51 protein-coding genes, 1 tRNA gene and 1 pseudogene (1 of these 53 running past the window's edge) are annotated in these 56,894 nt (G+C 60.8%); 38 read left to right on the forward strand and 15 right to left on the reverse strand.

Translation table 11 applies throughout. The features are described 5' to 3' along the window. Window positions 1–652 (reverse strand): transposase family protein (locus tag AC56KW_RS11715; protein WP_497170911.1); only part of this gene is annotated, 652 nt, incomplete at its 3' end. Window positions 653–1,191: 539 nt separating this feature from the next. Here AC56KW_RS11715 and AC56KW_RS11720 point away from each other — a divergent pair. From AC56KW_RS11720 to AC56KW_RS11745, 6 genes and pseudogenes are all read left to right on the forward strand, one after another. Further along, complete coding sequence (locus AC56KW_RS11720) at window positions 1,192–2,742, forward strand: AAA family ATPase (RefSeq protein ID WP_497170912.1); 1,551 nt, start codon at window positions 1,192–1,194, stop codon at window positions 2,740–2,742. Between the two features lie 953 nt (window positions 2,743–3,695). Beyond that, window positions 3,696–3,935: pseudogene (locus AC56KW_RS11725) on the forward strand (IS30 family transposase); the annotation flags it as partial. A 1,601-nt stretch (window positions 3,936–5,536) separates the two neighbouring features. Further along, the gene (locus AC56KW_RS11730) at window positions 5,537–6,514 is read left to right on the forward strand and encodes an AAA family ATPase (RefSeq protein ID WP_497170913.1); all 978 of its coding nucleotides are present in this window, start codon (window positions 5,537–5,539) and stop codon (window positions 6,512–6,514) included. Between the two features lie 53 nt (window positions 6,515–6,567). Further along, window positions 6,568–9,099, forward strand: a complete 2,532-nt coding sequence (locus AC56KW_RS11735; RefSeq protein ID WP_497170914.1) for a S8 family peptidase — start codon at window positions 6,568–6,570, stop codon at window positions 9,097–9,099. 70 nt (window positions 9,100–9,169) lie between these two features. Further along, window positions 9,170–9,751, forward strand: coding sequence for an MltR family transcriptional regulator (locus AC56KW_RS11740; RefSeq protein ID WP_497170915.1), 582 nt, complete (start codon window positions 9,170–9,172; stop codon window positions 9,749–9,751). A 336-nt stretch (window positions 9,752–10,087) separates the two neighbouring features. Then, window positions 10,088–10,666 (forward strand): hypothetical protein, encoded by a 579-nt coding sequence (locus tag AC56KW_RS11745; protein WP_497170916.1) that lies wholly within the window; start codon window positions 10,088–10,090, stop codon window positions 10,664–10,666. A gap of 421 nt (window positions 10,667–11,087) precedes the next feature. Here AC56KW_RS11745 and glmS read toward each other — a convergent pair whose 3' ends face one another. Beyond that, window positions 11,088–12,917 carry a glutamine--fructose-6-phosphate transaminase (isomerizing) gene (gene glmS / locus AC56KW_RS11750; protein WP_497170917.1) on the reverse strand — a complete coding sequence of 610 codons (1,830 nt, stop codon included), beginning with the start codon at window positions 12,915–12,917 and terminating at the stop codon, window positions 11,088–11,090. Between the two features lie 159 nt (window positions 12,918–13,076). On the opposite strand from glmS, the gene AC56KW_RS11755 reads away from it, so the two are divergent. Next, on the forward strand, window positions 13,077–13,550 hold the full coding sequence (locus AC56KW_RS11755; RefSeq protein WP_497170918.1) for an Lrp/AsnC family transcriptional regulator: 474 nt from the start codon (window positions 13,077–13,079) through the stop codon (window positions 13,548–13,550). Window positions 13,551–13,674: 124 nt separating this feature from the next. Here AC56KW_RS11755 and glmU read toward each other — a convergent pair whose 3' ends face one another. Further along, window positions 13,675–15,051, reverse strand: a complete 1,377-nt coding sequence (gene glmU / locus AC56KW_RS11760; RefSeq protein WP_497170919.1) for a bifunctional UDP-N-acetylglucosamine diphosphorylase/glucosamine-1-phosphate N-acetyltransferase GlmU — start codon at window positions 15,049–15,051, stop codon at window positions 13,675–13,677. A gap of 40 nt (window positions 15,052–15,091) precedes the next feature. Here glmU and AC56KW_RS11765 point away from each other — a divergent pair, with 40 nt between their 5' ends. The 4 genes from AC56KW_RS11765 to AC56KW_RS11780 all read left to right on the forward strand — a co-directional run bounded on the left by AC56KW_RS11765 (window position 15,092) and on the right by AC56KW_RS11780 (window position 17,580). Beyond that, window positions 15,092–15,970, forward strand: coding sequence for a DUF6279 family lipoprotein (locus AC56KW_RS11765; RefSeq protein ID WP_497170920.1), 879 nt, complete (start codon window positions 15,092–15,094; stop codon window positions 15,968–15,970). A 54-nt stretch (window positions 15,971–16,024) separates the two neighbouring features. Next, window positions 16,025–16,681 carry a 16S rRNA (guanine(966)-N(2))-methyltransferase RsmD gene (gene rsmD / locus AC56KW_RS11770; protein ID WP_497170921.1) on the forward strand — a complete coding sequence of 219 codons (657 nt, stop codon included), beginning with the start codon at window positions 16,025–16,027 and terminating at the stop codon, window positions 16,679–16,681. Window positions 16,682–16,803: 122 nt separating this feature from the next. Next, window positions 16,804–17,304 carry a pantetheine-phosphate adenylyltransferase gene (gene coaD, locus AC56KW_RS11775; RefSeq protein WP_109345716.1) on the forward strand — a complete coding sequence of 167 codons (501 nt, stop codon included), beginning with the start codon at window positions 16,804–16,806 and terminating at the stop codon, window positions 17,302–17,304. A gap of 15 nt (window positions 17,305–17,319) precedes the next feature. Beyond that, complete coding sequence (locus AC56KW_RS11780) at window positions 17,320–17,580, forward strand: YfhL family 4Fe-4S dicluster ferredoxin (protein WP_497170922.1); 261 nt, start codon at window positions 17,320–17,322, stop codon at window positions 17,578–17,580. A gap of 621 nt (window positions 17,581–18,201) precedes the next feature. On the opposite strand, the gene AC56KW_RS11785 is transcribed toward AC56KW_RS11780, so the two are convergent. Continuing rightward, on the reverse strand, window positions 18,202–18,486 hold the full coding sequence (locus AC56KW_RS11785; protein WP_497170923.1) for a hypothetical protein: 285 nt from the start codon (window positions 18,484–18,486) through the stop codon (window positions 18,202–18,204). A gap of 139 nt (window positions 18,487–18,625) precedes the next feature. On the opposite strand from AC56KW_RS11785, the gene AC56KW_RS11790 reads away from it, so the two are divergent. Then, window positions 18,626–19,579, forward strand: a complete 954-nt coding sequence (locus AC56KW_RS11790) for a LysR family transcriptional regulator (protein WP_497170924.1) — start codon at window positions 18,626–18,628, stop codon at window positions 19,577–19,579. A gap of 88 nt (window positions 19,580–19,667) precedes the next feature. On the opposite strand, the gene AC56KW_RS11795 is transcribed toward AC56KW_RS11790, so the two are convergent. Next, window positions 19,668–20,123, reverse strand: a complete 456-nt coding sequence (locus AC56KW_RS11795; protein ID WP_005664065.1) for an Lrp/AsnC ligand binding domain-containing protein — start codon at window positions 20,121–20,123, stop codon at window positions 19,668–19,670. Window positions 20,124–20,336: 213 nt separating this feature from the next. Here AC56KW_RS11795 and putA point away from each other — a divergent pair, with 213 nt between their 5' ends. Both putA and ald read left to right on the forward strand, forming a co-directional pair. Continuing rightward, a complete protein-coding gene (gene putA / locus AC56KW_RS11800; protein ID WP_497170925.1) occupies window positions 20,337–23,984 on the forward strand; it encodes a trifunctional transcriptional regulator/proline dehydrogenase/L-glutamate gamma-semialdehyde dehydrogenase in 3,648 nt (1,215 codons plus the stop codon). Between the two features lie 117 nt (window positions 23,985–24,101). Continuing rightward, window positions 24,102–25,217, forward strand: a complete 1,116-nt coding sequence (ald, locus tag AC56KW_RS11805; protein ID WP_497170926.1) for an alanine dehydrogenase — start codon at window positions 24,102–24,104, stop codon at window positions 25,215–25,217. On the opposite strand, the gene AC56KW_RS11810 is transcribed toward ald, so the two are convergent. Further along, entirely contained in the window at window positions 25,214–25,981 is a 768-nt protein-coding gene (locus AC56KW_RS11810; RefSeq protein WP_497170927.1) for a 5'-methylthioadenosine/adenosylhomocysteine nucleosidase, read from the reverse strand. The genes ald and AC56KW_RS11810 overlap by 4 nt on opposite strands. Window positions 25,982–27,315: 1,334 nt before the next feature. Here AC56KW_RS11810 and AC56KW_RS11815 point away from each other — a divergent pair. The 16 genes from AC56KW_RS11815 to AC56KW_RS11890 all read left to right on the forward strand — a co-directional run bounded on the left by AC56KW_RS11815 (window position 27,316) and on the right by AC56KW_RS11890 (window position 43,009). Beyond that, window positions 27,316–28,155, forward strand: coding sequence for an alpha/beta fold hydrolase (locus AC56KW_RS11815; RefSeq protein WP_497170928.1), 840 nt, complete (start codon window positions 27,316–27,318; stop codon window positions 28,153–28,155). Between the two features lie 82 nt (window positions 28,156–28,237). Beyond that, a complete protein-coding gene (locus AC56KW_RS11820; RefSeq protein ID WP_497170929.1) occupies window positions 28,238–29,008 on the forward strand; it encodes a sulfite exporter TauE/SafE family protein in 771 nt (256 codons plus the stop codon). A 198-nt stretch (window positions 29,009–29,206) separates the two neighbouring features. Next, complete coding sequence (mnmG, locus tag AC56KW_RS11825) at window positions 29,207–31,135, forward strand: tRNA uridine-5-carboxymethylaminomethyl(34) synthesis enzyme MnmG (RefSeq protein WP_497170930.1); 1,929 nt, start codon at window positions 29,207–29,209, stop codon at window positions 31,133–31,135. Continuing rightward, window positions 31,132–31,794, forward strand: coding sequence for a 16S rRNA (guanine(527)-N(7))-methyltransferase RsmG (rsmG, locus tag AC56KW_RS11830; RefSeq protein ID WP_497170931.1), 663 nt, complete (start codon window positions 31,132–31,134; stop codon window positions 31,792–31,794). Before mnmG ends, rsmG begins: the two co-directional genes overlap by 4 nt. Before the next feature lie 113 nt (window positions 31,795–31,907). Next, window positions 31,908–32,678: a ParA family protein gene (locus AC56KW_RS11835; RefSeq protein ID WP_497170932.1), complete on the forward strand. Its 771-nt coding sequence runs from the start codon at window positions 31,908–31,910 to the stop codon at window positions 32,676–32,678. A 23-nt stretch (window positions 32,679–32,701) separates the two neighbouring features. After that, a complete protein-coding gene (locus AC56KW_RS11840) occupies window positions 32,702–33,580 on the forward strand; it encodes a ParB/RepB/Spo0J family partition protein (protein ID WP_497170933.1) in 879 nt (292 codons plus the stop codon). 349 nt (window positions 33,581–33,929) lie between these two features. Continuing rightward, window positions 33,930–34,265, forward strand: a complete 336-nt coding sequence (locus AC56KW_RS11845; protein WP_497170934.1) for an ATP synthase subunit I — start codon at window positions 33,930–33,932, stop codon at window positions 34,263–34,265. A 4-nt stretch (window positions 34,266–34,269) separates the two neighbouring features. Next, window positions 34,270–35,103: a F0F1 ATP synthase subunit A gene (gene atpB / locus AC56KW_RS11850; protein ID WP_497170935.1), complete on the forward strand. Its 834-nt coding sequence runs from the start codon at window positions 34,270–34,272 to the stop codon at window positions 35,101–35,103. 87 nt (window positions 35,104–35,190) lie between these two features. Continuing rightward, window positions 35,191–35,436, forward strand: coding sequence for a F0F1 ATP synthase subunit C (gene atpE / locus AC56KW_RS11855; RefSeq protein ID WP_005664041.1), 246 nt, complete (start codon window positions 35,191–35,193; stop codon window positions 35,434–35,436). A 76-nt stretch (window positions 35,437–35,512) separates the two neighbouring features. Then, on the forward strand, window positions 35,513–35,983 hold the full coding sequence (locus AC56KW_RS11860) for a F0F1 ATP synthase subunit B (RefSeq protein WP_497170936.1): 471 nt from the start codon (window positions 35,513–35,515) through the stop codon (window positions 35,981–35,983). 2 nt (window positions 35,984–35,985) lie between these two features. Next, window positions 35,986–36,519: a F0F1 ATP synthase subunit delta gene (locus tag AC56KW_RS11865; protein WP_497170937.1), complete on the forward strand. Its 534-nt coding sequence runs from the start codon at window positions 35,986–35,988 to the stop codon at window positions 36,517–36,519. A 68-nt stretch (window positions 36,520–36,587) separates the two neighbouring features. Further along, on the forward strand, window positions 36,588–38,129 hold the full coding sequence (gene atpA / locus AC56KW_RS11870) for a F0F1 ATP synthase subunit alpha (protein ID WP_497170938.1): 1,542 nt from the start codon (window positions 36,588–36,590) through the stop codon (window positions 38,127–38,129). Between the two features lie 56 nt (window positions 38,130–38,185). Next, a complete protein-coding gene (gene atpG, locus AC56KW_RS11875; RefSeq protein WP_497170939.1) occupies window positions 38,186–39,061 on the forward strand; it encodes a F0F1 ATP synthase subunit gamma in 876 nt (291 codons plus the stop codon). A 120-nt stretch (window positions 39,062–39,181) separates the two neighbouring features. Next, window positions 39,182–40,585, forward strand: coding sequence for a F0F1 ATP synthase subunit beta (atpD, locus tag AC56KW_RS11880; protein ID WP_306392331.1), 1,404 nt, complete (start codon window positions 39,182–39,184; stop codon window positions 40,583–40,585). Window positions 40,586–40,737: 152 nt separating this feature from the next. Beyond that, on the forward strand, window positions 40,738–41,160 hold the full coding sequence (locus AC56KW_RS11885) for a F0F1 ATP synthase subunit epsilon (protein WP_497170940.1): 423 nt from the start codon (window positions 40,738–40,740) through the stop codon (window positions 41,158–41,160). Between the two features lie 169 nt (window positions 41,161–41,329). Continuing rightward, window positions 41,330–43,009, forward strand: coding sequence for a serine hydrolase domain-containing protein (locus AC56KW_RS11890; protein ID WP_497170941.1), 1,680 nt, complete (start codon window positions 41,330–41,332; stop codon window positions 43,007–43,009). Window positions 43,010–43,070: 61 nt separating this feature from the next. On the opposite strand, the gene AC56KW_RS11895 is transcribed toward AC56KW_RS11890, so the two are convergent. After that, a complete protein-coding gene (locus AC56KW_RS11895) occupies window positions 43,071–43,697 on the reverse strand; it encodes a peptidoglycan recognition protein family protein (RefSeq protein WP_497170942.1) in 627 nt (208 codons plus the stop codon). A gap of 123 nt (window positions 43,698–43,820) precedes the next feature. Between AC56KW_RS11895 and AC56KW_RS11900 the strand changes: the two genes are divergently transcribed. The 3 genes from AC56KW_RS11900 to AC56KW_RS11910 all read left to right on the forward strand — a co-directional run bounded on the left by AC56KW_RS11900 (window position 43,821) and on the right by AC56KW_RS11910 (window position 45,869). Then, window positions 43,821–44,243 carry a CoA-binding protein gene (locus tag AC56KW_RS11900; RefSeq protein ID WP_497170943.1) on the forward strand — a complete coding sequence of 141 codons (423 nt, stop codon included), beginning with the start codon at window positions 43,821–43,823 and terminating at the stop codon, window positions 44,241–44,243. A 70-nt stretch (window positions 44,244–44,313) separates the two neighbouring features. Further along, window positions 44,314–44,898 carry a glutathione peroxidase gene (locus AC56KW_RS11905; RefSeq protein WP_497170944.1) on the forward strand — a complete coding sequence of 195 codons (585 nt, stop codon included), beginning with the start codon at window positions 44,314–44,316 and terminating at the stop codon, window positions 44,896–44,898. A 359-nt stretch (window positions 44,899–45,257) separates the two neighbouring features. Further along, window positions 45,258–45,869, forward strand: a complete 612-nt coding sequence (locus AC56KW_RS11910; protein ID WP_497171078.1) for an OmpW/AlkL family protein — start codon at window positions 45,258–45,260, stop codon at window positions 45,867–45,869. A 195-nt stretch (window positions 45,870–46,064) separates the two neighbouring features. Here the strand turns inward: AC56KW_RS11910 and pabB are convergent, their stop codons facing one another. The 5 genes from pabB to argB form a co-directional block, all read right to left on the reverse strand. Beyond that, on the reverse strand, window positions 46,065–47,912 hold the full coding sequence (gene pabB / locus AC56KW_RS11915) for an aminodeoxychorismate synthase component I (RefSeq protein WP_497170945.1): 1,848 nt from the start codon (window positions 47,910–47,912) through the stop codon (window positions 46,065–46,067). A 10-nt stretch (window positions 47,913–47,922) separates the two neighbouring features. Beyond that, window positions 47,923–48,501 (reverse strand): nucleoid occlusion factor SlmA, encoded by a 579-nt coding sequence (gene slmA, locus AC56KW_RS11920; RefSeq protein ID WP_497170946.1) that lies wholly within the window; start codon window positions 48,499–48,501, stop codon window positions 47,923–47,925. Between the two features lie 7 nt (window positions 48,502–48,508). Beyond that, on the reverse strand, window positions 48,509–49,267 hold the full coding sequence (locus AC56KW_RS11925; protein WP_497170947.1) for a pyrimidine 5'-nucleotidase: 759 nt from the start codon (window positions 49,265–49,267) through the stop codon (window positions 48,509–48,511). Between the two features lie 89 nt (window positions 49,268–49,356). After that, window positions 49,357–49,431, reverse strand: a tRNA-Thr gene (locus AC56KW_RS11930). A gap of 66 nt (window positions 49,432–49,497) precedes the next feature. Further along, window positions 49,498–50,427, reverse strand: a complete 930-nt coding sequence (argB, locus tag AC56KW_RS11935) for an acetylglutamate kinase (protein ID WP_005664009.1) — start codon at window positions 50,425–50,427, stop codon at window positions 49,498–49,500. Window positions 50,428–50,590: 163 nt separating this feature from the next. Here argB and AC56KW_RS11940 point away from each other — a divergent pair, with 163 nt between their 5' ends. Further along, window positions 50,591–50,740: a cysteine-rich CWC family protein gene (locus tag AC56KW_RS11940; protein WP_497171079.1), complete on the forward strand. Its 150-nt coding sequence runs from the start codon at window positions 50,591–50,593 to the stop codon at window positions 50,738–50,740. A 4-nt stretch (window positions 50,741–50,744) separates the two neighbouring features. Here the strand turns inward: AC56KW_RS11940 and AC56KW_RS11945 are convergent, their stop codons facing one another. Next, window positions 50,745–51,812 carry an extracellular catalytic domain type 1 short-chain-length polyhydroxyalkanoate depolymerase gene (locus AC56KW_RS11945; protein WP_497170948.1) on the reverse strand — a complete coding sequence of 356 codons (1,068 nt, stop codon included), beginning with the start codon at window positions 51,810–51,812 and terminating at the stop codon, window positions 50,745–50,747. Window positions 51,813–51,913: 101 nt separating this feature from the next. After that, a complete protein-coding gene (locus AC56KW_RS11950) occupies window positions 51,914–52,393 on the reverse strand; it encodes a hypothetical protein (protein WP_497170949.1) in 480 nt (159 codons plus the stop codon). Between the two features lie 148 nt (window positions 52,394–52,541). Between AC56KW_RS11950 and AC56KW_RS11955 the strand changes: the two genes are divergently transcribed. The 3 genes from AC56KW_RS11955 (at window position 52,542) to AC56KW_RS11965 (ending at window position 54,698) form a co-directional block, all read left to right on the forward strand. Further along, entirely contained in the window at window positions 52,542–52,739 is a 198-nt protein-coding gene (locus AC56KW_RS11955) for a DUF1289 domain-containing protein (protein WP_497170950.1), read from the forward strand. Window positions 52,740–52,748: 9 nt separating this feature from the next. Continuing rightward, entirely contained in the window at window positions 52,749–53,660 is a 912-nt protein-coding gene (locus AC56KW_RS11960) for an MBL fold metallo-hydrolase (RefSeq protein WP_497170951.1), read from the forward strand. 84 nt (window positions 53,661–53,744) lie between these two features. After that, the gene (locus AC56KW_RS11965; protein WP_497170952.1) at window positions 53,745–54,698 is read left to right on the forward strand and encodes an NAD(P)H-dependent flavin oxidoreductase; all 954 of its coding nucleotides are present in this window, start codon (window positions 53,745–53,747) and stop codon (window positions 54,696–54,698) included. A gap of 1 nt (window position 54,699) precedes the next feature. Here the strand turns inward: AC56KW_RS11965 and AC56KW_RS11970 are convergent, their stop codons facing one another. Further along, window positions 54,700–55,284 (reverse strand): hypoxanthine-guanine phosphoribosyltransferase, encoded by a 585-nt coding sequence (locus AC56KW_RS11970; RefSeq protein WP_497171080.1) that lies wholly within the window; start codon window positions 55,282–55,284, stop codon window positions 54,700–54,702. A 190-nt stretch (window positions 55,285–55,474) separates the two neighbouring features. On the opposite strand from AC56KW_RS11970, the gene AC56KW_RS11975 reads away from it, so the two are divergent. Beyond that, window positions 55,475–56,894: the 5' portion of an aminopeptidase P family protein gene (locus tag AC56KW_RS11975; RefSeq protein WP_497170953.1), read on the forward strand. 413 nt of this gene lie beyond the right edge of the window; 1,420 of the gene's 1,833 nt are visible here — the first part of the coding sequence; it begins with the start codon at window positions 55,475–55,477; its stop codon lies beyond the right edge, outside the window.

A 56,894-nucleotide genomic window follows, 5' to 3' on the forward strand; every position in this document is an offset into this window, starting at 1 on the left:
CTGAGACACTCGAGAAACTGCCTACCTGCCCGAACAGCCGAATCGATTCGCTGCTGCCATTTCCGGACTCTACGCCGACCTGATTCCGCTGTGAAGGTGGGGCGGTTGGACGCTTACTCATGTCGCCGTAGATGTGCATGAAAACCCATCGCGTGGCTCGATCGATCGCGACGAACAGATAGCGACGCGAGGTTTCGTCAGGCATCTGGGGCAAGTATTTGATATCGATGTGAACGAAGCCTGGTTCGTAATCCTTGAACGTCTTTTTCGGCGCGATCGTTTCGCCTTCGGCCTTCGGGATGACATCTTCAAGACGTGACATGCCTTCCCGCTTCAGAAGACGGGCAAGACCGGAGCGAGAGACGTCAGGATTGATGTACTGCCTGGTGACGAAGAGAAGGTCATCCAATGGCAAATAAAGCGACTGGCGCAGTGCAAGCACGATTGCTTCCTGAGCTGCGCTTAGGGTGGTCTTGAGAACATGGGCACGGTGGGAACGGTCCTGTACATCATCACGCTTGAGCCACTTCTTGGCGGTAGCCCGGCTGACATTGAAGACCTTGGCCGCCTGGCGATCTGACAGGCCTGAGTCCTTGATCTCTTGACGAATTTTCGGTGTAGTACGGGCTTGAGGGTGAATACGTGAACTCATGCTGCACGCTGCTCCTGATGTTGTGACATGCCGGGATTGCTGAACCCAGCAATCAACTCGTTCAGCATAGCCTTTGCTCGGAACAAAGGCCAGCTACGACGAGGAATATGATCGCACGGCACTAAACATATAATCACTCGATCGAGAACTTGCAGGGTTTAATTGATGGACATTTTGGATATTTGGAACACATCGAAGATCAAGGACATTTAAGAATTTTGGAGATCATAAAAAACTCTTGGAATAAAGACATTAACGATTTGATCTTGTCGCTTGAAGTTTTTGTGGATTTTGTTTCGCCATCAAACAATTTCCATTATCAGGACACGTCTGGCAATAAAACGGTTTACAGGCCATCTGCGCTTGCTTTACCGGATCAGCTGCCCTTGTATTCTATTGTGGAACAGGAGCAATAGCCTCCTACCTCAATTAGCGTGACTTTGATCAGGCATTAGTCTGTCTTTGCATGCTGTGCAAGTGTTAGCAATTTCGTTACCAGGTGCTATCACCGGGTATTGTGCGTACACTAGGAGTGGCAAGTGGAATTTAAGGTTGATAGGTTAAACGCAAGCAGCCCAAGTGGCGGAATTGGTGCCGCGTTTCTGGTCGAGGATAAATGGGACGACTGGGGAAAGTACCGAACGCAATTTTATTTGCGCGTCTATGATGAAAAAGGTCTTCTGCACGACGTTGGGAGCGTGAAGATCGGCCATATTGGACTTTTGCCTGGCGGCAGTATTGCTGAAAATACTCGGGCACCTAAACTTCCTGATCAGTTTAAAGCTCTACCAGAGAACTACTTCTCATTAGGCCAGAACGAGACCTATTATGAGACACTTCAGACTCTGCCGGAAGAGATCTGTTTGGCTGTACTCACAGGCCTTCGAGATATGGCATACAACCTCGATATCTTCGCGGCTGTTCGCAATGAGTACGTCGTAGGGGAGTCGCTGCTTCGCGGCGACTCGGCTGCGAACGTCACTAATCGACTCCATCGACTTGCACGTGGGGATGCTACGCTGACCCCGTTTCAATTCCAATACGTTCGCCCTGAGGCTCGGCCAGGTATCTTACCTCCGCCACCAATGGATTTTGTGGTGACGCCGCACTCCACTCCGCCAACAAACGTTCATGCGCTAATTGGCCGGAATGGCGTCGGGAAGACGTATTTCATGCAGCATCTTGCAAAGGCGTTATTAAAAGGTGATCAGCGTGATGTCTCATCAGGAACGTTGGCGCCAATCGGCAACAATTCGCAAGACTGGACATTTGCCGGTCTAATCGTTGTGTCATTTAGCGCATTTGATGATTTCGATCTGCCGCCATCTCAAAAAAACGAAGTCACTGCCAATACCATTGGACTCCGGGTTAAAGACCCCCGAACGCAAGAGGTCCGGATAAAGAGCCCAGCTGATTTGGCAAAAGACTTTACAGACAGCTTCGCTTTTTGCAGAAAGGGATTGCGTGCCGCTCGCTGGTATGAGGCGGTCATGTCGCTGGCTAGCGACCCTGTTTTTGATGATGCTAACGCTGCCGACTTGCTGCACTACTCTGACTCCGATTGGGAAGCCAATGCGTTTGAGTTTTTCCACAGGCGGCTGAGTTCTGGGCACAAGATTGTACTGCTTACCATTACACGTCTCGTTGAGCTAGTCGATGAAAGAACTCTGGTTTTAATGGATGAGCCTGAAGGACATTTACATCCACCCCTGTTATCAGCATTTATTCGGAGCCTGTCTAACCTACTTGTACGGCGTAACGGCGTCGCCATCCTGGCGACACACTCCCCGGTGGTGCTTCAGGAGGTACCCATGTCATGCGCATGGATTCTTCAGAGGGCTGGGCATAACACTCTTGCTGAGCGTCCGGAAATCGAAACCTTTGGAGAAAATTTAGGCGTGCTGACGCGGCAAGTATTCGGTTTCGAGGTGACGACTGCTGGCTTCTACAAATTAATCGAAGAGGCCGTGCAGAACCCGTTTACCGATTACGATCAAATCATAGCGAATTTTGGTGGCAACATAGGGGCAGAAGGAAGGGCGATTGCGCGCGCGCTATTGGCTGCCCGCGATTCTAAGCTCATTTCATGAGAAAGCTAAATCCGCCAATGCACAGCCTCACCGCAATTGTAACCCTATGCGCGAACAGCATCAGGGACAAGGAATTGGCTGGCCGTCTGCAAGGTGCAATTGCTTCTCTGTCTGCGGCAGAGGCGCACTACAGAGCACTTGGTCACGCGTCTGAACTCTACACAATTCCACCAACAGCTACAGTCAACGGCCAGGTCAGCCGCGCGGAAATGGAAGCCCTCTATACCAAAACGTTCATGCGAAAGGGGGGACCAACTAGATCGATATACGATGCTATTCGAGCCGGCGCGCCTGGTGGCATCTGCCCACTCTGCAACCAACGACCCGTGTCGACTTTAGATCATCATTTGGCTAAATCAGAACATGCGACTCTAACCGTCACTCCGATTAACTTGGTCCCTGCGTGCAAGGACTGCAATACCGACTCTAGCGTGCGTAGGCCGGCAAGTAGGAGTGAACAAACCCTGCATCCGTATTTTGATTCGGTGGATGGTGAAATATGGCTTACTGCGCAAGTCGTGGAAGGCTCCCCACCGATCTTAGTCTTTTCGCCTACGCCTCCTGCCCATTGGCCTCCAGATTTGCAGGCGATGGTGAAAAACCACTTCGATGTATTTGGTTTGGCCGAGCTGTACGGGGTACACGCAGCGAGTGAACTGGTAAATATTTACTTTGACATTGTTTCGAATCCGCTCCCAACGGCACAATTGCAAGCCCACTTGCGTGAGCAAGCCTCTAATCGTCGAAGAGTGGTCCGGAATTCCTGGCAAGCGGCGTTATATCAGGCGCTATCTCAGTCTGATTGGTTCTGTGGAGGAGGTTACAAACAAGTCGCACACAGCCCCCTTCTAGGCCCAGTGCCAGGTGGGAATGTTGTCTAGGTCACAAATGTATAGCGCCTTCACTAAACTTCGATCGCCTCAAGAAATTGTCACTGCGTCTTCCAATGAGTCACGTTGGCGACCCAAATCCAGGTCCACTTCTGTGACCCACAAAACCCTTGGCATCGCGGATCCAACGAAAATACAAACGGGCTGTTGCGGCAGTGTTTTCCGAAGGGATTGGACCTGTCGACCTACTTGCAGGCTAAACTGAATGAGGTAGCAAGGCGGTTAAACGAGCGCCCCAGGAAGACGCTCGACTATGAAACACCGGCTCAACGATTTCATCAAATTGTTGCGTCGACCGGTTGAATCCGCAGCCAACGGCGGACGTAATCTTCATCGAGCCGCTACTGCTACTCGGACGGGTCATGATAAAATCGTTGCGGTTCGCAATGGTAGCGTTGGTTGCCATAGTATCGCTCGCTGTCGTGTATTTTTCAGTCAGGACTGCGACTGCCGGAGTACCATTTACGCTCAGCAATTCAGCGACTGAAGCGCTCCGGTGAGTCAATGTTCAGGTTACTGGTAGATCGTATGAGCTTGGCGAAATTCCTCCAGGAGGCAGCAAAACAGTCAAGCTCAACCTTACTTCTTAATCGCATATCAAGCTTCTGTTCCCAACTGGTCGCAGTCTTACCATCGATTGCTATTTCGAACCTGACTACCGTGGACGCATCAACGCAAGCGTAACCTCAATGGCCATTGTCACAGTTACAGGCGAAGCGAGTGTAGCAACCTTTTTCTAAGAAATTGAACGGCTGTTTCGGGTCCATGCTTTGTAAAAACGCGAGAAAAAAATCCTCCCAAAAAAAATCGACCTCTCCGAACGGCCGTTACGCGATTTTCTCGAGCTCGGGAGGGGCCAACCCTACCCAAGAAAATTTCAAGTTTTTGCGTTTTTACACAGCTTGGGTCGATAGCGGAAATACATGCCTGTAGTTTGGCAGCTAAGATAACGTCCGTGTTCCTAGACCGACTGATGCTATGGCCCAATCACTTCTCCCGGAAGACCTTTAGTCGATTGTAGCAACTCATCTCCCGACCCATCGCAGATCGCCGAAAAGCGGACGGCCATGTCTCAACGATCGCGCGACCTAATCAGGATTCTGTTTGTACTGAAGCCTGGGATACCGTGGGAATATTTACCGCGTGAACTCGGCTGCGGCGGTGGCATGACTTGTTGACGCCGGCTCCACGAATGGATGAGATATGACGTTGGGCAGCGCGTCCACGCGGCAATGCTCCGACGCCTGCACGAGCACGACCAAATCATGTGGGATCGAGCATACCGGCTGAAATCCGACCGATCGCGGCAAGCTCGGCTGCGAACATCATCTGCTAGTGGATCAACTTGGGCTGCTTCTGGTACCCCCGATTTCGTGTACCCAGTTGCACGATTCGCGTTTTCTTCCACTCGTTGAAGCCATCCCAGCGGTTAAAGGGCTTACCGGTCGTGCGCGTAAGCGTCCAGGTAAACTGCACGCCGATCGAGCGTACGCTTCACGCGCACATCTTGTTTAGTTGCGCCGACGAGGTATCGCAGCACGGATCGCGCGATACGACGTTGAGTCGCGTGAAAGGCTTGGCCGATGGCGCTGGGTCGTTGAGCGCACCTTAGGACGTAAGCACCTGTCTTCTCGCTGGCAACGCTTGAGATTCATGGCGCCACGTTCAACCGTATGGTGGCATGATACAATTATAGGTTTTTTTATGACAGCCTAGCTGGACTCGCAGTCATACGAACTTAAAGACAATCTAAATTTCTGTTGCTTGATTGAATCATGGCATTTTGGTAACCTCAATAGTGGCCGGACGTCTTTCTGCCGTTGAGGCATGTCGGTTCGCTTCTCAACGTCGTTGCACTTTGGTGTTCGTATTTTCGAATACACCAGGATTACCGGAGTTTTCCCATGGCCCGTTCTGACCAAATGAAAGCGCTGCTGAAGGCGCATGCTAGCAACGATAACGACCATTTCTATGCCGTTGCAATGCAAGTGGCTGCGGACGAAGCGCTACGCGGGCATGTCAGGTTGGCGGCTGAGTTACGCGACCTGATTGACCGTGCCAAGATCGAGGCGACACCGGCGGCTGGCAAACCGATACCCTTGGCGCAACCAAAAGGCGAACTTTCGGAGTTGCTGACGGTTCAGTACCCCCATGAGCACTTTAACCAGATGGTGCTGTCCGAGGGAGTCTCAGGAAAATTGCAGCGGGTGCTCAAGGAGCAGCGACATGGCGCGCAACTGAAGGCGCATGGCCTGAGCCCGCGACGCAAGCTTCTCCTCGTAGGTCCACCCGGCACCGGTAAAACGATGACGGCGGCGGTATTGGCTGGAGAGCTGAGACTTCCCCTGTTTACAGCCCGATTCGACAGCTTGATCACCAAGTTCATGGGAGAGAGCGCCGCTAAACTTCGCCTCGTTTTCGACGCCCTCAAGTCGACCAAGGGCGTGTATTTTTTCGACGAGTTCGATTCGCTTGGCCTGCAGCGAGGAAGCCAGCATGACGTCGCTGAGATGCGTAGAACGCTCAACATGTTCCTCCAGTTGATCGAGCAAGACGGGTCCGACAGCCTGATTGTCGCAGCCACCAACCACGCGAAAGATCTGGACGTTGCCCTGTTCCGCCGTTTTGACGACATCATTCGCTACGATGCGCCTGATGAACGCCAGATCGAGGCTCTGTTACGGAATAAGCTCGCTTTATACGCGCCAGATACATTCGATTATCGCGAACTGGCCAAATACGGCCAGGGTGAGTCGCATGCGGACATCGTTCGCGCGTGCCAGGACGCGGTAAAGGACGCTGTCATCGCTGGTGACGAGCAAATATCGTTCGATAACGTCGTTCTACATCTGCAGGAAAGAGCCTCCAGCAAACCATTGTGATATCCACAAGGAAACCTGTAGAATTCTCGAAGAGATAATTCAAAAGGCCTTGCATGGCAGAACAGAGTCTTCCGCATATTGTGATTAATGGATTCGTTCAATCACAGGATTTTCAGTCCCCGCTTTCCGTTCGACGGCAAACCGCGCCGCAGCGTGATCGGGAAGAGCACGGGCGCCAGTTGCTTGCCAAAGTCGCCGCCCTAGAAGTTCATGAGCAGGACCTGAATGCGCAACGAGCGGAACTCGAACTCCCGCAGCAAAGCGGCCTGACGATTGCCGTCGACATTGTTCCGAAAAATTCGATCGATTATAAAACCTTCGAATGGAAGAAAGATGGTGTGGAGCTGCTTTCGGTAGTAGAAGGCAGCGTTGCAGATACGGTCACGCTTTTCGTCCCGGACGGAAAGCTGACGGCACTTGCCACCCGCATCCAAGACTACCAGTCGAAGAATTATCGCGACACCGACAAGCCAGCCAATGCCAACCTGGTCAACGCCATCCACGATATCCGCCGCGCCGCGTTTTCCCAGCTCTGGACGGACACGCTGGCTATGCCCGCCGACGAGCCGACCTGGTGCCAGGTATGGTTGAGAAAGTCGAAGCTGTCATCCAGCGCCGTCAGGGACAGGTTCGCGGACCTGGCGGGGCGTCTTGGAATTGAGGTCGATCCGGGCTTCGTCACCTTCCCAGGAAGGGTCGTGGTGGCGGCCAAGGGCAACCGGCCGATGTTCGAGAACGCCCTGCAGCTGTTGGATCTGGTGGCTGAGGTACGCGCGGTGCCGCCGACCGCAGCGTTCTTCTTGGCCGACCTCTGTCCAGAAGAACAAGCCGGCTGGATTAAGGATTTGGCGGATCGCACCAAGCATGAGAGAGAGGACGACGGACCTTTCGTGACGCTCCTCGACACCGGCGTGAACAACGGCCATCCTCTGTTACGGCGGGCGCTGCATACGGACGACTGTCACGCTGTCGAGCCGACTTGGGGTGTATCTGATCACCATGGCCACGGCACTGGCATGGCCGGTCTTGCTCTTTATGGAGACCTGACCGAGCCGCTCGCCTCTGGCGAGCCGGTAACGATTCCGCACGGTCTCGAGTCGGTGAAAATCCTTCCACCAGAGGGCGAAAACCCTGTGCACCTGTATGGCGCGGTCACCGCCGTGGCAACCAACCGGGTCGAGATCCAGGCGCCCGGCAGAAGGCGGACTTTCGCTATGATGACCACCTCGTCCGGCGACATATTCGGTGCCCCGTCCGAATGGTCTGCGACGATCGACCAGCTCTCGTTCGGCAGGACGGCCCCCGAGATTGGCAGCGAGGACGACGACGAGCTGGAAGTTCGGAAGCAGCGTCTGTTCGTGCTATCCGCCGGGAATGTGCCGTGGCAAGAGTGGAGTCAATACCCACACGTGAACGCAGTGCGTACCGTCGAGAATCCGGCGCAATCCTGGAATGCAATCACCGTCGGCGCCATGACTGACCTGACGCATGTGGATGCGTCGACCTATCCCAACTACGTGGCAATTGCCGCAGCCGGCGCCTTGAGTCCCTCGTCAAGGACGTCCACGGCATGGAGCGGCGCGTGGCCCTACAAGCCGGACGTCGTTGCAGAAGGAGGGAACGGCTGTCTGGAGCACGGCTTGCACGTGTCGGTCGGGCCGGAATCCGTGCGCCTGCTCACGACGTCGCCAGACCCGGTCGACGAGCCATTGACAGAATCCGGCGACACCAGTGCGGCCGCGGCGGAAGTAGCTCGCCTGTGCGCCCATATCAGCGCCGTATATCCGTCCTACTGGCCCGAGACGATCCGAGCACTTGTCGTTCACGGTGCACGGTATACGCCCGCCATGCGGGGGCTCCTGCCCGTTAACGTGCGAAAGCAAGACAAGATTAACCTGCTGCGCACGTTTGGTTATGGCTTGGTCAGCGCGGAGAAGTCCCGATCATCTACCCGGCGCCGCGCGACCATGGTCATCGAACGGGAATTTTATCCCTATCGTCTCGATGGCTCCAACGTCAAGCTCGGACAGATGCAGCTACATGACCTGCCTTGGCCCAGGGACGAGCTGCTCGCACTCGATGGCGAAGTAGCGATGCGAGTGACGCTGTCGTATTTCGTCGAGCCGAATCCGGCACGGCGGGGCTGGCAAAGCAAGTTTCGCTATCAGTCCTACGCCTTGCGCTTTGCCGTGCGCGGCGCCACCGAATCCGAAGAGATGTTCCTCAAACGTATCAACAAGCTTGAACGTGACGAGGATGACACGGATACGCATGGGGATCCCGACAGTGAGAACTGGACAATGGGCGCGCAACTTCGCGCAAAGGGCTCAGTTCACTCGGATGTTTGGGTTGGCACCGCCGCGCAACTGGCGGCCAAATCCCAGATTGCGGTCATCCCCGTCGGTGGCTGGTGGAAGGACTGGAAGGAGGCTGGTCAGTTCAGGAAGACCGCGCGCTATGCCCTTGTCGTCTCGCTGGAGGTGTCGGAAAGCATCACGACGGCCGTCGACGTGTATACGCCGATTACGGTGAAAGCGACGATCGCGGTGCCAGCGCAAGTGACGACGATTGATATTGTCTCCTAAAATCACACATTTACCTAAGTGAATCAAGAATTCACGGTTCAAGCCAGCGGCCTAGGCCACAGGAAAACGCATGCTCCTTTCTACGGCAGAAGACCTTTCAAAGTTCGTTGATGAACTCAAGCGCGAGACCGACCGTGGGCTGCCTTTGGTGGCCGCCGCACTGATCGATGATCGTCTCACTGAGACACTGCGATCATTTTTCTGCGAATTGTCGAGCGCTGCAAAACTACTTGATGATGGAAGTTCACCACTCAGCAGCTTCTCGTCAAGAATCGAAGCGTGCCATGCACTGGGCCTTATCGACGAATTTGAATACACTGAGATCGGGCTCATTCGCAAGGTGCGGAACGAGTTTGCTCACCAGAAGCACGGTATGTCTTTCTCAAGTCCCCGCATCCAAGGCTTGTGCTCTACGCTTAAATCTGATCTACCCCAAGGCGCTGGTTTTCCTCTTCAAGATCCACGATTTCGTTTCACTAACGCAGTGGTTGTTCTCGCCTTGCGCCTTTATCATCGCCCTGAATGGGTGGCATTGGAACGTAGAAAGCCAAAGGCTTGGGTCGAAGAAAGTGCGACGAAGTGGCGTTCAGTCGAAGATGGCTTACCTCCGCCTGGAATGCCCGTTATCGTTATGGCGAAGCTTGGGAGCTAAAGGATGCCGTTGCGTTGCGAAGGTCCGAAATGGGTCGGTTCAGCTGTTCGTCACATTTCGTGATTTTCCGGCGTACTGACCAGCTATGCTGACGCAAACGGCCGAGATCGGCCAGAAATGAACATCGGCCAGTGGTTTGCGAATGGCAGCAATGACCGAGCTTGTCTTCCATGGGCTCTAAGAACTATAGCCTTTGTACCTTGTTCACTAATGATTGAGTCGGGCCGGAATAGCTGCACCCTGAGACGGATGCTGACCCGCCATGTGCAGGGCGCTCTAAGCTAAACTAACCTGCGACGCAACCATTCGGGTGTGGTTCTCTGGTGAGAGGAGAGCATGAAAGATGAAGTGCAATCAGGCTATAAGCCTGTACAGGACGATGTGCTGAAGACATTGGGCATTGCAGTAATCGCGGGACAGGGTGTTGAACGCCTGATGAGCACTTGCCTGACGTTCCCGTTGCACGGCGAGCCACTGCAGACTGTGGAACAGCTTCAGGCCCTACTTGAGCGACATTCAAAAGCCACTTTGGGGCAACTGCTCAAGGCGCTGCGGCAGCGGACGGATCTGCATCCCATCTTTGACGACCAGTTGGATCGCTTCCTCCAATATCGCAACGTCATCGCGCATCGGCTACATGACGTCCCAGGCGGTTTTGACCTACATTCCGATGAGGGACGGACAACGCTAAAAGCCTTCCTGCTCCAGTACATGGATGACGGTCAAAACGTCAGCATGGTATTGCTGGGCGTATTGCGGGCATGGGCGCGTCAAGAGGGCATTGATCTTTCCAGCGAGCACCATCTGAGCCAGCGAATGCAGGACCACCTTGACACCAGTGTCGTACCGAACTTGGAAGTCTTGATTAGGTCCAAAGAACTTGGCGCGAAGCCAAAAGTCTTAAATGCGGATTAACGTGTCTCACCTTTTCTGGTGGAACGGGCAGACTGGCAGCAACCGGCCTTTTCCGTTGAAAAAACTCCGGGCAAAAATGACGCCAATGGACTCGCTTCCAAAATTAGGGACAAACTACACCTTCTGAAACTGAGCCAGATTTTCACCTGTTTTGGCATAACGTTTTGTTAAGGATGTGAAATCGCTCAACTTCGTTCTTCGGCCATGGGCGCCTGTCAAAACTTCGATTGATAGAGAAAGAGCAATGCAAAAAAAAGCCCATATGGCCAAATCATGCACACATGGGCCGCTACATCAGGTAACCGTTTAACGCCGTTTATTCCGCCAAGGTTTGACGAACTTAGTTCTTAGTTGACAAACATAATTTGCGGTTGACCGACATAATTCAGTCTATTCAACAAATGCGCCGCCCTCGACAGATTTACTCGACCGTCACCGACTTCGCCAGATTGCGTGGCTTGTCCACATCAGTCCCGCGCGCCAGCGCCGTGTGATACGCCAGCAATTGCAGCGCCGCCACGTGCAGGATCGGCGACAGCAGGCCATAGTGTTCCGGCAGGCGAATCACGTGCAGCCCATCGCCCGAGGTAATCCGGGAATCGACGTCGGCAAACACATACAGCTGACCGCCGCGCGCACGTACTTCTTGCATATTCGATTTCAGCTTTTCCAGCAGCGCATCGTTCGGCGCGATCGTCACGACCGGCATCTCTTCGGTCACCAGCGCCAGCGGGCCGTGCTTCAGTTCGCCGGCCGGGTAGGCCTCGGCGTGGATGTACGAAATCTCCTTGAGCTTCAGCGCGCCTTCCAGGGCGATCGGGTAATGGATGCCGCGGCCCAGGAACAGGGCATTTTCTTTACGCGCGAATTCCTCGGCCCAGGCGATGATCTGCGGCTCGAGGGCCAGCACCGACGACAGCGCAACCGGCAGGTGGCGCATCATCTTGAGGTGTTCGCTTTCCTCGGCATCCGTCAGGCGGCCATTAACCTGAGCAAGGGTCAGCGTCAGCAGGAACAGGGCGGCCAGCTGGGTGGTGAACGCCTTGGTCGAGGCCACGCCGACTTCGACGCCGGCGCGGGTGATGTAGGCCAGCTGGCATTCGCGCACCATGGCGCTGGTCGAGACGTTGCAGATGGTCAGCGTATGTTCCATGCCGAGGCTGCGTGCGTGCTTGAGCGCGGCCAGGGTGTCGGCTGTTTCGCCGCTTTGCGAGATGGTCACCACCAGGGTGCTTGGCGCCGGCACGCTGTCGCGGTAGCGGTATTCGCTGGCGATCTCGACGTTGACAGGCACCTTGGCCACCGATTCGATCCAGTACTTGGCAGTGAGACCCGCGTAGTAGCTGGTGCCGCAGGCCAGGATCAGCACGCGGTCGATCTTCTTGAACACCGCATAGGCGCCGTCGCCGAACAGCTCGGGCATCACGCCGGTCACGCCTTCGAGGGTGTCGCCGATCACGCGCGGCTGCTCGAAGATTTCCTTCTGCATGTAGTGGCGGTATGGGCCGAGCTCGGCCGCCCCGGTATGGGCGTGCACGGTTTTCACTTCGCGCTCGACCGGGCGGCCGTCGACGTCGACGATCCAGTAACGGGCCAGCTGCAGGTCGACCACGTCGCCTTCTTCGAGGTAGATGATCTGGTCGGTGGTGCCGGCCAGCGCCATCGCGTCGGAGGCGACGAAGTTCTCGTCCTTGCCCACGCCGACGATCAGCGGCGAACCCTGGCGCGCGGCGATCACGCGGTGCGGTTCTTCGCGGCAAAACACGGCGATCGCGTAGGCGCCGTGCAGGCGCTTGACGGCTTGCTGCACGGTCTCGAACAGGTCGCCGGTGTACAGGTGGTCGACCAGGTGGGCGATGACCTCGGTGTCGGTCTGGCTCGTGAACTTGTAGCCCAGGCCAGTCAGTTCGGCGCGCAGTTCGTCGTGGTTTTCGATGATGCCGTTGTGGACAAGTGCGATGCGCGCGTTGTCTTCGGTGGGCGAGAAGTGGGGGTGGGCATTGTGCGACGCAGGGGCGCCGTGGGTAGCCCAGCGGGTGTGGGCGATGCCGGTGAAGCCGTCGAGGCTGGCTTCTTTGACTTGCGATTCGAGGTCGGCCACGCGCGACGTGGAGCGCGAGCGGGTCAGGCGGCCGTCCAGGTGGATGGCGACGCCGCAGGAGTCATAGCCCCGGTATTCGAGGCGTTTCAGGCCTTCGATCAGGACGGGGGTGATATTACGTTTGGCGACTGCACCGACGATACCGCACATGGCTAACCTCACTTGTGATTAAACTGATGAGTCTTATCGTAGAGCAATTACAATGAAATATGCTTTCAGTGCGCAACCGAATTTGTTAGATTATTTCATTTCGAGAAGAGAACGAAATATTGTTTCATATTGCAGTAAATATTTATAGAATATTTCATCATGATCAACGAATCATCAGCACTGGACGACCTCGATCGTCGCATCCTGAACATTCTGCAGACTGACGCATCGCATACGAACGCCGAACTGGCGGCGCTGGTGCACGTCTCGCCACCTACCTGCCTGCGGCGTGTAAAACAGCTGACCGAGAATGGCGTCATCGAGCGCCAGGTGGCGATCGTGGCGCCCGACAAGGTCGGCAGCCGGCTGTCGGCCATCGTCGAGATCACGCTCGACGTGCAGGCTGCCGAGCGCATGGAAGCGTTTGAAAAGCTGGCCGCCAAGGAAGCGGCGGTGCTGCAGTGCTACCGGGTGTCGCCGGGGCCGGACTTCGTGCTGATCGTGCAGATCGCCGACATGCCGGCCTACCACGAACTCGCACACCGGCTATTCACGGCGCACGCGAACGTGCGCAATGTAAAAGCCTATTTCTCGACCCACCGCAGCAAATTCGACACCCGGGTAGACGTCTGAATTGCCGGCCCGGGCCTGTGGATAATATTGTGGGAAACCAAGTGAATGAACTGGGGGTAACCATGGGATGACCCTGTGTTTATCTTGTTCATTTCCTGTTATTACCCTGTCGATAGCCGGTGGATTACTTCTTCGCTTTCACCGGGCGGGTCCATCCTTCGACGGTCAATTGCTTGGGCCGCGAGATGGTCAGCTTGCCGGCCGGCGCATCCTTCGTCAGCGTGGTGCCGGCGCCAATGGTCGCGCCCTTGCCGATCGTGACCGGCGCCACCAGCTGGCTGTCGCTGCCCACGAACACCTCGTCCTCGATCACGGTACGGAACTTGTTCGCGCCGTCGTAGTTGCAGGTGATGACGCCCGCGCCGACGTTCACGCGCGAGCCGATCGTGGCGTCGCCGATATAGGCCAAATGGTTGGCCTTGCTGTGCGCGGCGACGGTGCTGTTCTTGACCTCGACGAAGTTACCCACATGAACGTCTTCGCCCAGCTCGGTACCGGGACGCAGGCGCGCATAGGGTCCGATTTGCGAGGCAGCACCGATCGTGGCGTCTTCGATATGGCAGAACGGCTTGATATTGGCGCCAGCGCCGACCGTGGCGCCCACCAGCACGCAGTTGGCGCCAACTTTAACGCCATCAGCCAGTTCGACACGGCCCTCGAACACGCAGCCGACGTCGATGACGACATCGCGGCCGCAAATGAGTTCGCCGCGCACGTCGATGCGCGCCGGATCCATCAAGGTCACGCCTTTTTCCAGCAGGGCGTGGGCGATATTCAGTTGATGACGGCGCTCGAGCTCGGCCAGCTGCACCTTGCTGTTGACGCCCGCCACTTCCCATTCGCCCGACGGTTGCGCCGACACGACCGGCACGCCGTCCGCGACGGCCTGGGCCACGATATCGGTCAGGTAGTACTCGCCCTGGGCATTGTTGTTGGACAGCGCCGCCAGCCACTTCTTGAGGTGGCGGGTCGGGATCGCCATGATGCCGCTGTTGATCTCGCGGATCGCGCGCTCGGCCTCGCTGGCATCCTTTTCTTCGACGATGCGCACGATATTGCCGTTTTCGCGCACGATGCGGCCCAGGCCGAAGGGGTTGGCCTGCTCGACAGTCAGGATGCCCAGCTTGTCGTTCCCGGCTGCCTCGACCAAGCGGCGCAGGGTATCGGCCGTGGTCAGCGGCACGTCGCCGTACAGCACCAGGGTGGCGTCCGCATCATCGAGTTGCGGCACCGCCTGCATCACCGCGTGGCCAGTGCCGAGCTGCGGCTGCTGCAGCGCCGTGTCGATCGCGGTACCGGTCTGTTGCGCCAGCGCGGACACCATCTCGGGCACCGCTGCGCCGCCGTGGCCGTAAATCACACATAATTTCTTTGGACTCAAGCTACGGGCCGCGTCGATAACGTGGCGCAACAGGGGCTTACCAGCCAGTGGATGCAGAACTTTCGGCAGTGCAGATTGCATGCGTTTGCCCATGCCGGCGGCGAGGATCACAACGTTCATAAGCCGTTCTCAAAAAGTTGAATATATGAAAAATTTTAGCATGCGAGATACTTTGTTCCGGCGCACCTTTGCGCTGTTGGCCATCGCCTTGATGGTCCTGGCCGCCGGGTGCAGCACCATTCGCTTTTCGTACAACCAGGGCGACACCTTACTGTACTGGTGGTTGAACTCCTATGTCGACCTCGAAGGACAGCAGGCCGACATCGCCAAACGCGACATCAATGGCTTGTTCCAGTGGCACCGCCAGACGCAGTTGCGCGATTATGCCGCCTTGCTCGGCACTTTCCAGCGCCAGGTAGCCGGCAACCCCAGCCAGGCCGACTTGCTGGGCGCCTACCGCGAGATCCGCGTGCGCGGCGAACGCCTGGCGCAGCGTGCGGTACCCGAGGTGACCACGCTGGCGATGTCCATCACGCCTGGGCAGATCAGCAATATCGAAAAGAAATTCAAGGACAAAAACGACGAATACCGCCGCAAGTTCATGAGCGGCAGCGTCGAGAAGCGCCAGCGCGCGCGCTTCAAGAAGTCGATGGAGCAGATGGAATTGTGGTTCGGCCGCTTCAGCAGCGAACAGGAGGCGACCCTGCGCCGCGCCTCCGACCTGCGTCCGCTCGACAACCAGCAGTGGCTCGAGGAGCGCCAGTACCGCCAGCGCCGTATCCTGACGCTGCTGCAAGAGGTGCAGCAGAAAAAGCTCAACCGCGAACAGACCACGGCCAAGGTGCAGGCCCTGATGCGCGAGCTGTTCACACGCATGGAGTCGCCCGAACGCAAGGCCTTCTATGACGCCAGCATCGACCACACCACCAAATACATCCTGACCGCGCTCAAGATCGCGACGCCCCAGCAGAAGGCGCATGCACAGCAGCGCATGCAGGGCTGGATCAACGATTTCGAGGCGCTGGCGGCCGGTAAATAAGCAGGGCAGGGCGGCCCCGGCAAGCGCGCAAACCTGCATGCTATAGTGCCGCCCATGCAAAGAAAGTCCACCAAATCAAGGCCGCAAGCCGCCAAGCCCCATGGCGCGCCGCGCATGGCCCAGCACCAGGTCCGCATCATTGGCGGCGCCTGGAAACGCACCTTGTTGCCAGTGGTCGACGCCCTCGGCCTGCGTCCAACCCCTGACCGCGTACGCGAAACCGTCTTCAACTGGATCAACCACCAGCTCGGCGGCGACTGGGACGAGGCCAGTTTCCTGGACCTGTACGCCGGTTCGGGCGTGCTCGGCTTCGAAGCAGCCAGCCGCGGCGCAGCGGTGGTCACCATGGTCGACAACCACGGTCCGGCCGTGCGTCAGCTGGAAGCCAACCGCGACAAGCTCAAGGCGACCAACATCACCATCCTGCGCGCCGACGCCTTGACGCTGGCGCGCGACATGGCCACGCGCGGCCAGCGCTTCGACGTGATCTTCCTCGATCCGCCTTATCAGCAGGACTTGCTGGCCAAGACCCTGCCGCTGTGCACGGCGCTGCTGGCGGAAGGCGGCATGGTGTATGCGGAAGCCGAGGCGCCGTTGCCGACCGAAGGCGACGATGTGCCGGAATGGCTGCTCGGCTGGGAAGCGGTACGCGCCGACAAGGCGGGCATGGTGTATTTCCATTTGCTGAAGCTGCAAGAAAAGACCATTTAGGTCCCGCCAGTGCGGTAGAAACTGCACAACCATTGGGCAAAACCCGCCCCCGCATGGGGCGGATGCCGTGTTTTCAGGCATAATGCGCGTTCCAACAGGGTGTCATATTTCAGGGAGCCGCAATGGTTGTAGCCGTTTATCCAGGTACGTTCGATCCGCTGACCCGCGGCCACGAGGATTTGGTACGTCGCGCATCCGGCCTGTTCGACCGACTGGTGGTCGGCGTCGCCGACAGCCGCAACAAGCGTCCGTTCTTCACGCTCGAGGAACGCCTGGATATTGCCAACGAAGTGCTTGGCCATTACCCCAATGTGCAGGTAGAGAGCTTTTCGGGCCTGCTCAAGGACTTCGTGCGCAAGCATGACGCCCGTGTCATCGTGCGCGGTCTGCGCGCGGTATCCGATTTCGAATACGAGTTCCAGATGGCGGGCATGAACCGCTACCTGCTGCCGGATGTCGAAACCATGTTCCTGACCCCGTCCGACCAATACCAGTTCATCTCGGGCACCATCGTGCGTGAGATCGCGATGCTGGGCGGCGACGTCTCCAAATTCGTTTTCCCATCGGTCGACCGCTGGCTGCAGCAAAAGATCGCCAGCATGGCGCAAACACCGAAGGCCTGATCTACTGGACCTACCATGGCTTTACTGATTACCGACGACTGCATCAACTGCGACGTCTGCGAACCTGAATGCCCGAACGATGCGATTTCGATGGGCGAAGAGTATTACCAGATCGATCCGCACAAATGCACCGAGTGCGTCGGACATTTCGATGAGCCGCAATGTGTGCAGCTGTGCCCGGTTGCCTGCATACCGCTCAATCCGGAATGGCGCGAGTCGCGCGAAGAACTCCTCATCAAGTACCAACGATTGACGGCCGATAAAGCCGTCGCCTGACCCTCCCAGCCGGCATTCTCGCCGGCTTTTTTATTTCCCTGCTCGGTTTCCCTGCCCTGTTTTCCTCGCCACGTACCGGCTCGCTCGGCATGCGGTCACCACGCACGCCGGCCCTCGCTCCTTCCCCTCGTCCAGACTGGTTTTCATACTTTCGCGCTTTTCGGTCGACTTTTTTCCTTCGGCTCGACTATTACCATAAGTAATATTTTTAATTAGTCGAAACGTAAATTATGTGAACTTCGTTCTTCATGCAGCCAATATTGATATATATAATAAGAAAATCCGGTATTTATCGATATTTTGGATTCCCCTTTCATCCGTTTGCCAGATGACGGATATGCACTCAATTTTTTCTCTTTATGTATCCAAGTTCACTCATTATGACGTTAATTTTCAATATAACGATTTTTTTAAATCTCGTCTTTTTTGACTCTTTGTGAACTTTGTTAAATAAGACGGCCGAGAAAACCTCGGTAACGCGAAGTCACCAGGCATGACGACACAACCGGGCGGTTTCCAGCCCGGAAGTACCGTACGGCCCTCGCAGGCTACGAAAGGGGGACGAAAAAAAACGCGGCGTCCGTTTCCGGAGGCCGCGTCAGGGGAGAAGTTCGGGAATAATCAGTGGCGGATGCCCATCGCGCGCACTTCGGCGGCGTCGACCGGGTCCAGGCTGGCCAGCTTGCGCTTGAGCGACAGCGCTTCGTCCAGGGCGCGGCGTGCAGCCATTTCGGCCTTGCTGCGGCGTGGGCGCACGGTCAGGTACAGGGCGCGGCCGATGCCGACCAGGAGCGGGCGGAAAAACAGGACGAAACCCGCCAGCAGGGCAAGGTAGACGGTAGTGCTGAACACCTGGGCGTAAGGCAGGGCGGCAGTGGCTTGGGCTAAGGCGGCGGTGGAAGACATGATAGGCTCGTTCTGTTATTGTTGAGAACTATAGTGCGTCGCAACATATAAATCTAATTCCGTTCGCTGATGGTGCTTATACTGTTTGTGAATGATTTGATGTACACTTGTATTCACAACAGTTTTCTCCTGAAATCCCATGAGCTTTCTGACGCTTGACCTGAACTTGCTGCGCGTATTCGATGCGGTGATGACCGAGCAGAACCTGACCCGCGCCGCCGGCCACCTGGCCATGACCCAGCCTGCAGTGTCGAACGCCATCAAGCGTTTGCGAGAAAGCCTGGGCGACGAGCTCTTGATCCGCACTGCCTACGGCGTGAAGCCGACACCGCGCGCCGAGGCGCTGTGGCCGGCCGTGCGCCAGGCCCTGGCCGCGCTGGAAGCGGCGGTGATGCCCGAAACCTTCGACGTCTCCAAGGCGCAAGCCACCTTCCGCATGGCGATGGCCGATGCGACCGCGGCGCTGTGGCTGCCGTCGCTGATGCGCTCGATCGAGCGCGAGGCCCCGGGCGTGAACATCCGCATGGTGCCGCTGACTACGCGCGAACCGCGTCCGATGCTGCTGCGTGGCGACATCGACCTGGCGGTCGGCTTCTTTCCTGGAGTTGCCGCCCAGCTCTCGTACGAGACCGGTTCGCCGATCCGCCACGAGCGCCTGTATTCGGGGGTCTATGTGTGCGTGATGCGCAAGGACCACCCGCTGGCCAAGGAAAAGCTCGACCTCGACACTTATTGCAAGGCGAACCACCTCCTGGTGAGCTTCTCGGGCCGCGCCCATGGCCTGGTCGACGAAGCGCTGGCCCAGCTCGGGCGCGAACGCCGCATCCTGCTAACGGTGAACCAGTTCTTTACGGCGGGCAGGGTAGTGGCCAACTCCGACCTGATCACCGTGCTGCCGAAGCACTTGATGGTCTCGACCGGCATGACCGATGTGCTGATCTGGAAAGAACTGCCACTGCAATTGCCGGCGGTCCACCTCGATATGCTGTGGCACGAACGCGATGGCCGCAGCCCGGCCCACCGCTGGCTGCGCAAGAACCTGGAATCGATGGCCGAAAGTGCATCCAAGACGGGTGTGCGCAAGATCGTCTGACAGCGCCAGCAAATCAAAATGTTTCACGTGAAACAAAAGGCCAGGCAAACATGCCTGGCCTTTTTCATGTCGAAACGCTGTGTCGTACTCAGCGAATCGGCAGCTTGGTCGTATTCTTGACTTCTTCCATCACGGCGTAGGTGTGCGTTTCACGCACGCCTTTTTGCAGCAGCGTCTTGCCCAGGAACTCGCGATAGGCAGCCATGTCCTTCACGCGCGCCTTGACCAGGTAGTCGAAGCCGCCAGCCACCATATGGCATTCCAGCACCTCGGGAATCATTTGCACGCTCTGTTTGAACGCATCGAAGACCTCGGGAGTGGTACGATCGAGCACCACCTCGATAAAGACCAGCAGCGACACATCGAGCAACTGCGGGTTGAGCTGGGCCGTGTAGCCCATGATATAGCCCGATTCGTGCAGCTTGCGCACACGCTCGAGGCAAGCCGCCGGCGACAGGTTCACGCGCGCCGCCAGTTCCACGTTACTGATGCGGCCGTCATTCTGTAGCTCCGCGAGGATCTTCTTGCTGATCTTGTCCAACATCGGGTGTCTCCCGTAAATATTATTCGGTCAGATTGTCGCATCAAAAACTATCTATTGCTAGTCTGGTTTAAAAACAGAATAAATCCAGAAGAAATCCTTCTACAATCGAATCATTTCCACCCACTTACAAACCGCGCCGACTGCCTTTTGCAGGACGGCGCTTTTGCTGTGCGGTGGCCTTCGTTGTGATTTTTTTCCTTTGACTAGATAGCCATGCAGATCGCTGCTTCCCCGGCCTCCACCTTCGTCCCTTTCGACGCCCTCCACGCTGAAACCAAGCGCGAGCAAACGCCCCTGCGCGCCGCCATCACCGCCGCCTACCGCCGCGATGAAGCCGAGGCCGTGCAATGGCTGCTGGCGCAGGGCGCAACGCCGAGCGCAGACGCCCAGCCGCTGGCGCATCGCCTCGTTTCGGCAGTGCGCGAAAAACGTACGCGCGCTTCCGGCGTGGACGCGCTGATGCATGAATTCTCGCTGTCGTCCGAAGAAGGCGTTGCGCTCATGTGCCTGGCCGAGGCGCTGCTGCGCATTCCGGACAGCGAGACCGCCGACCGCCTCATCGCCGACAAGATCAGCCGCGGCGACTGGCGCAAGCACCTGGGCGAATCGCCCTCGCTGTTCGTCAACGCGGCGACCTGGGGCCTGCTCATCACCGGTAAACTGGTCTCGACCAATAGCGAGCAAGGACTCGGCTCGGCGCTCACGCGCCTGATCGCCAAGGGCGGCGAACCGCTGATCCGCAAGGGCGTCGATATGGCGATGCGCATGCTGGGCAACCAGTTCGTCACCGGCCAGACCATCGACGAAGCCCTGAAGAACAGCCGCGACAACGAAGGCCGCGGCTATCGCTACTCCTATGACATGCTGGGCGAAGCGGCGCTGACCGAAACCGACGCGAAGAACTACTACGCTTCGTACGAGCAGGCCATCCATGCGATCGGCAAGGCCTCCAACGGCCGCGGCATCAAGGACGGCCCGGGCATCTCGATCAAGCTGTCGGCCCTGCACCCGCGCTACAGCCGCGCACAATATGCGCGCGTGATGGGCGAGCTGCTGCCGCGCGTGCGCAGCCTGGTCCTGCTGGCCAAGCGCTACAACATCGGCATCAATATCGATGCCGAGGAAGCCGACCGCCTCGAGATCTCGCTCGACCTGCTCGAAGCCCTCGCATTCGACCCAGAACTGGCCGGCTTCGAAGGCATCGGCCTGGTGGTGCAGGCGTATCAAAAACGCTGCCCGTTCGTGATCGATTACCTGGTCGACCTGGCCAAGCGGAGCGGGCGCAAATTCATGGTGCGCCTGGTCAAGGGCGCCTACTGGGACGCCGAGATCAAGCGCGCCCAGGTCGACGGCATGCCGGGCTATCCGGTCTATACGCGCAAGGTGTACACCGATGTGTCGTACCTGACCTGCGCGCGCAAGCTGCTGGCAGCGGCCGACCTGCTGTACCCGCAATTCGCGACCCACAACGCGCACTCGCTGTCGGTCATCTACACCTGGGCCAAGCTCGCCAACGTCAGCAATTACGAATTCCAGTGCCTGCACGGCATGGGCGAGACGCTGTACGACCAGGTCGTGGGCAGCAAGAACCTCGATAAAGCCTGCCGCATCTACGCGCCGGTCGGTTCCCACGAAACCCTGCTGGCCTACCTGGTGCGCCGCCTGCTCGAAAACGGCGCGAATTCCTCGTTCGTGAACCAGATCGTCGACGAGAACGTGGCGATCGACTCCCTGCTCACCGATCCGTTCGAGGTCGCGCGCGCCAGCGGCGGCAAGCCGCATCCAGCGATCGCGCTGCCGCTCGATATGTTCGGCGCAGAGCGCAAGAACTCGATTGGCATGGACCTGGTCAACGAAGACATCCTGGCCACGGTGGCGGTTGGCCTCGCGCAGCAGCGCCAGCACGTCGCCGGTCCCTTGACCGCAGGCGCGGTCGACGCCGGCCAGCCTGCCAATGTGGTCAATCCCGCGGTGTCGAGCGACATCGTCGGCCAGGTGAGCGAAGCCTCGCGGGCCGACGTCGAAACCGCCCTGGCGGCGGCCAGCGCCTTCGCCGGCGAATGGGCCGCCACCGCGACGCACGAACGCGCCGCCATCCTGGAGCGCAGCGCCGACCTGTTCGAGCGACACGGCGTCGAACTGATGGCCCTGGCCGTGCGCGAGGCCGGCAAATCGCTGCCGAACGCCATCGCGGAATTGCGCGAAGCGGTCGACTTCCTGCGCTACTACGCGGTGCAGGTGCGTGGCTCGTCCCAGGCAGAGGCGCTTGGTCCGGTCAGCTGCATCAGCCCCTGGAACTTCCCGCTGGCGATCTTCACCGGCCAGGTGGCGGCCGCTCTGGCCGCCGGCAACGTGGTGCTGGCCAAGCCGGCCGAGCAAACCCCGCTGATCGCCTACCGCGCGGTCGAGCTGTTCCTCGAGGCGGGCACGCCGCGTGCCGCGCTGCAGCTGCTGCCGGGCCGCGGCGAGGTGGTCGGCGCCGCCCTGACGGCGGACAGCCGCATCAAGGGGGTGATCTTCACCGGCTCGACCGAGGTCGCCCAGCTCATCAACCGCACGCTGGCCAAGCGTGCGGAGCAGGAAGGCATCGACATCCCGCTGGTGGCGGAGACCGGTGGCCAGAACGCGCTGATCGTCGATTCCTCGGCGCTGCCGGAGCAGGTGGTGCAGGACGTGCTTTCGTCGGCCTTCGACTCGGCCGGCCAGCGCTGTTCGGCGCTGCGCGTGCTGTTCCTGCAGGACGATATCGCCGACAAGACCATCAGGATGCTCAAGGGCGCGATGCAGGAACTGCGCGTCGGCAGCCCGGACCGCCTCGCGACCGATATCGGCCCGGTGATCGATGCAGAAGCCCAGCGCAATCTGCTGGCCCACATCGAGCGCACCAAGGCCACCGCGCGCAGCCACTTCGCACTCGAGCTGCCGGCGGCGTCGTGCAACGCCGGCACCTTCGTGCCGCCGACGGTGCTGGAGATCGCCTCATTGGCGGAACTCAAGCAGGAAGTCTTCGGCCCGGTGCTGCACATCGTGCGCTACCGCCGCGCCGATCTGCCGTCGGTGATCGATGCGATCAACGCCACCGGCTATGGCCTGACCCTGGGCGTGCATTCGCGCATCGATGAAACCATCGACTACATCGTCAACCGCGCCCACGTCGGCAATATCTACGTCAACCGCAATATCGTCGGCGCGGTGGTCGGCGTGCAGCCCTTTGGCGGCGAAGGCAAGTCGGGCACCGGTCCAAAAGCCGGCGGCCCGCTCTACCTGAAGCGCCTGCAGCGCGGCGCAGCGCCGTTGATGGACCATGTGCGCCAGCCGGAAGCGGCGCTGGAGGCCTTGATCGGCTGGCTGCGCGCCAACGGCCAGCAACCGGCGGCCGCGCTGGCCGAGGGGTATGCGCGCACCTCGCTCAATGGCGTGTCGATGGACTTGCCCGGCCCGACCGGTGAAAGCAATCGCCTGTCGTTCACGCCGCGTGGCACGGTGCTGTGCGCGCCGGGCACGGCGGCCGGCCTGCTCAACCAATTGGCTGCCAGCCTCGCCACCGGCAACCGCGCGCTGGTGCTGGCGCCGACGCCGGACGCGATTCCGACCAACCTGCCTGCAGCGGTGAAGGACCGTGTGCGCTTCGTCGGCAAGGAAGAGATCGATGCGGCCGACATCGCGATCGCACTGGTCGAATCCGGCCTTGCCGGATCGCTGCGTACGCAACTGGCGGCGCGTCCCGGCGCGATCGTCGGCATCGTCGATACCGACGCCCTGGTCCCGGTGGACCTGTGGCGCCTGGTCGCCGAACGCGCCGTCTGTGTCAACACGACGGCCGCTGGCGGCAACGCAAGCCTGATGACGCTGGGCCTGTAAAGATCGTTATCAAATAATCGTGAGGTCGGCGGCAATGCCGCCGACGTCCACCCATCCAACCAACGGCAAACCAGCAGGAGAAGCACCGCAAGAACACATCCACAACAGGAGACAACCATGCTTGTAGGCGTTCCAAGAGAAATCAAGAACCACGAATACCGGGTAGGCCTCACGCCGCCTTCGGTACACGAACTGACGGCGCGCGGCCACGAGGTCATCGTGCAGCAGGGCGCGGGCCTCGACATCGGCCTGACGGATGCCGACTACACCGCCGCCGGCGCCACCATCGTCGACAGCGCGCAAGAAGTCTTCGCGCGCGCCGACATGATCGTCAAGGTCAAGGAGCCGCAACCTGCCGAATGCGCCATGCTGCGCGAAGGGCAAATCCTCTATACCTACCTCCACCTCGCCCCGGATCCAGAGCAAACCGCAGCCCTGGTCAAATCGGGCGCTGTCTGCATTGCCTACGAAACGATCACCGGCCCGGGCGGCGGCTTGCCCTTGCTTGCGCCAATGAGCGAAGTCGCGGGCCGCATGTCGATCCAGGCCGGCGCCGCCCACCTCGAGAAATCACGTGGCGGCATGGGCCTGCTGCTGGGCGGCGTGCCTGGGGTGGCGGCCGGCCATATCGTCATCATCGGCGCCGGCGTGGTTGGCGCCAATGCGCTGCAGATGGCGGTCGGCACCGGCGCCCGTGTCACGGTGCTCGACAAGAACGTCGATCGACTGCGCCAGCTCGACCTGGTATTCGGCAATCGCATCTCGACCCTGTATTCCACCTCCCATGCGCTCGAGGAAGCGGTTCTCTCGGCCGACCTGGTCATCGGCGGGGTACTGGTGCCGGGCGCCGCAGCGCCCAAGCTGGTCACGCGCGACATGGTCTCGCGCATGAAGAAAGGGTCGGTAATCGTCGACGTGGCGATCGACCAGGGCGGCTGCTTCGAGACCTCGCGCCCGACCACCCACGCCGATCCGACCTTCCTGGTCGACGGCGTAGTCCACTACTGCGTCGCGAACATGCCGGGCGCGGTGGCGCGCACGTCGACGTTCGCCCTGAACAACGCGACGATCGGGCATGCCCTGGCACTGGCCGACAAGGGCTGGCGGCGCGCACTGGCGGACGATATCCATTTGCGCCATGGCCTGAACGTCTGCCTGGGCAAGGTAACCTTCGAGGCCGTCGCCCAGGCGCTGGGCTACGACTACATTCGCGCCGACTCGCTACTGGACTAGAGGGTCTGACTTGCCATACTCCGGCACAGGCGCCGGGTAATGTGGAAAGCATAGTGCGCGGCCACCGACTTCACGAAGCGCATGAAGTCGTGGGCCGCGTTTTCATTGGCGTTGTCCGAGATCGCGCGGATCACGGCGAATGGCACGTCGAGTTCATGACAGACCTGCGCCACTGCGGCGCCTTCCATCTCCACCGCGACCAGCCCGGGCAGGGCATCGTTCAGTGCCTCGATGCGCAGGCGATCGTTGACGAACTGGTCTGCGCTGGCGACCAGCCCGCGGTGTACCCGTGGCTGGGCAAGGCCGAAGGCCTGTCTTTCGGATTCCGCGATCATGTCCACGAAGTCGCACTCCAGGAAAGCATGGGCGGCGCTGGACAGGCGCGATGACAGGTGCTGGTCGGGCTGGAAATATGCCTGCCCGGTCAGCGGGACCTCGAAACGCGGGAACAGGGGGCTCGCATCCATATCGTGCTGGACCAGCGATTCGGCCACGACGATGTCGCCAACACGGATCGTCTTGTCCCCCGCACCGGCGACGCCGGTGAAGAGGATGTGCGTAACTCCGAACTTTTCCACAAGCGTTGTCGCTGTCATGGCAGCGGCAACCTTGCCAATACGCGATAAAACGCACACAGCGTCGATTTCCCACAGCTGCCCGACCCGGAACTCGCGTTTGCCGTAGATGAGCGTGGCGGCCCCTTCCATGGCTTCCACGAGCCCTGCCTGTTCTTCGTGCAAGGCGCTGATGATCCCTAGACGCATGTTTTTCTGTTGATTGAAGGGTTTGGAGACATCCTGGGCTGCTCCAGGCCGTCCAGGGGGGTGCAGGCATTGACACGAGCTGCGATCGGCTACCAGCAGCTTCTCGACGTCCAGGAAGGTCGTTCAGCGATACGACTGTGCATAAGGACCGGATTGTACACAGCTTCCACCACATTCAGTTCCTCAATTGTGGTGATTCAGGCATTTGCTGGAAACAGTGAATGTCCTGTTCTGGAAGACGCTTTTCGTGCCTGCGCTGTGTTTGCTTATTTAATTAAGAGATATGTATACAAAGTTGGTAGTAGTAGGTAAACGCGACGTTCTCTGTGGATAAAGCTTGTTTACTCCACAGCATCAACGACTTACGACGTCGTATACGTGCTGGAAAAAGCCTGTGTCCGGCTTGCACGGTTCTTGGACAACAAATTCGCTTTCACAAAAACCGGCTGTTCTGCACATCTGCTCCTGTGGATATGCAGTGGCTTTTCCACAGCCGGTTCGGTTTTCCAGCGAACAGGATGTGTGTTTGCAGCGACCTTGCGTACGGCGAGCAAATCGGCGAGCGGAGCAAGCAGCTATCAGCCGCCAGTCGAATGCGTCGTCCTTCTTGCCGAGCTCTGCTGATTTGCCTGCGTCGCTTCGATGTCGGCAGGCGCGAATCCTTATATTGTTGTAGTTAAAAGCTTGTATACAAAATGATAGTAGTAGTAAACGCGCATCTGTTTGTGGATAAATCCAGTTTTTTCCACAACATCAGTATGTTACCGCGGCGTTAACCCGCTGGAAAACGCCTGTGCTGGCGCTGTAGGAAAGTTGGATAGAAATTCCGGACCAGGAAAAGACAGGGGTTTCTGCACATTCCATCCTGTGGATATTCATGGGGTTCTCCACAGACGTCTGAACCAGATCAGTTTTGGTCATGTCGGAAAACGCCGGTAGCTGGATCGCGATGGACGCGAGTGAGTCGTTCGACATCAGTGCCAGTGATGTTCCGATTTGCCACGGCCGGGCGATTTTTTTTTTCCGAAGCTTCGTCAGGTTTACAACCAGTATCTGTATACAACATTGATAGTAGTAGTTAACGGCTGCAAGCTTCTGTGGACAACCCGACTAAAGAACGCGAAATCATGGATTTACGCGACGGACAACTCAGTGCACTGCTGAGGAAACTTCCTGGTGGCAAATCTGAACAAGATTTTTGCCTGTGTAAAAAAGCCGAGTTTTGCACAAACGATACCTGTGGATATCAAGTAGCTTATCCACAGAGAGGGTCTGGACAGGCGTTTACGATCTGGTAAGCTGTGTTCCGTCGAGCTGCGGTACAGGAGAAACGAATGCACGTCGTCTCGGGGTACGCCAAGGTCAATGGCTTGAATATGCACTACGTGACTGCCGGTGAGGGTCCGCCAGTCCTGCTCCTGCATGGTTTTCCCGACACCCACGTCATTTGGCGCCATCAGATGCCGGCGCTGGCTGCGGCAGGCTTTCGCGTCATCGCCCCCGATTTGCGCGGTGTCGGCAAGACCGATATGCCGGGCGAGGTTGGCGCCTATGCGATCGACTTTCTGGCCGATGATGTGTTGCAATTGATGGATGCGCTCGGCATCGAGCAGGCAACCGTGGTCGGGCACGATTGGGGTGCGCTGATCGGCTGGCATCTCGCCATGCATGCGCCGCAACGTGTCAGCCGTTTTGCAGCGTTGTCGGTCGGGCATCCGAAGGCGATCGCCAAAGCGGGGCTCATGCAGAAACTGCGTTTCTGGTACATGGGCGTGTTCGTGACGCCGGTGCTCGCTGAAACGTTGCTGAAGGCTGGTGACTGGGCGGCCTTGCGATCGATGAACCGCAACCGCGAACAGCAGCAACTCTGGATCGATGCGCTGGCGCCGCCAGGTCGGCTGACCGCTGCGCTCAATTATTACCGGGCGAATCTCAAGGCTTCTGGCGCCAGGCGATGGAAGAAGGTCGATGTGCCCGTGCTGGGTGTATGGAGCCAACACGATCCGGCGCTCGGCGAGCAACAGATGCTCGGGACACGCGAGCAATGCAATGCCGGTTTCCAGTATGCGCGCATCGGTGGCGTCGGTCATTGGCTGCAGTTATCCGGCGCGGACCGGCTCAATACCCTGCTCATCGATTTCGCCAGGACGCCTGCTGTCTTGACACGTATGTAAGCCGTGCAGGGAAGGCGCTACCGTGTCAGTACGGCATGCTTGCCGTAAAATATCGGCTCTGCTTCTCCCCTGAAAGTTCCACATGATCGATGTAGTTTGGCTCGGCGGCGCCGCCTTCGCTGCCGGCCTGGTCGACGCCGTCGTTGGCGGCGGCGGCCTGATTCAGCTTCCCGCCATGTTCTCCCTGTTGCCGAAGGAAGCGCCGGCAACGATCCTCGGCACCAATAAACTTGCAGCGATTTTCGGCACCGGTTCTGCCGCCGTCAGTTATGCGCGGCGGGTGCGTGTCGCGTGGAGCACCGCAGCGCCGGCAGCGATCGCCGCGTTTGCCTTGTCGTTCGTCGGCGCCTGGACCGTGACGCAGGTGCCGGCCGACTTCGTACGCGCGCTGCTGCCGTTCGTCCTGGTCGCGGTAGCAGTCTATACCTTCATGAAAAAGGACCTGGGTTCAGTCCACGCCCCATTGCATAGCGGAATGGCCGAGCGCTACTGGGCGGTCGGTATTGGCGCTGCGATCGGTTTTTACGACGGCTTCTTCGGCCCGGGTACCGGCAGCTTCCTGCTATTCCTGTTCGTTCGTTTCTTCGGCTTTGACTTCCTGAGTGCGTCGGCGGCGGCCAAGGTCGTCAACGTTGCCTGCAACCTGTCGGCGCTGATCTGGTTCGGGTACAGCGGCCATTTGTTATTGCAGCTTGGCTTGTTGATGGCGTGTTGCCAGATTATTGGTTCCCTGATCGGGACCAGGCTCGCGTTGAAGCATGGCAGTGGCTTCGTGCGCAAACTGTTCCTGTTTGTCGTTACCGCTCTGATTGTAAAGACAGCGCACGATTCGTTCACAAAGCTGGGCTGGTAGACTTGATTGTTCCACGTGAAACATCGAAGCCGGGTTGATCCCGGCTTTTCTAACTTGTTCCACGTGAAACATTCACTAAGCAACTACAGAGTCAGGTTTCACGTGAAACAAAATCTGTCGATTTTCGAGGTGGCTCGGAGTCCGACAGGAAAAAAGAATCTATAATCGCGCATTAGTCTCCTCGCCTCACATCCCATCATGCTATTTCCTACTGAATTCGACGTCATCGTCGTCGGCGGCGGCCATGCCGGAACCGAGGCCGCACTTGCGTCCGCACGCACAGGTCAAAAGACGCTGCTGCTAACCCACAATATCGAAACCCTCGGCGCCATGTCCTGTAATCCGTCGATTGGCGGCATCGGTAAAGGTCACTTGGTCAAGGAAGTCGACGCCCTCGGCGGCGCCATGGCCATCGCGACCGACGAGGCGGGCATCCAGTTCCGCATCCTCAATTCGTCCAAGGGTCCGGCCGTGCGCGCGACGCGTGCCCAGGCCGACCGCGTCCTGTACAAGGCCGCGATTCGCTCGCGCCTGGAAAACCAGCCAAACCTGTGGCTGTTCCAGCAGGCAGTGGATGACCTGATGGTGGAGGGCGATCGCGTGGTCGGCGCCGTGACCCAAGTGGGTTTGAAGTTCCGCGCCGGCGCAGTAGTGCTGACTGCCGGTACTTTCCTTGACGGGAAGATCCACGTCGGCCTGCAGAATTACTCGGGCGGCCGTGCCGGCGATCCACCGGCGACCTCGCTGTCTGCGCGCCTGAAGGAACTCAAGCTGCCACAGGGCAGGTTGAAGACCGGTACGCCGCCACGTATCGATGGCCGCAGTATCGACTTCTCGGTATTGAGCGAACAGCCGGGCGACCTCGATCCGGTGCCGGTATTCTCGTACATGGGCAATGTGGCGATGCACCCGCGTCAAGTCCCGTGCTGGGTAACGCACACGAATGAGCGCACCCATGACATCATCCGCGCCGGCCTGGATCGCAGCCCGATGTATACGGGCGTGATCGAAGGGGTCGGTCCTCGTTACTGCCCGTCGATCGAAGACAAGATCCACCGTTTCGCTTCGAAGGAATCGCACCAGATCTTCCTCGAGCCCGAAGGCCTGACCACGAACGAGTTTTACCCGAACGGGATCTCCACCAGCCTGCCGTTCGACGTCCAGCTGGAACTGGTGCGCTCGATGCGCGGCATGGAGAATGCCTTCATCCTGCGTCCCGGCTACGCGATCGAATACGATTACTTCGACCCGCGCGGCCTGAAGGCGTCGCTCGAGACCAAGGTGATCAAGGGCCTGTTCTTCGCCGGCCAGATCAACGGCACCACCGGCTACGAAGAAGCCGCGGCCCAGGGCCTATTGGCCGGACTGAACGCCGCGCTGCAAACCCAGGGCAAGGACGCCTGGACGCCGGGCCGTTCGGAAGCCTATCTCGGCGTGCTGGTCGACGACCTGACCACGCAAGGCGTGGCCGAGCCGTACCGCATGTTTACCAGTCGCGCCGAGTACCGCCTGTCGCTGCGCGAAGATAATGCCGACATGCGCCTGACCGAGATCGGACGCCAGCTGGGCATCGTCGACGACGCGCGCTGGCAAGCGTTCGAGACCAAGCGCGAATCCGTCGCCCGCGAACTGGAACGCCTGAAGTCGACCTGGGTCAACCCGCGTATCCTGGGAGCGGCGGAGTCCGAGCGTGTGGTCGGCCAGGCGCTCGAGCGCGAGTACAACCTGGCGGATTTGCTGCGCAGACCTGGCGTCGGGTATGACACCTTGATGACGATGCAGGGCCTCGAGGCCCAGCCGCTCGCCGGCCCCGGCGTCGATGATCCCGCCGTGAAGGAACAGGTCGAGATCCAGCTGAAGTATTCCGGCTATATCGATCGCCAGGCGCGTGAAGTCGAACGCCACGATCACTATGAAAACCTGAAGCTGCCCGAGAACCTGAACTACCTCGAGATCGCGGCGCTGTCGTTCGAAGTGCGCCAGAAGCTGGACAAGCAGCGTCCCGAAACCCTGGGCCAGGCCTCGCGCATTTCGGGCGTGACGCCGGCTGCGATCTCCCTGCTGCTGGTACACCTGAAAAAACGCGGCGTCAAAGGCTTTGCTCCGGCCACGGAGGCGGCGCAATGAAGTATGCGTTCGACCGCGATGCGTTGGCGAAGGTGCTCGCCGACGGCGTCGCCGAGATGGGGCTGGAGGTCACGCTGGAGCAGCAATCCAGATTGATGGCTTACCTGCAGCTCATGCACAAATGGAACGCGGTGTACAACCTGACCTCGCTGCGCGACCCGATGCAGATGGTGACCCATCACCTGCTCGATTCGCTGGCGGCCGTGCCGGCGTTCGCTGGCGCGCGCAATGTGCTGGACGTGGGGGCAGGGGGCGGATTGCCCGGCATCGTACTGGCCATCACCCGGCCCGACATGAAAGTGGCGATGATCGACACCGTGCACAAGAAAACCGCCTTCCTCACGCAAGTGAAGGCGGAACTGGGCCTGGTCAACGTTACGGTGCACACGATGAAGGTGCAAGACCTGCAGGTGCGCGATAAATTCGACGTCATCACCTCGCGCGCTTTTGCCGACCTGTCCGATTTTGTCAACTGGTCCGGACACCTGCTGCAGGAAGGCGGCAGATTTATCGCCTTGAAAGGGGTGGCGCCGAGCGAAGAGCGCGAACGACTTCCCCAACAGTGGAAAGTGACAGGGCTGCAGCCGCTGCGGGTTCCGAGATTGGGGGCCGAGCGTCACCTGGTTTTCATCGATCGAACCGATCAGCAAATAAGCTAAACAATATTAACTGTATAAACCGTTTATATCGTTTATTCAGTATGAACCAATTAAATGGTTTGTACGGTATGAACGGTATGACGTCTTGTAGCCACTTCCAGGAAAGAGAATAGATGGCGAAGATTTTTTGCGTTGCGAACCAGAAGGGTGGAGTAGGCAAGACCACCACCTCCGTCAACCTGTCGGCGGGCCTGGCAAAACTGGACCAGCGCGTGCTGCTGGTCGACCTTGATCCGCAGGGCAATGCCACCATGGGTGCCGGCATCAACAAGGCCGAGCTGGAGTCATCGATCTACCAGGTGCTGCTGGGTGAGTCGGACGTGGCCAGTGCGCGCGTGCGCTCCGAAGCCGGCCGCTTCGACGTGCTGCCCGCCAACCGCGAGCTGGCCGGCGCCGAGGTCGAGATGGTGTCGCTCGAGAACCGCGAACGCCGCCTGAAGGAGGCGCTGGCCGCGGTCGATGCCGACTACGATTTCATCCTGGTCGATTGCCCGCCCGCGCTGTCGCTGCTCACGCTGAACGGCCTGTGCGCCGCGCACGGCGTGATCATCCCGATGCAGTGCGAGTACTACGCGCTCGAAGGCTTGTCCGACCTGGTCAACACGATCAAGAAGGTGCACGCCAACCTGAACACCGACCTCAAGATCATCGGCCTGCTGCGCGTGATGTTCGATCCGCGCATGACGCTGTCGCAGCAGGTGTCGAAGCAGCTCGAGCAGCACTTTGGCGACAAGGTGTTCCAGACCATCATTCCACGCAACGTCCGCCTGGCCGAAGCACCCTCATATGGCATCCCGGGCGTGACCTTCGATCCGTCATCGAAAGGCGCGCAGGCGTACATCGCCTTCGGCGCGGAAATGGTCAAGCGCATCAAGACCATGTAATCATCGAGAGAGCTAACTTAGAAATGGCAACCAAAAAACTCAAGGGACTGGGCCGTGGACTCGACGCCCTGCTCGGCGGCGACCTCGACGCGGCGCCGGCCGCACCCAACACCCCCTCGGTCCTCGCGGTCTCCCAGATCCAGGCCGGCAAATACCAACCACGCACCCGCATGGACGAAGTGAGCCTGTCCGAGCTGGCCGCCTCCATCAAGACCCAGGGCATCATGCAGCCAGTGCTGGTGCGCCCGCTGCCGGCGGGAGGTGGCACGCCGTACGAGATCATCGCCGGCGAACGACGCTTCAGGGCGGCGCAGATGGCGGGCCTGGAAGAGATCCCGGTGCTGGTGCGCGACGTCGACGACCAGGCCGCGGCGGCGATGGCGCTGATCGAGAACATGCAGCGCGAAGACCTGAACCCGCTGGAGGAAGCGCAGGGCATCCAGCGCCTGATCTCGGATTTCAATTTCACGCATGAGCAGGCGGCCGGCGCGGTCGGCCGTTCGCGCAGCGCGGTGTCGAACCTGCTGCGCCTGATCAACCTGGCGCAGCCGGTGCAGACCATGCTGATGGCAGGGGATATCGACATGGGCCATGCCAGGGCCCTGCTCGCGGTCGACAGCGCGAACCAGATCGCGCTGGCCAATCATGTGATCGCCAAGCGCCTGTCGGTGCGCGAGACCGAGAAGCTCGTCGCGCGCGCGCTCGAAGAGCAGAACGCGCCAGCGACCCAGGCGCGGGCCAAGGACAAGCCGGGCGACATCGTGCGACTCGAAGAAGAACTGTCTGACCGCCTGGCGACGCCGGTCGTGTTCAAGATGGGGCCGAAAGGCAAGGGGCAGATGATCATCGACTTCGCCGACCTCGATATTCTCGATGGCGTGCTGGCACGGCTACGCGCGTAACAAACGAAAAACGCAGGGATGCCACCCGGTTGGTCGCGGTAGCATCCCACATGTCCTGGCGAGCTCGAGGCGATAGCGCTACCACCATTTTTGCTACTATCGAGCAACGTCAGTACACGCTCACTCACCTGCAATTGTCACATACCCCGCAATACACCATTTCTCGTTAAGTTACTGAAAATATTGCTCATTCCGTCAGCAAGATGTCACATTTTCGTCATCCCGGCGGAGCAGTTATAAGTTGCGAATCGTTTGACTCACGTCCGTATAACCACTTATAATTCCGGCGTTTCATGTAATTACCACATCGTAGCTCGTCCAAATACGCTGGCGTCAGACCTAGAAAAATATGCTGCGTATCGTTTCCCTGCAGTTGATAGCAACGGTAGTCGTTGGCGCCATCGCCGCACTACTGGGGGGAAGGGCTGCGATGATTTCGGCGGTACTGGGCGGTTTGTGTTGTGTCGTGCCCAACGGGATCATGGCAGTGCGCTTGTTTGCCGCTTCCGCATCTGGAACGGCGACTCCCGCGACATTTTTCATCTGGGAATTTGTAAAGATTGCATTGACGCTGGCGCTCCTGGGCGTGACGGCGTGGCTGTACCGCGATCTCAACTGGCTGGCATTGGTCGCCGGGATCATCGTGGCACTGAAAAGTTACATCATCTTATTATTTAGGCAATGACGACATGGCGACTCCAGTAGACGGCGCAGCGCACGCGCCCACCGCATCAGAATACATCAAGCACCACCTGGGCCATCTGCAGAACCAGCACCAGGTCGGTCCGGTCGATTTTTCGGTCATCAACTACGACACCATGTTCTGGTCGATCGCCATGGGCCTGACCGGTTGCCTGCTGATGTGGGCCGCCGCGCGCAAGGCCACTGCCGGCGTTCCTGGCCGTTTCCAGGCGTTCGTCGAGATGCTGTTCGAGATGGTCGATGACCAGGCCAAGTCGATCGTGCATGGCGACCGCAGCTTCATCGCGCCTGCCGCGCTGACCGTGTTCGTCTGGGTCGCCCTGATGAACGCGCTGGACTTGCTGCCGGTCGACATGTGGTCGGCGCTGTTCGAAGCCTTTGGCGTGACCCATATCTTCCCGTACCATCGCGTGGTCCCGACCGCCGACATCAACGGTCCGATCGGCATTGCTCTCGGCGTGCTGGCACTGATGCTGTACTACGGCATCAAGATCAAGGGCCTGGGCGGCTGGCTGCACGAACTGTTCTCGGCACCGTTCGGTATCTGGATGGCGCCGTTCAACCTGCTCCTGAACATCATCGAATACGCAGCAAAAATGGTGTCGCTCGGTATGCGACTGTTCGGCAACATGTTTGCCGGCGAACTGCTGTTCCTCTTGATCGCACTGCTGGGTGGCTCGGCTACCATCTTTGGCTTCGTTGGCCACGTGATTGCAGGCTCCATCTGGGCGATCTTCCACATCCTGATCGTGCTCCTGCAGGCATTCATCTTCATGATGCTGACGCTGGTGTACCTCGGTCAGGCCCATGAAGGCCACTGATCGGCGCCGCAAGCATCGAACAAGATAGTGGTTGTAAAGAAGTTGTAGTTTTTAATCTGGTTTTTAATTTAACTTTTGGAGTTTTTCATGACTGACCTTTCTTTTGTTGCACTGGCTTGCGGTTTGATCATCGGTCTGGGCGCTATCGGTGCCTGTATCGGTATCGCTCTGATGGGCGGTAAATACCTCGAAGCTTCTGCACGTCAGCCAGAACTGATGAACACCCTGCAGACCAAGATGTTCCTGCTGGCTGGTCTGATCGACGCGGCGTTCCTGATCGGTGTTGGTATCGCCATGCTGTTCGCGTTCGCTAACCCGTTCGTTCCAGTCTAAGACTCGCTTCTCGACGTCTTGAAGGGCCGAACCAGTTCTGGTTCGGCATCCGTGTTTCTGTAAGAAGGATAAAACCGTGAACCTTAATGCAACCCTGATTGCTCAGTTCGTGGTCTTCTTCATCCTGGCGCTCTTCACGATGAAATTCGTGTGGCCGCCACTGATGAAGGCGCTCGACGAGCGCGCTGCGAAGATCGCGAGTGGCCTGGCCGCCGCCGATCGCGGCAAGGCCGACCTGGCTGCCGCCGAAAAGCGCGTCCAGACCGAACTGGCCGGCGCCCGTGACGAAGTCCAGAAGCGCATCACCGACGCTGAAAAGCGCGCTGCCGCGATCATCGAAGACGCCAAGCGCACCGCCAGCGAAGAAGCCGCACGCATCGTCGCTGCCGCCAAGGCCGACGCCGAACAGCAAGTGACCCGCGCGCGCGAAGAACTGCGTGGCCAGGTTGCAACCCTCGCGGTTGCCGGCGCCGAGCAGATCCTCAAGCGTGAAGTGAACGCAGCGGCCCACGCCGACCTGCTGTCGAAACTGTCGACCGAGCTCTGATCATGGCAGAACTCGCAACCGTCGCCCGCCCTTACGCCGAAGCGCTGTTCCGTGTCGCCCAGTCCGGCGACATGAACGCGTGGTCGGCCATCGCGTCGGAACTGGGCCAGATCGGCGCCATTCCCGATGTGCAGGCCTTCGCCAGCAACCCGAACGTCACGCAGGCACAACTGGCGGACACGATTGCGTCGCTGGTCAAGGCTCCTTTGACTGCTGAAGCGAAGAACTTCATCGCGATGCTGGCCGAAAACGGCCGCATCAACCTGCTGCCCGAGATCAGCACCCAGTTCGCGATCCTGAAGAACGCGAACGAAGGCGCTGCCGACGCGACGATCTTCAGCGCGTTCGACCTGTCGGCCGACCAGCTGTCGTCGCTGGTCGCCACGCTGGAAAAGAAATTTGGCCGCAAGCTGAACCCAACGGTAACAGTGGATAACTCGCTGATCGGTGGTGTGCGCGTGGTCGTCGGTGACGAAGTGCTCGATACCTCGGTACGCGCCAAGCTGCAACGGATGCACGTTGCGCTCGCGTCCTGAAACAATCGCACCGCCGGCGTCCCGCCCTTGCCCTACGCATCAAGAAACTATAATTGGAGTTAGCAAGCATGCAACTTAACCCATCTGAAATCAGCGAGCTGATCAAGAGCCGGATCCAGGGCCTGGAAGGCTCTGCAGACGTCCGCAACCAGGGCACCGTGATCTCGGTCGCCGACGGTATCTGCCGCATCCACGGTCTGTCGGACGTGATGCAGGGCGAGATGCTGGAATTCCCTGGCAACACCTTCGGCCTGGCGATGAACCTCGAGCGCGACTCGGTCGGCGCCGTCATCCTGGGCGCCTACGAGCACATCTCGGAAGGCGACACCGTCAAGACCACCGGCCGCATCCTGGAAGTGCCGATCGGTCCTGAACTGCGTGGCCGCGTGGTCAACGCACTGGGCCAGCCGATCGACGGCAAAGGTCCGATCGCCACCACGCTGACCGCCCCGATCGAAAAGATCGCGCCAGGCGTCATTGCCCGCGAATCGGTGTCGCAGCCTATGCAGACCGGCATCAAGTCGATCGACGCGATGGTGCCGATCGGCCGTGGCCAGCGTGAGCTGATCATTGGCGACCGCCAGACCGGTAAATCGGCTGTCGCTGTCGACGCGATCATCAACCAGAAAGGCCAGGGCGTCACCTGCGTGTACGTCGCGATCGGTCAAAAAGCATCGACCATCAAGAACATCGTGCGTTCGCTCGAACAGCACGGCGCGCTGGAATACACGATCGTCGTCGCCGCATCGGCGTCGGAATCGGCAGCCATGCAGTACATCTCGGCCTACTCGGGCTGCGCGATGGGCGAATACTTCCGCGACCGCGGCGAAGACGCGCTGATCGTCTATGATGACCTGTCGAAGCAGGCCGTGGCTTATCGTCAAATTTCGCTGCTGCTGCGCCGCCCACCAGGCCGCGAAGCGTACCCAGGCGACGTGTTCTACCTGCACAGCCGTCTGCTCGAGCGCGCAGCCCGCGTGAACGCCGACTACGTCGAGAAGTTCACCAACGGCGCCGTCACCGGCAAGACCGGTTCGCTGACCGCACTGCCGATCATCGAAACGCAAGCAGGCGACGTCTCGGCCTTCGTGCCGACCAACGTGATTTCGATTACCGACGGCCAGATCTTCCTGGAGACCTCGCTGTTCAACGCCGGTATCCGTCCTGCGATCAACGCCGGTATCTCGGTGTCGCGCGTCGGTGGCGCCGCCCAGACCAAGGTCATCAAGGGCCTGTCGGGCGGTATCCGTACCGACCTGGCGCAGTACCGTGAACTGGCTGCGTTCGCGCAGTTCGCATCGGACCTGGACGAATCGACCCGCAAGCAGCTGGACCGCGGCGCGCGCGTGACCGAGCTGCTCAAGCAGCCGCAGTTCTCGCCGCTGTCGACCTCGCTGATGGCCGCATCGCTGTTCGCCGTCAACAAGGGCTACCTGGACGATATCGAAGTCAAGAAAGTGCTGCCATTCGAACACGGCCTGCACGCCTTCCTGAAGTCGGGTCATGCGTCCCTGCTGTCGAAGATCGACGAAACCAAGCAACTGGACAAGGACAGCGAAGCACTGCTGGCCGCCGCTGTTGCTGATTTCAAGAAATCCGGCGCATATTAATTGATGGACCGGCGCCGCCCGCGGGTGGCGCCGGTGCCCGGAAGGAGTAAGGACTCATGGCAGCAGGCAAAGAGATTCGTGGCAAGATCAAGAGCGTAGAGAATACGAAGAAGATCACCAAGGCGATGGAAATGGTCGCCGCATCGAAAATGCGCAAGGCGCAGGATCGCATGCGCGCCGCCCGTCCCTACAGTGACAAGGTTCGTAACATCACCGCCAATCTGGCCAACGCAAACCCGGAGTACACGCACGCATTCATGGCGCAAGCCAAGGGCGTGTCGGCAAAGGCAGTGGGTTTCATCGTCATCACGACCGACAAGGGTCTGTGCGGCGGCATGAACACCAACATCCTGCGCCAGGTAACGCAGAAGGCGCGTGAGCAGGAGCAGTTGGGCAACCGTGTCGAGGCAGTCGCCATCGGCAACAAGGGCCTGGGCTTCCTGAACCGCGTCGGCATGAAACTGGTGTCGCAAGCGACCCAGCTGGGCGATGCACCGCAACTGGACAAGCTGATCGGACCGGTCAAAGTGATGCTGGACGCGTACCAGGAAGGCAGGCTCGATGCTGTCTACCTGTGCTACACCAAGTTCATCAACACGATGAAGCAGGAAACGATGGTCGAGCAACTGCTCCCGCTGCCGGCCAAGGCGCTGGAAGCCGATGCAGGCGCCCACGGCTGGGACTACATCTACGAACCGGAAGCGCAGGTCGTCATCGACGAACTGCTGGTGCGTTATGTGGAAGCGCTGGTGTACCAGGCAGTGGCAGAAAACCTGGCGTCCGAGCAATCGGCACGCATGGTCGCGATGAAGGCCGCGAGCGATAACGCCGGCAGTGTCATCAGCGACCTGAAGCTGGTCTACAACAAGACCCGCCAGGCTGCGATTACCAAAGAACTCTCCGAGATCGTGTCGGGCGCAGCCGCTGTTTAAATTGCGGGAAAGAGTTAAGTGAGCGAAGCGAACGGTACTCTGTCCCCAACTGACTATAGCTGACTAGCTTCTCACGATTCAAGCAAAAGAATCTAACTATATATATCTGAAGGAACGAACATGGCTGATGGCAAAATCGTTCAGTGTATCGGCGCCGTGGTTGACGTGGAATTCCCACGTAACGCCATGCCGAAAGTGTACGACGCACTGAAAATGGAAGGCTCCGAACTGACCCTCGAAGTCCAGCAACAGCTGGGCGACGGCGTGGTCCGTACCATTGCCCTGGGTAGCTCGGAAGGCCTGCGTCGCGGCATGATGATCCAGAACACCGGCAATCCAATCATGGTTCCGGTCGGCGTGCCGACCCTGGGCCGTATCATGGACGTGCTGGGCAACCCGATCGACGAATGCGGTCCGGTCAGCCACGAGCGCATGGCCTCGATCCACCGCGATGCACCGGCCTACGACGAACTGTCGCCGTCGACCGACCTGCTGGAAACCGGTATTAAAGTGATTGACCTGGTCTGCCCATTCGCCAAAGGCGGTAAAGTCGGCCTGTTCGGCGGCGCCGGCGTCGGCAAGACCGTCAACATGATGGAACTGATCAACAACATCGCCAAGGCACACTCGGGTCTGTCCGTGTTCGCCGGCGTGGGTGAGCGTACCCGTGAAGGTAACGACTTCTACCACGAGATGGCCGATGCGAAGGTCGTCGACCTGGAAAACCCAGCCAACTCGAAAGTGGCGATGGTCTACGGTCAGATGAACGAACCACCAGGCAACCGTCTGCGCGTCGCGCTGACCGGCCTGACCATGGCGGAAGCGTTCCGCGACGAAGGCAAGGACGTCCTGTTCTTCGTCGATAACATCTACCGTTACACCCTGGCCGGTACCGAAGTGTCGGCACTGCTGGGTCGTATGCCGTCGGCAGTGGGCTACCAGCCTACCCTGGCCGAAGAGATGGGCCGCCTGCAAGAGCGCATCACCTCGACCAAGACCGGTTCGATCACCTCGATCCAGGCCGTCTACGTCCCTGCGGATGACTTGACCGACCCGTCGCCTGCCACCACCTTCGCCCACCTGGACTCGACCGTCGTTCTGTCGCGTGACATCGCTTCGCTGGGTATCTACCCTGCGGTCGACCCACTCGATTCGACCTCGCGCCAGCTGGACCCGCTGGTCGTCGGCGAAGAGCACTACGCTACCGCGCGCGCCGTGCAGGGCACCCTGCAGCGCTACAAGGAACTGCGTGACATCATCGCGATTCTGGGCATGGACGAACTGGCGCCAGAAGACAAGCTGGTCGTCGCACGCGCTCGCAAGATGCAGCGTTTCCTGTCGCAGCCGTTCCACGTCGCTGAAGTCTTCACCGGCGCACCAGGCAAGTACGTTTCGCTGAAAGACACGATCAAGGGCTTCAAGATGATCGCATCGGGCGAACTGGATCACCTGCCGGAGCAAGCGTTCTACATGGTCGGCACGATCGAAGAGGCTATCGAGAAAGCCAAGAAACTGGCTGCCTAAGGGATTCTCGAAGAACCGTCGCGAGCGGCCGCAGTTTCGGGCGAGAAGCACGGCTGTACGTTAGTACAGCGAGCATCGCAGCCTGAAACTGCAACGCGCAGCAGGTTATTCCAGATATCCCGCAGTCGGGTTCTTCTAACTGAAGGAAACACATGGCAAACACATTTCTCGTTGACGTAGTCTCGGCCGAAGAGCAGATCTTCTCCGGCCAGGCCGAATTCGTCGCGTTGCCGGGTGAAGCGGGTGAGCTGGGTATCTATCCGAAGCACACCCCCTTGATCACGCGCATCCGCCCGGGCGCCGTGCGCATCCAGGTGGCCGGCGGCGGCGAAGAGTTCGTCTTCGTAGCCGGCGGTATCCTCGAAGTGCAGCCGAACGGCGTGACCGTGCTGGCCGACACCGCGATCCGCGGCGCCGACCTGGACGAGGCGAAAGCAACCGCGGCCAAGAAGCAGGCTGAAGAGCTGATGCTGAACAAGGAGTCGTCGATCGACTACGCGAAAGCCCAGGCCGAAATGGCCGCGGCGATCGCGCAGCTGGCGGCGATCCAGAAGCTGCGCTCGAAAGGCCGTTGAGCTTCTAGAGCCTCGCATCGACAAGGGCAGCCTGCGGGCTGCCCTTTTTTTTACCCCGTTTTCTGGCGGTTCATCGGATCGCATTACCGGTTCGTCGGATTTTTCACCGCTCCCCATAAGGCAGAGTTACAGTATCAATCATACAACTCGCCAAGAAGGGTAGTCGACCATGCTGAAACGCTCCGTCCTCGCTGTTGCTGTCATCCTGCTGTCGAATCCCGTACTCGCGCAAGCGCAGCAACCAGCCACCAGGGCCGTTACGGCGCAGTCCCTGGCCGGCAAGCTCGACGCGCTGTTCAAGCCCCAGTACAAGGCGGATGACCCCGGCGCCACGGTCATCGTGGTCAAGGACGGCAAGACGGTGTTCCGGAAAGCCTATGGCGCCGCCGACATCGCCGCGAAGACGCCGCTCACCGCCGGTACCGTGCTGCGCCTGGGCTCGATCACCAAGCAATTCACGGCCGTCGCGATCCTGATGCTGGCCGAGGAAGGCAAGCTGGCCCTGAACGATCCGATCACCCGTTTCTTCCCCGACTATCCGACCCAGGGCAAGGTCATCACGATCGAGCACCTGCTGACCCACACCTCGGGCATCGTCAGCTATACCAGCAAGCCGAACTATGTGGCGACGATGGCCAAAGACCTGACGGTCGCCCAGATGATCGACGGCTTCAAGAACGATCCGCTCGAGTTCGAGCCGGGCACGAAGTTCACTTACAACAACAGCGGCTACTTCCTGCTCGGCGCCATTATCGAAAAGGTGTCGGGACTGACGTACGCGAACTTCCTGGAACAGCGCATCTTCACGCCGCTCGGCATGAAGGACACCGCCTATGAGGGCGCGCGGCGCTCCAGCGCGCCGCGCGCGGCCGGCTACAGCGCGCAAGAGCAGGGCTTCGCCCCGGCGCAGCCGCTGTCCATGAGCCAGCCGTATGCGGCCGGCTCGCTGGTGTCCACCGTCGACGACCTGGCGAAATGGGATGCGGCCATCTCGGCCGGCAAGCTGCTCAAGCCCGCCAGCTGGAAGCTCGCTTTCACACCTTACAAGCTCAGTCCCGAGAAGTCGACCGACTACGGTTATGGCTGGAGCGTGGGCACCTTGCAGGGCACGCCGGTCGTCGACCACGGCGGCGGCATCAACGGCTTCCGCACGTATGCGCTGCGCCTGCCGGAGCAAAAGATCTTCGTGGCGGTGCTGGCCAACGCCGACAGCGGCAACGCGAACCCCGAGATGCTGGCCAAGAAGGCGGCGGCGCTGGCGATGGGCAAGCCATTCGTGGAGCCGAAAGAGATCGCGCTCGATGCCAAGTCCATCGATGCCTTCACCGGTACCTACGACATCGATGGCAAGGAAAAGCGCACCTTCACCAGCCGCGACGGCAAGCTCATGATGGCACGCGGCGACCGCTCGCCGGTCGCATTGGCGCCCTATGCGAAGAACGGCTTCTTCCTCCCGGGGACGCTGGCGCGTTTCGAGTTCGGGCGTGACGACGCAGGCAAGGTCACCCACGTCATGGTCGACAACCAGGGCAAGCAGACGCGCAACGAACGCACTGGCGATGCGCCGGTCGAACGGGCGGCGGTGAAGATCGCCAACGCCGGTTTCGATGCCCGCGCCGGCACCTACCAGCTGGCGCCGCAGTTTGCGATTACGCTGAGCCGCGAGGCCGACCGCTACTTCGCTCAGGCGACCGGACAGAAAAAAATCGAGATCTTCCCCGCCAGCGACGACGTGTTCTTCTCGCGCGACGTGAATGCCGAGCTGCGCTTCGAGAGGGCCGCGGATGGCGCGCCGCGGCTGGTGCTGCACCAGAACGGCCAGGCATCACCTGGCACGCGCGTGCAGTAAGCGCTAACTCAACCTTTAATTCAAGCGCTAAGGGAAGAAGGGGTAACCGAGCAGCCCCGCGTCACTTGGCGGCCTGCTCCCGGGCCAGGCGCAAGGCTACCTTGTGCCTGAAATAATCGTCCTTCACGTAGCGGTACAGGTTCTCGCCCGGGCACACGGTCTTGTCCGAATAATCGCGGTGGCTCTGGATATCGTCCAATGAGACTTGGTACCTGGCCGCCAGCATGGCCATCAGCTTGACCACCGCATCGAGCTGCTGCCGGTTCGGCTCCACTTCTTCGAAGTTGCCGACCACCTCGATCAGCGCGTGGCCCTTCGGATCGTAGTCGGTATTGGTGTCGCCGGCATAGGCGATGTCGCGCGCGCCGTAGATGCGGCCATCCAGGTCGATCACATAGTGGTAGGGGATGTCCAGCCAGCCCTTCTCGGCGCGCGACCAGGACTGCAGGCGGCGCAGGTAGGCTTGCGGATCAGTGCCCGGCTTGAACGGCTCGCCCTGGTGGTGCAGCGTGATGTGGGTGATCTGGTGGCGGTGCGCCTTGGCCGCGTCGGACGGCGTGCCGCCCCAGCCGGCGACCGGCACGATGGCGCGTTCGACATCCAGCAGGGACTCGGCGCCGTGCGCACCGCCAATCGAAAAGGCCAGCGCAAGGGCGCCGGCGAAACGTGAAACAGGTCCAGGGCGCATGTCGGAATACTCGGGAAGGTAGGCAGGATGGATGAGCCGTCATCTTTCCATGTTTGACCGTGCAGCGCCAGTGCTTACAAACTGATAAGCTGGCCGCGACGATAACGACATCGAGACGCCAGCATGCGAACCATCACCCAGATCCTCCGCGACAGCAAGACCGTCGCCATCGTCGGCATGTCCGACAAGGCCGACCGCGCCAGCAACGAAGTGGGCGCCTACTTGCAGCAACACGGCTACCGCATCCTGCCCGTCAACCCCAGCTATGCCGGCCAGACCATCCACGGCGAAATGGCGTACGCCACCTTGCAGGATGCGGCCGACGCCCTCGCCAGCAGCGGCCAGCGCATCGATATCGTCGACTGCTTTCGCAAGTCCGAAGACATCGGACCGATCGCGCGCGACGCCATCGCCGTGCGCGCCAGCTGCCTGTGGATGCAGCTCGACATCGAAAACCAGGCCGCCGCCGACCTGGCGCGCGCCGCGGGGCTCGATGTCGTCATGAACCACTGCATCAAGATCGAGCACCGCAGCCTGCAAGGATAAAAAACGGATCGTTGCCGGGGTTGCCGCTTGCGCTACAATCGTCGCACTCCAATCCCGTCAATACCACGCCATGATCAAGACCATCGCCCTGCTGCTCGCCGCCACGGCCGCCGCCAGCTTCACCCAGCCAGCAAGCGCGCAGGCCGCGCCGGTCGCCGCGCTGACCAAGAGCCCGGCCGCATGCCCGGCGGTGCTCAAGCACAGCTTCAAGCGCCTGCAGGACGAAGCGCCGCAAGACCTTTGCCAGTACAGCGGCAAGGTGGTGCTGGTGGTGAACACGGCCAGCTACTGCGGCTTCACCAAGCAGTACGAAGGTCTCGAGAAAATCTACGCCAAGTACGGCGGCCGCGGCCTCGTGATCCTGGGCTTCCCGTCGAACGACTTCGGCCAGCAGGAGCCGGGCAGCGCAAAGGAAATCGCCGACCTGTGCTTCAACACCTATGGCGTCAAGTTCCCGATGTTCGCCAAGAGTTCGGTGAAGGGCCCGCAAGCCAATCCGCTGCATGCGCAGCTGATCAAGGCCACCGGCCAGGAACCGAAGTGGAACTTCACCAAGTACCTGATCGGCCGAGACGGCAAGGTGCTCGACTACTTCCCGAGCAAGGTCACGCCGGAAGATCCGCAGCTGACCGGGAAGATCGAAGCGGCGCTGTAAGCGCCGGGTGCAGGATCGGAGAGGGTGTTCCCGAACGGGTCCTGCCCGGAACGTCCTTGCACCGCGGATCGCATGTGCTCATAGAAGCCGAGCGCCTGTCCACTCTGTTCTTTGACGTCCACCGCGTGGCGTTCGGCTGCGCGAGCGCGAACGCCATCAGGGCCCGACCGGCGATGCTGCGCATGGGGCGTTCTGTCGAATGCGTATGCTCGCTCACAGATATAACCTGGGAGATAGACGTTTTATAAACCATACTAATAGCATGGTCATTTTGATGTAGATCATAGTTTGTTTTACTTCACATCAATAAGCTTACCTTCGTCGCAGATGACATGAAAACGAAGAAAGGTAAGAAAAAGATGAAAACGACGATGAAAACCATGCTGCTGGCCCTGATCGCCATGAGCGCTGCGCAAGCGATGGCCCAGGAAACCCCATGGCTGGTGCGCGCCCGCGCCGTGCACGTCGACCCGGACAACAAGTCGACGCCGATCGGTGGCGTCGGCGCGGCGGACCGCCTCGAAGTCAGCAGCAAGACCATTCCCGAACTGGACATCAGCTACTTCTTCACCCCGCACATCGCGGCCGAACTGGTCCTGACGTATCCACAGAAGCACAAGGCGCGCCTGGATGGCGCCGAGATCGGCACCTTCAAGCACCTGCCGCCGACCCTCAGCCTGCAATACCACTTCGCCCCCGGCGCGGCCATCAGTCCGTACCTCGGCGCCGGCGTGAACTACACCCGCATGTCGAGCATCAAGCTGCTCGATGGCGCCGGCGACCTGGAAAACGACAGCTGGGGCCTGGCGCTGCAGGCCGGCGTCAATCTTCGCCTGAATGAACGCTGGTCGATCAATGCCGACGTCAAGAAGCTCAACCTGCGCAGCGATGTGTATGTCGGCGGCGCCAAGGCCAGCCACCTGAAGGTCGATCCGGTCCTGGTGGGACTGGGCGTGGGCTACCGCTTCTAGGCCGATCACCCAAGCCGATCACCCAAGCCGATCACGTCCCCCGTCTTCCTGCGCGAGCTTCCAGCAAAAGCAGCGGGCAGGCAGACGGGCAGGGCGTGAACCAGGCTTCAGATCATGTTCGGCGCCAGCCGCAGCAAGACAGTGTGCAGCGCATGCGCCGGCATTGGCGCGACGACGGCGCGCTGCCGGTCGGACTCATGCAGCCGCGAGGACGGCGCGCAGCGGTCCGCGCAAGGCGTTGCAGACCACGATGTCGTCGGCTTGCTCAAGCATGGCGCGCGTGATCACGGCTTCGCGCGCATGCCATGCCGGCGCGGCGAGCATCACGGCGCGCATCACGCCCGGCAGCACGCCGGCCGATAGTGGCGGCGTGAGCCAGACGTCCTCGAAGCGCACGAACACGGTGCTGCGTCCTCCTTCGGTCAACTCGCCCCGCTCGTTGAAGAACAGCGCATCGAAGGCGCCTTGCGCCTCGGCCGCCTTCCACGCCGCGTCGTAGCGGCTGCGGATGCTGGTCTTGTGGCGCAGGAAGACGTCGCCGCTGTGTGTGAGCTCGTCGGCCAGCAGCAGCGTCACCGGTTCGTGCAAGGGCGCCAGCTCGCCCGCGGCGAGGGTCATGTCGCCGGTATGCGACACGGCCAGGCGCAAGCGGTGCAGCGCATCGGAAGGCAGCGCTTCGCTGGCTTGCAGCAGCGCCATGTGCGCCGCGCCGCGGTCGAACGCAAAACCGAAATAGGCGCACGATGCGGCCAGGCGGTCGAGATGCTGTTCGAGGTGGCGACAGCCATGCTCGCGCGAGGCGCGGACGGTTTCGAAGATCTCGAATTCGTTGTGCAGGCCGGTCAGGAAGCGCGCCTTCAACAGACACTCGGCGAATTCGGACTGCGCATCGCTGTCGTGCACGATGCCGGCGCCCACGCCCAGCTCGCCGGTTCGCAGGCCGTCTTGCACGCTGCCGTGCGGCGCGCCGCCTTGCGCGGGGCCGAGCGACAGGGTCCGGATTGGCACCGACAGGCAGAAGTCGCCATAGCCGCGGCCCGGCGGCGCCGGATCGAACCAGCCGATCGCGCCGGTATAGATGCCGCGCGCGTCCGGCTCGAGTTCATGGATGATCTCCATCGCGCGCCGCTTGGGGGCGCCGGTGATCGAACCGCAGGGGTACAGCGCGTCGAAGATCTCGTCCAGCTGCACGTCGTCGCGCAGGCGCGCCTGCACGGTCGACGTCATCTGCAGCACGGCGCCGTAGCGCTGGACCTCGAACAGGGCGGGCACCTCGACGCTGCCCGTCTGCGCCACGCGACCGAGGTCGTTGCGCAGCAGGTCGACGATCATCAGGTTCTCGGCGCGGTTCTTGGCATCCTGCGCCAGGGCCGCGGCGCGCGCCTCGTCGGTTTTTGCATCGGCGCTGGCCGGGGCCGTGCCCTTCATGGGCCGCGCCTGCAGCAAGCCCGCTTCATGGCGCACGAACAGCTCGGGCGAGAACGACAGCAGCGCGCCGCCGCCGGGCAGCGTGACCAGCGCGCCATACGGCACCGGCTGGCGCGCGCGCAGGCGCGCGTACAAGGCCAGCGGCGGCCCGAAGGCGTCGAAGCGCAGGCGGTAGGTGTAGTTGACCTGGTAGGTGTCGCCGGCCGCGATGTAGTCGCGGATACGGTCGATCGCGTCGGTAAACCGCGCTTCGTCGACATTGGCGGCGATGCCGGCCACGCCGGCGAGCGCCGTGTCCATGCTGCGTGTGGCGAGCCAGGATGCGACCTGCTCGCCCGTCATCCGCTCGCAGTGCGTGAACAGCAGCACCCGGGCCAGTGGCCCATCCAGGGGCCGTGCGGGCAAGCCTTGCAGGTGCGCGCCCAGCTCGTAGCTCAGGAGCGGCACCGCGTGCAGGCCGTCCTGCAGGGCTTGCGACAGTCCCGCCAGCACGCGTGGCCAACCGGCGGCGTCCTTGCACGCCAGGGTGCCCGCATGCCCGCTGTACAGGCGCGAGCGCGCCTCCTGCGTGGCGCGGGCATCGTCCAGCAGCGCGAAAACTTCGCCGGTATCCATGCCGGGGATTTTACGCTGCCAGCAGCAATGACAGCTGGAGCGACGTGCCTTCCATTGGATTGAGCTTGAAGCCCGTCTTTGCGAAGCGGTGCCAGCGGCCGGTGACATAGTTCACCAGCAAGCTGGCGCGCGCGGCGACGTCGGCTTCCTGGCCGTGGCCTTGCGTGACGGCCAGGCGCAGAGCCTGCTTGAACGCCAGTTCGACCTTGTCGTAGAACCCGTTCATGCGCAGCTGCAGGCGCTCGTCTTCACCGACGAGCGCATCGCCGATCAGCACGCGTGTCATGCCCGGGTTGCTGGCCGCGAAGCCGAGCAGCATCTGCAGTATCGCGTGCGCCTGTTCAAGGCCGCCTTCTTCCTTGTCGCTGATCTGGTTGATGACGCCGAACACCGACGATTCGATGAACTCGATCAGGCCCTCGTACATCTGCGCCTTGCTGGCGAAGTGACGGTACAGCGCCGCTTCGGACACCGACAGGCGCGCCGCGAGCGCGGCGGTGGTGATTTTCTCGCCCTTGGGCTGCTCGAGCATCGAGGCCAGGGCCTGGAGGATTTGCAGCTTGCGCTGGCCTGGCTTCGTGCTTGCCATGGGATCCCTAGGAATTGTTATTGGAGCGACGCAGCCTGGAAAGCCGCATCGGAAGTTGCCGCACGGATTTTACTTTGACATTGACGTAACCGGGGCATTTCAGGGTCCTCGGCAGGGGAGCTTTTCCAATTGGATCGCTCATGCGCGCATCGTGGCGAAGATATTGGGTGACCCAGACCGTGCGCAGGCCGAGCTGGCGCGCCGTGCGCAGGTTGGCCAGCGTGTCTTCGACCAGGATGCAGCGCTGGGCCGCGATGCCGTGCTTGCGCAGCAGGCGCCGCAGCATGAGCTTCGATGGTTTGGGTCGCAGTTGCCCATGCACGTGCATGTGCTCGATCGCCACGTGGTGCGAGAAATGGTTGTGCAGCTTCAGGCGGCGCACGATCTCGGTCGAATAGCTGTTCGGCGCATTGGTCAGCAGGATCTTGCGGCCGGGCAGGCGGCGCAGCAGGCGCGCGAGGCCGCGTTCGGAGCGCAGCAGGGCGTCCAGCGGGCCGATATCGTGGGTCTGGTGCAGGAAGTCCGTGGCGCACACCTGGTGGTGGCGCATCATGCCGAGCAGGGTCGCGCCGTAGCGCTTCCAGTAGCCCAGGCGCGCGGCGTCGACCATCTCTTGCGTGGCCTCGACGCCACCGACGCTCAGCACGCGCGCGATATACGTGTTCATATTGGCGCTGATCGCCGGGAAGATCGCGTGCGACGCGTCGTGCAGGGTGTTATCGAGGTCGAACAGCCAGACCGGGGCTTGGATGGAAGAAGTGGACACGGGTAATCGGATCGCAAAGGTTGCAACACGCGATTATGCCAGCGGCACATGACAACGTCATGGATCGGGAGAAAACAGGGGGAGGAGAATGGTGCCCTTGACGTGGATTGAACACGTGGCCTCTCCCTTACCAAGGGAGTGCTCTACCACTGAGCTACAAGGGCTGTAGATGCGGTGGGCAATGCCCACCGTAACGACATTTTCTGTGAGGGTTGCCCCGTCACAAAAAATTAGTGAGACCGGATCATAGTGCCAAAAGCCTGTTCGGTCAAGACTTCCAGCAACAGTGAGTGCTCGATGCGGCCATCGATGATGTGTACGGTGTTCACGCCCGACTTGGCGGCGTCCAGCGCCGACGAAATTTTTGGCAGCATGCCGCCCGAAATCGTGCCGTCGGCGAACATCTCGTCGATCTCGCGCGCCGACAGGTCGGTCACCAGATTGCCCGCCTTGTCTTGCACGCCGGCGATGTTGGTCATCATGATCAGCTTTTCGGCTTTCAGGATTTCCGCGATCTTGCCGGCGACGACGTCGGCGTTGATATTGTAGGCCTGGCCGTCCTGGCCGAAGCCGATCGGCGAGATGATCGGGATGAAGGCGTCGTCCTGCAGCGCTTTCACGACGGCCGGGTTGATCGCTTCGATCTCGCCGACGAAACCGATGTCGAGGAACTCGCCTGGTTTTTCCTTGTCAGGCATCGCCATGCGGCGTGCGCGGATCAGGCCGCCGTCCTTGCCGGTCAGACCGACCGCCTGGCCACCGTAGTGGTTGATCAGCATCACGATGTCTTGCTGAACCTCGCCGCCGAGCACCCACTCCACCACTTCCATGGTTTCTTCGTCGGTAATACGCATGCCTTGCACGAAAGTACCCTGCTTGCCGATTTTTTTCAGCGCATTGTCGATCTGCGGGCCGCCGCCGTGGACCACGACCGGATTCATGCCCACCAGCTTGAGCAGGATGACGTCGCGCGCGAAGCCGTGTTTCAGGCGTTCGTCGGTCATGGCATTGCCGCCGTATTTGATGACAATGGTCTTGCCGTGGAAGTTGCGAATATAGGGAAGCGCTTCGGCCAGGATCTGAGCCTTCAAAGCCGTCGAAACGGCGGTCAAGTCGTCAGGTTGGTCGTCGGTCTTCAGGCTGGTCACTTGAGCGTTCATGGAGGGTCCGAAATAAATGTCGGCAGATTTTACAGGCAATGATGTAAAACCAGCGTAAACCTTGTGGGGAAAGGGCGGCGTCCTGTTGTATTTTATGGCAGCAATCGGTACTTTATCAGGTATGAGTATTTGCATGCGCTGCGGCGCCGATTTCGGGTGCGCGATGAAGGATGGTGCGCAGGAACCCTGCTGGTGCACCAGCTTGCCGCCGGCAGTGGCCGTACCGCAAGAGGCAGCCGGCTGCTGGTGCCCGGCCTGCCTGCGCGCGCACATTGCCGCCCACTCCTTGCCGGCAGCGCCGAAGGCGCCGTAACAATCTAGCGCCGCGTGCGGAAGAAGCGCATCATCTCGCGGCTCGCGTCCGGTCCCTTTCCATCGGTATAGCTGCCGCGCGCATTGCCGCCGAACCAGGCGTGGCCGGCGCCATGCACCAGCCAGTGTTCCGCATGCACGGTGCCGCCTTCATCCGGATACAGGGTGCGCGTGTAGGCGTGCCCATCGGGCACGCGGCCGGGTTCGGCCATGCCCGGTTGCGCCAGGTGGCGGGCGCCTTGCGCGACCAGTTCATCGCCGTTGGCCGGATGCACGGTGGTGTCGCGGTCGCCATGGAAGACGATGATCGGCAAGGGTTGGCCGCCGCCTTCCTGGCTGCGTCGAAAGTCTCCCTTCATGGCCGCCAGCGCCGACGACAAATCGTTGGCTGAGGCAAACGGCAGCCCGGAATGCACGCCCACCGCCGCATACAGGTCCGGATACAGCGTGCCCATGATGGTCGCCATCGCCCCGCCGGCGGACAGGCCGGCGATATAGACCTGGTCTGGATCGACGGCATTGCTGGCCATGATCGCCTGCGTCATGCCGGCGATGATCGAAGGCTCGCCCTCGTCGCGGCGCTGGTCGACCGCATTGAACCAGTTCCAGCAGCGCGAGGCGTTCGCACCCGTGCTCTGGGCCGGATACAGCACCAGGCAGCCGACCTCTTCGGCCAGCGCGTTCATCTGGGTGCCGGTGGCAAAATCTTCCGGATCCTGGGTGCAGCCGTGCAGCATCACCACCAAGGGCGCCGGCGCGTCGCTGCCGGCGATGCTGCCGGGGACGTACAGCTTGTATTCGCGGCGCCCTGCGGCGTTCACATGGGAGCCGTCGAGGAAGCTGCCGGACACGCGCTCGGGCGCCGGTGGCACCGCCACCGCCACCGGTGCCGGTATGGGTGTGGGTGTGGGGGGCGCGGCGAAGTCGCGCAGCTGGCGCTGGGCCACGCGCTGCACGGCGGCCGCGTTCTTCATGGCCTGCTGCACGGCGGCGCCGGGCGCGGCCGGCCCGGTACGCCACAGCGCCCGGGTGGCGGAGCGCATCTGCGCCAGCAATAGTCGGTTGAGTTTCATGGCAATCCTTTTTGTGCACTGCACCAATTTCAGGCCACGAGCTTACACCAACCTGTCAAACGTTGCCGAACGGTTGTCGGTACAGCGTTTTCTCGGCGTTGTTACCCGCACATCTCGACGTAATCGACGGCCGGCTTGACGCCGGCGCGCATGCGGGTGATTTTTCCCTTGCTCGCTTCGAAGATCAGCGCCCTGTTCTCTCCTTTCGGCAGCACCAGGTAGGCGCCGTTCTTGTCGTATTTATGCAGTTCGCTGCGCATGGCCGGCGCGTGGCGCAGGGCTTCCCTGGCCGACATGCGGGTCGTGACGCCCGCACTGTTGCGCACGACGCCCTTGGCGTCGGCGCGCACGATCAATCCCTTCTCGACCATGAAGCTCACCTGTGGATAACGCTTGAAGCGGACGATGGGACAGGACGGATCGAGCGGTCGCGGCGTGGCGCGCTGGCCCAGCGTGCGCTCGGCCTGGTCGAGCCGCTGCCCGAACTGGATCTTGCCGTAGCCGTCGGGCGACAGGACCTGGCTCGATGCGGTGGCGGATAGGCCCAGCAGGGCGGTCATTACGATGAAACGGATGTTCATGGGTCACCTCGTGCAACAATTAATCGATGCGCACTGCTCCAAAGGCAGTGTGTATTGACGAGTATAGTGACTCACAATCAAAAACGGCGCTGGACTGCGGAACACGCGATAATGCCGCCTCCGGTAAAAGTCCTCCAGGTTTCAAGCAATGGCTCCAGAACTGCAAACACCCGTCCCTTCGCCCTGCATCAATATCTGCCAGTTGGTGCCTGACACCGGCTTGTGCCAGGGCTGCATGCGCACGATCGACGAGATCCGCGCCTGGCGCAATGCGAGCGACGACGAGAAGCGCGCGATCTGGGCCGAGATCCGGCGCCGCGAAGCCGCGCTCTTCGGCGACGACTGAGCAAGGGCCATGGACCTGCGCCTGCCGCCGTCGGTTCATGTATTGGAGCGCAACTGGCTGTCGTCGAATAACGTCCTGCTGACCGGGCCCGACGCCACGGCGCTGATCGACAGCGGCTACGTCACCCAAGCGCCGCAGACGCTGGCGCTGGTGCGCCACCTGCTCGGCGGCCGGCCGCTCGAGCGCCTGCTCAACACCCATCTGCATTCCGACCACTGCGGCGGCAACGCCGCCCTGCAGGCGGCCTATGGCTGCCGGACCGCGATCCCCGCGCTCGAGGCCGACAAGGTCGCGCGCTGGGACGAAGACGCATTGAGCTTTCGCGCCACCGGCCAGCAATGTCCGCGCTTCGGCTTCGATGAGGTGCTGTCCCCAGGGGACGTGCTGCGGCTGGGCGGCTTGCGCTGGCAGGTACTGGCGGCGCCCGGCCACGACCCGCATGCGCTGCTCATCTTTTGTGCAGAAGAAGGCGTGCTGGTATCGGGCGATGCGTTGTGGCAGGACGGCTTCGGCGTGATCTTTCCCGAGCTGGCCGGCGAGCCAGGTTTCGAGGAGGCCGGCGCCACGCTCGACCTGATCGCCAGCCTGGCGCCGCGCGTGGTCATTCCCGGCCATGGGCCGGTGTTCGGCGACGTCGATGCAGCGCTGGGACGGGCCAGGCAGCGCCTCGCTTACCTGGCGGCCGATCCAGCGCGCAATGCGCGCAATGCGGTCAAGGTGTTGCTCAAGTTCCTGTTGCTCGAACGTGGGACGATTGCATTGGCAACGTTGCCGGGCCTGCTCTCATCCATTCCGCTGGTCGAACGGGTGCGCAAGGCCGTGCTGGGACTGGATACGGACGAGCTGGCGCAATGGGCCGCCACTGCGCTGGTAGGCGCCGGCGCCGCGCGAATCGAGGGAACACGCCTGCTTGATCTTTAGAAGGAGAAATCTAGCACGACCGTTCTTTTTTCGCGGCTATAATAATCCCCGTCCACCAACCCCCGCAACCACCGAGAGCTGCCCATGACGATGCCCGCTGCGCTGCAACACCTGACCCTTCCCGTGATCGCTTCGCCGATGTTCATTGCCAGCGGTCCCGCCCTGGTGGCGGCCCAGTGCAAGGCCGGCATCGTCGGCTCGTTTCCTGCCCTGAATGCCCGTCCGGCCGAGCTGCTCGACACCTGGCTGACCGACCTGCAGCGCGAACTGGGCGAGTATGCGGCCGCCAATCCGGGCGCCAGGGTCGGCCCGATCGCGGTCAACCAGATCGTCCACCAGTCGAACGACCGCCTCGCGCACGACGTCGAGGTGTGCGTGAAGCACCAGGTGCCGATCATCATCTCGTCGCTGCGCGCGCCGCCGCGCGAGATGATGGATGCGGTGCATTCCTATGGCGGCATCGTGCTGCACGACGTGGTCTCCATCCGTCACGCCGAAAAAGCGCTGGAAGCGGGCGTGGATGGCCTGATCCTGGTGGCGGCCGGCGCCGGCGGCCATGCCGGCGCGCTGTCGCCGTTCGCGCTGGTGGGCGAGGTGCGCAAGTTCTTCAAGGGGCCGATCGCCCTGTCCGGATCGATCGCGACCGGCGACGCGATCCTGGCGGCGCAGGCGATGGGGGCCGATTTTGCCTACATCGGCTCGCGCTGGCTGGCGACGCAAGAGGCGAACGTCAGCGACAGCTACCGCGATGCGATCGTCGAATCGAGCGCGGCGGACGTGGTGTACACCAACCTGTTCACCGGCGTGCACGGCAACTACCTGAAAAAATCGATCGTGGCGGCCGGGCTGGATCCGGACAACCTGCCGGAATCGGACAAGAGCAAGATGAGCTTCGGCGCGGGCGCGGCCAAGGCCTGGCGCGATATCTGGGGCGCCGGGCAGGGCGTGGGGCTGATGGACGATGTGCCGACGGTGGCCGAGATGGTCGAGCGGCTCAAGCGCGAATACGACGCCGCGCGGGAACGGCTCGCCCTGTAAGCTATTCCGGCTGTTTCAGGTCTTCGGGCCGGATCGTCCACAGCCCCGGCAAGTTGCGCCAGTAGCCATACACATCCATGCCGAAGCCGACCACGAACTTGTTCGGCAGCGTCAGGCCCACCAGGTCGGCCTGGATCGGCTTGGCGCGCCCCAGGTCCTTGTCGGCAAATACCGCAATGATCACCTCGGCCGCGCCCATGTCGAGCAGGCGCTGCTTGACGTGGGCCAGGGTCTCGCCTTCGTCCAGGATGTCGTCCACCACCACGATCTTGCGGCCGGCCACGTTCTGGCGCGGGATCACCTTCCACACGATCTCGCCGCCGCGGTCTTCGTCGCCGTAGCGGCTGACGTGGATGTAGTCGAAGTCGAGCGGGAAGGTCAGTTGCGGCAGCAGGTGGCCGGTGAACACCACCGCGCCGCCCATCACGCCCAGCACCAGCGGGAATTCGGCGGCGCCCTCGGCGCCAAAACGGGCATTGAGTTCGTCGGCGACGCGCCGCACGGCGGCATTCACTTCGACGGGTTCGACGATCTGGGTGGCATTCGCCAGTAGCGCTTGCGCGCGCTCATGGTGGAAATCGTGCATGGTCATCAAGGTCAATTAAACGCCGTGCCATTATGCGCCATCCTGGTGCGGGGGGGCGTTCCCGTTGGCATGCATGCGTAGTAGAGATGGCCCTGGGCATAACGATGTCATGGCGCGAGCCCGGGAAATGCCGTTCGGGGGCATTGCGGCGTATCATACGTGGCTTGGAAAACAAACAGACGCATCAGCCATGTCCCATAACGAATTCCAGGCCGCACGAGCAGGCCGCCTCGTGCAACTGCGCGCCGCCATGGCGCGCCACGGCATCGACGCCTTTATCGTCCCGTCGAGCGATCCACATCTGTCGGAATACCTGCCCGGCTACTGGAAGGGCCGCGAATGGCTGTCCGGTTTCACCGGCTCGGTCGGCACCTTCATCGCCACCGCCGACTTCGCCGGCGTCTGGACCGACGGCCGCTATTTCACGCAGGCCGAGACCGAACTGGCCGGCTCCGGGATCGCGCTGATGAAGATCCCGGGCGCCGCGAGCCAGCTGCACGTCGATTGGCTGGCCGCCAACCTGGGCGCGGGCCAGACCGCCGCCGTCGATGCGCGCGTGCTGGGCCTGGCCGGCGCGCGCCTGCTGGGCGACGCCCTGAAGGCCAAAGGCATCAAGCTGCGTACCGATATCGACCTGCTCGACGAGGTCTGGAGCGAGCGCCCATCGCTGCCGCTCGATCCCGTATTCGAACACCTGGCGCCATACGCGACCGTCAGCCGCGCCGACAAGCTGCACGCCACGCGCGCCGCGATGGAAGCGCATGGCGCCGGCTTCCATTTCATCTCGACCCTGGATGACATCGCCTACCTGTTCAACCTGCGCGGCGCCGACGTGAGCTTCAACCCGGTGTTCCTGGCGCATGCGCTGATCGGCCGCGGCGATGCGACCCTGTTTGTCCTCGAAGGCAAAGTGCCTCAGGATGTGCGCGCCCGCCTCGAAGCCGACGACGTCCACCTGGCGCCGTACGCCAACGCCGTGCATGCCTTGGCGTCGCTGCCGGAAGGCGCGACATTGCTGCTCGATCCGCGCCGCGTCACCGCCGGCATGCGCGCCGCGGTGGCGCCGGGCGTCAACGTGGTCGAGGCGATCAACCCGACCACCTTCGCCAAGTCGCGCAAGCTCGACAGCGAGGCGGTCAACGTGCGCGCCGCGATGGAGCAGGACGGCGCCGCGCTGTGCGAATTCTTCGCCGCGCTCGAGCCGCTGCTGGCGGACACGAACCGCGCGCCGGAGTGCCGGACCACACTGAACGAAGTCGACATCGACACCCGTATCACCGCCGCCCGTGCGCGCCGTCCAAACTTCGTCAGCGCCAGCTTCTCGACCATCGCCGGCTTCAACAGCAATGGCGCGATCATGCACTACCGCGCCGACAGCGCGAGCTGCGCGGTCATCGAGGGCGACGGCCTGCTGCTGATCGACTCGGGCGGCCAGTACCTGGGCGGCACCACCGACATCACGCGCGTGGTCCCGGTCGGCACCCCGAGCGCCGCGCAGATGCGCGACTACACGCTGGTGCTGAAGGGCCTGATCAACCTGTCGGCCACGCGCTTCCCGCGCGGCACCCGCGCGCCGATGCTGGACGCGATCGCGCGTGCCCCGATCTGGG

Source organism: Telluria sp. RT2P19, from assembly GCF_059685725.1.

Bases quoted from the DNA above. Each gene is read 5' to 3' on its own strand.
- AC56KW_RS11730 (WP_497170913.1), top strand. From the start codon at position 5,537: ATGGCCCGTTCTGACCAAATGAAAGCGCTGCTGAAGGCGCATGCTAGC.
- AC56KW_RS11735 (WP_497170914.1), top strand. From the start codon at position 6,568: ATGGCAGAACAGAGTCTTCCGCATATTGTGATTAATGGATTCGTTCAA.
- AC56KW_RS11740 (WP_497170915.1), top strand. From the start codon at position 9,170: ATGCTCCTTTCTACGGCAGAAGACCTTTCAAAGTTCGTTGATGAACTC.
- AC56KW_RS11745 (WP_497170916.1), top strand. From the start codon at position 10,088: ATGAAAGATGAAGTGCAATCAGGCTATAAGCCTGTACAGGACGATGTG.
- glmS (WP_497170917.1), bottom strand. From the start codon at position 12,917: ATGTGCGGTATCGTCGGTGCAGTCGCCAAACGTAATATCACCCCCGTC.
- AC56KW_RS11755 (WP_497170918.1), top strand. From the start codon at position 13,077: ATGATCAACGAATCATCAGCACTGGACGACCTCGATCGTCGCATCCTG.
- glmU (WP_497170919.1), bottom strand. From the start codon at position 15,051: ATGAACGTTGTGATCCTCGCCGCCGGCATGGGCAAACGCATGCAATCT.
- AC56KW_RS11765 (WP_497170920.1), top strand. From the start codon at position 15,092: ATGCGAGATACTTTGTTCCGGCGCACCTTTGCGCTGTTGGCCATCGCC.
- rsmD (WP_497170921.1), top strand. From the start codon at position 16,025: ATGCAAAGAAAGTCCACCAAATCAAGGCCGCAAGCCGCCAAGCCCCAT.
- coaD (WP_109345716.1), top strand. From the start codon at position 16,804: ATGGTTGTAGCCGTTTATCCAGGTACGTTCGATCCGCTGACCCGCGGC.
- AC56KW_RS11780 (WP_497170922.1), top strand. From the start codon at position 17,320: ATGGCTTTACTGATTACCGACGACTGCATCAACTGCGACGTCTGCGAA.
- AC56KW_RS11785 (WP_497170923.1), bottom strand. From the start codon at position 18,486: ATGTCTTCCACCGCCGCCTTAGCCCAAGCCACTGCCGCCCTGCCTTAC.
- AC56KW_RS11790 (WP_497170924.1), top strand. From the start codon at position 18,626: ATGAGCTTTCTGACGCTTGACCTGAACTTGCTGCGCGTATTCGATGCG.
- AC56KW_RS11795 (WP_005664065.1), bottom strand. From the start codon at position 20,123: ATGTTGGACAAGATCAGCAAGAAGATCCTCGCGGAGCTACAGAATGAC.
- putA (WP_497170925.1), top strand. From the start codon at position 20,337: ATGCAGATCGCTGCTTCCCCGGCCTCCACCTTCGTCCCTTTCGACGCC.
- ald (WP_497170926.1), top strand. From the start codon at position 24,102: ATGCTTGTAGGCGTTCCAAGAGAAATCAAGAACCACGAATACCGGGTA.
- AC56KW_RS11810 (WP_497170927.1), bottom strand. From the start codon at position 25,981: ATGCGTCTAGGGATCATCAGCGCCTTGCACGAAGAACAGGCAGGGCTC.
- AC56KW_RS11815 (WP_497170928.1), top strand. From the start codon at position 27,316: ATGCACGTCGTCTCGGGGTACGCCAAGGTCAATGGCTTGAATATGCAC.
- AC56KW_RS11820 (WP_497170929.1), top strand. From the start codon at position 28,238: ATGATCGATGTAGTTTGGCTCGGCGGCGCCGCCTTCGCTGCCGGCCTG.
- mnmG (WP_497170930.1), top strand. From the start codon at position 29,207: ATGCTATTTCCTACTGAATTCGACGTCATCGTCGTCGGCGGCGGCCAT.
- rsmG (WP_497170931.1), top strand. From the start codon at position 31,132: ATGAAGTATGCGTTCGACCGCGATGCGTTGGCGAAGGTGCTCGCCGAC.
- AC56KW_RS11835 (WP_497170932.1), top strand. From the start codon at position 31,908: ATGGCGAAGATTTTTTGCGTTGCGAACCAGAAGGGTGGAGTAGGCAAG.
- AC56KW_RS11840 (WP_497170933.1), top strand. From the start codon at position 32,702: ATGGCAACCAAAAAACTCAAGGGACTGGGCCGTGGACTCGACGCCCTG.
- AC56KW_RS11845 (WP_497170934.1), top strand. From the start codon at position 33,930: ATGCTGCGTATCGTTTCCCTGCAGTTGATAGCAACGGTAGTCGTTGGC.
- atpB (WP_497170935.1), top strand. From the start codon at position 34,270: ATGGCGACTCCAGTAGACGGCGCAGCGCACGCGCCCACCGCATCAGAA.
- atpE (WP_005664041.1), top strand. From the start codon at position 35,191: ATGACTGACCTTTCTTTTGTTGCACTGGCTTGCGGTTTGATCATCGGT.
- AC56KW_RS11865 (WP_497170937.1), top strand. From the start codon at position 35,986: ATGGCAGAACTCGCAACCGTCGCCCGCCCTTACGCCGAAGCGCTGTTC.
- atpA (WP_497170938.1), top strand. From the start codon at position 36,588: ATGCAACTTAACCCATCTGAAATCAGCGAGCTGATCAAGAGCCGGATC.
- atpG (WP_497170939.1), top strand. From the start codon at position 38,186: ATGGCAGCAGGCAAAGAGATTCGTGGCAAGATCAAGAGCGTAGAGAAT.
- atpD (WP_306392331.1), top strand. From the start codon at position 39,182: ATGGCTGATGGCAAAATCGTTCAGTGTATCGGCGCCGTGGTTGACGTG.
- AC56KW_RS11885 (WP_497170940.1), top strand. From the start codon at position 40,738: ATGGCAAACACATTTCTCGTTGACGTAGTCTCGGCCGAAGAGCAGATC.
- AC56KW_RS11890 (WP_497170941.1), top strand. From the start codon at position 41,330: ATGCTGAAACGCTCCGTCCTCGCTGTTGCTGTCATCCTGCTGTCGAAT.
- AC56KW_RS11895 (WP_497170942.1), bottom strand. From the start codon at position 43,697: ATGCGCCCTGGACCTGTTTCACGTTTCGCCGGCGCCCTTGCGCTGGCC.
- AC56KW_RS11900 (WP_497170943.1), top strand. From the start codon at position 43,821: ATGCGAACCATCACCCAGATCCTCCGCGACAGCAAGACCGTCGCCATC.
- AC56KW_RS11905 (WP_497170944.1), top strand. From the start codon at position 44,314: ATGATCAAGACCATCGCCCTGCTGCTCGCCGCCACGGCCGCCGCCAGC.
- AC56KW_RS11910 (WP_497171078.1), top strand. From the start codon at position 45,258: ATGAAAACGACGATGAAAACCATGCTGCTGGCCCTGATCGCCATGAGC.
- pabB (WP_497170945.1), bottom strand. From the start codon at position 47,912: ATGGATACCGGCGAAGTTTTCGCGCTGCTGGACGATGCCCGCGCCACG.
- slmA (WP_497170946.1), bottom strand. From the start codon at position 48,501: ATGGCAAGCACGAAGCCAGGCCAGCGCAAGCTGCAAATCCTCCAGGCC.
- argB (WP_005664009.1), bottom strand. From the start codon at position 50,427: ATGAACGCTCAAGTGACCAGCCTGAAGACCGACGACCAACCTGACGAC.
- AC56KW_RS11940 (WP_497171079.1), top strand. From the start codon at position 50,591: ATGAAGGATGGTGCGCAGGAACCCTGCTGGTGCACCAGCTTGCCGCCG.
- AC56KW_RS11945 (WP_497170948.1), bottom strand. From the start codon at position 51,812: ATGAAACTCAACCGACTATTGCTGGCGCAGATGCGCTCCGCCACCCGG.
- AC56KW_RS11950 (WP_497170949.1), bottom strand. From the start codon at position 52,393: ATGAACATCCGTTTCATCGTAATGACCGCCCTGCTGGGCCTATCCGCC.
- AC56KW_RS11955 (WP_497170950.1), top strand. From the start codon at position 52,542: ATGGCTCCAGAACTGCAAACACCCGTCCCTTCGCCCTGCATCAATATC.
- AC56KW_RS11960 (WP_497170951.1), top strand. From the start codon at position 52,749: ATGGACCTGCGCCTGCCGCCGTCGGTTCATGTATTGGAGCGCAACTGG.
- AC56KW_RS11965 (WP_497170952.1), top strand. From the start codon at position 53,745: ATGACGATGCCCGCTGCGCTGCAACACCTGACCCTTCCCGTGATCGCT.
- AC56KW_RS11970 (WP_497171080.1), bottom strand. From the start codon at position 55,284: ATGCACGATTTCCACCATGAGCGCGCGCAAGCGCTACTGGCGAATGCC.